At 68.8% G+C, this 57075-nt stretch carries 47 protein-coding genes and 1 pseudogene (1 of these 48 only partly in view); 27 read left to right on the forward strand and 21 right to left on the reverse strand.

Annotation, left to right across the window (positions count from 1 at the left end; translation table 11 throughout):
- Positions 1-295 (forward strand): integrase core domain-containing protein (locus tag BM060_RS14625; protein ID WP_143096592.1); only part of this gene is annotated, 295 nt, incomplete at its 5' end.
- 82 nt (positions 296-377) lie between these two features.
- On the opposite strand, the gene BM060_RS14630 is transcribed toward BM060_RS14625, so the two are convergent.
- Positions 378-1370 (reverse strand): GlxA family transcriptional regulator, encoded by a 993-nt coding sequence (locus BM060_RS14630; RefSeq protein WP_074980719.1) that lies wholly within the window; start codon positions 1368-1370, stop codon positions 378-380.
- Between the two features lie 209 nt (positions 1371-1579).
- Between BM060_RS14630 and choX the strand changes: the two genes are divergently transcribed.
- The 12 genes from choX (at position 1580) to cls (ending at position 14698) form a co-directional block, all read left to right on the forward strand.
- On the forward strand, positions 1580-2518 hold the full coding sequence (gene choX / locus BM060_RS14635; RefSeq protein WP_074980720.1) for a choline ABC transporter substrate-binding protein: 939 nt from the start codon (positions 1580-1582) through the stop codon (positions 2516-2518).
- 75 nt (positions 2519-2593) lie between these two features.
- Positions 2594-3481, forward strand: coding sequence for a 3-dehydrocarnitine:acetyl-CoA trimethylamine transferase CdhC (gene cdhC / locus BM060_RS14640; protein WP_009614330.1), 888 nt, complete (start codon positions 2594-2596; stop codon positions 3479-3481).
- A gap of 109 nt (positions 3482-3590) precedes the next feature.
- Complete coding sequence (locus tag BM060_RS14645) at positions 3591-4556, forward strand: L-carnitine dehydrogenase (protein ID WP_074980721.1); 966 nt, start codon at positions 3591-3593, stop codon at positions 4554-4556.
- 226 nt (positions 4557-4782) lie between these two features.
- Complete coding sequence (locus tag BM060_RS14650; protein ID WP_074980722.1) at positions 4783-5253, forward strand: thioesterase family protein; 471 nt, start codon at positions 4783-4785, stop codon at positions 5251-5253.
- A 2-nt stretch (positions 5254-5255) separates the two neighbouring features.
- The gene (locus BM060_RS14655) at positions 5256-6185 is read left to right on the forward strand and encodes an alpha/beta hydrolase (protein ID WP_074980723.1); all 930 of its coding nucleotides are present in this window, start codon (positions 5256-5258) and stop codon (positions 6183-6185) included.
- Between the two features lie 655 nt (positions 6186-6840).
- Positions 6841-7671 (forward strand): iron uptake transporter permease EfeU, encoded by an 831-nt coding sequence (gene efeU / locus BM060_RS14660; protein ID WP_074980724.1) that lies wholly within the window; start codon positions 6841-6843, stop codon positions 7669-7671.
- Entirely contained in the window at positions 7668-8855 is a 1188-nt protein-coding gene (efeO, locus tag BM060_RS14665) for an iron uptake system protein EfeO (protein ID WP_074980725.1), read from the forward strand. Before efeU ends, efeO (BM060_RS14665) begins: the two co-directional genes overlap by 4 nt.
- 15 nt (positions 8856-8870) lie before the next feature.
- A complete protein-coding gene (efeB, locus tag BM060_RS14670) occupies positions 8871-10148 on the forward strand; it encodes an iron uptake transporter deferrochelatase/peroxidase subunit (RefSeq protein WP_074980726.1) in 1278 nt (425 codons plus the stop codon).
- 29 nt (positions 10149-10177) lie between these two features.
- A complete protein-coding gene (efeO, locus tag BM060_RS14675; protein ID WP_074980727.1) occupies positions 10178-11005 on the forward strand; it encodes an iron uptake system protein EfeO in 828 nt (275 codons plus the stop codon).
- Positions 11006-11140: 135 nt separating this feature from the next.
- On the forward strand, positions 11141-11389 hold the full coding sequence (locus BM060_RS14680) for a hypothetical protein (RefSeq protein ID WP_009614343.1): 249 nt from the start codon (positions 11141-11143) through the stop codon (positions 11387-11389).
- 446 nt (positions 11390-11835) lie between these two features.
- Positions 11836-13233: an amidase gene (locus BM060_RS14685; protein WP_074980728.1), complete on the forward strand. Its 1398-nt coding sequence runs from the start codon at positions 11836-11838 to the stop codon at positions 13231-13233.
- Positions 13234-13273: 40 nt separating this feature from the next.
- Positions 13274-14698 carry a cardiolipin synthase gene (cls, locus tag BM060_RS14690; protein WP_074980729.1) on the forward strand — a complete coding sequence of 475 codons (1425 nt, stop codon included), beginning with the start codon at positions 13274-13276 and terminating at the stop codon, positions 14696-14698.
- A gap of 674 nt (positions 14699-15372) precedes the next feature.
- Here the strand turns inward: cls and ahpF are convergent.
- The 5 genes from ahpF to BM060_RS14715 form a co-directional block, all read right to left on the reverse strand.
- Positions 15373-16938 carry an alkyl hydroperoxide reductase subunit F gene (ahpF, locus tag BM060_RS14695; protein ID WP_074980730.1) on the reverse strand — a complete coding sequence of 522 codons (1566 nt, stop codon included), beginning with the start codon at positions 16936-16938 and terminating at the stop codon, positions 15373-15375.
- Positions 16939-17199: 261 nt separating this feature from the next.
- Positions 17200-17763, reverse strand: coding sequence for an alkyl hydroperoxide reductase subunit C (gene ahpC, locus BM060_RS14700; RefSeq protein ID WP_037016170.1), 564 nt, complete (start codon positions 17761-17763; stop codon positions 17200-17202).
- Positions 17764-17976: 213 nt separating this feature from the next.
- A complete protein-coding gene (locus tag BM060_RS14705) occupies positions 17977-18903 on the reverse strand; it encodes an ABC transporter permease (RefSeq protein WP_074980820.1) in 927 nt (308 codons plus the stop codon).
- Positions 18904-19108: 205 nt separating this feature from the next.
- Positions 19109-20212 carry an ABC transporter permease gene (locus BM060_RS14710; RefSeq protein WP_074980731.1) on the reverse strand — a complete coding sequence of 368 codons (1104 nt, stop codon included), beginning with the start codon at positions 20210-20212 and terminating at the stop codon, positions 19109-19111.
- 10 nt (positions 20213-20222) lie between these two features.
- Entirely contained in the window at positions 20223-21752 is a 1530-nt protein-coding gene (locus BM060_RS14715; RefSeq protein WP_074980732.1) for an ABC transporter ATP-binding protein, read from the reverse strand.
- 212 nt (positions 21753-21964) lie between these two features.
- Here BM060_RS14715 and xdhA point away from each other — a divergent pair, with 212 nt between their 5' ends.
- The 5 genes and pseudogenes from xdhA (at position 21965) to BM060_RS33730 (ending at position 28873) form a co-directional block, all read left to right on the forward strand.
- The gene (xdhA, locus tag BM060_RS14720; RefSeq protein WP_074980733.1) at positions 21965-23389 is read left to right on the forward strand and encodes a xanthine dehydrogenase small subunit; all 1425 of its coding nucleotides are present in this window, start codon (positions 21965-21967) and stop codon (positions 23387-23389) included.
- Positions 23382-25970 (forward strand): xanthine dehydrogenase molybdopterin binding subunit, encoded by a 2589-nt coding sequence (gene xdhB, locus BM060_RS14725; RefSeq protein WP_074980734.1) that lies wholly within the window; start codon positions 23382-23384, stop codon positions 25968-25970. Before xdhA ends, xdhB begins: the two co-directional genes overlap by 8 nt.
- Positions 25967-26833 (forward strand): xanthine dehydrogenase accessory protein XdhC, encoded by an 867-nt coding sequence (xdhC, locus tag BM060_RS14730; RefSeq protein ID WP_074980735.1) that lies wholly within the window; start codon positions 25967-25969, stop codon positions 26831-26833. Before xdhB ends, xdhC begins: the two co-directional genes overlap by 4 nt.
- A 150-nt stretch (positions 26834-26983) precedes the next feature.
- Positions 26984-28006 (forward strand): annotated as a pseudogene (locus tag BM060_RS33725) (HAMP domain-containing protein); the annotation flags it as partial.
- 138 nt (positions 28007-28144) lie between these two features.
- Positions 28145-28873 carry a methyl-accepting chemotaxis protein gene (locus BM060_RS33730; RefSeq protein WP_370686654.1) on the forward strand — a complete coding sequence of 243 codons (729 nt, stop codon included), beginning with the start codon at positions 28145-28147 and terminating at the stop codon, positions 28871-28873.
- A gap of 810 nt (positions 28874-29683) precedes the next feature.
- Here BM060_RS33730 and BM060_RS14740 read toward each other — a convergent pair.
- Positions 29684-30274: an IMPACT family protein gene (locus tag BM060_RS14740; RefSeq protein WP_074980737.1), complete on the reverse strand. Its 591-nt coding sequence runs from the start codon at positions 30272-30274 to the stop codon at positions 29684-29686.
- Positions 30271-30939: a TetR/AcrR family transcriptional regulator gene (locus BM060_RS14745; RefSeq protein WP_074980738.1), complete on the reverse strand. Its 669-nt coding sequence runs from the start codon at positions 30937-30939 to the stop codon at positions 30271-30273. Before BM060_RS14745 ends, BM060_RS14740 begins: the two co-directional genes overlap by 4 nt.
- A 449-nt stretch (positions 30940-31388) precedes the next feature.
- On the opposite strand from BM060_RS14745, the gene BM060_RS14750 reads away from it, so the two are divergent.
- Positions 31389-32693 carry a CitMHS family transporter gene (locus tag BM060_RS14750; protein ID WP_074980739.1) on the forward strand — a complete coding sequence of 435 codons (1305 nt, stop codon included), beginning with the start codon at positions 31389-31391 and terminating at the stop codon, positions 32691-32693.
- 18 nt (positions 32694-32711) lie between these two features.
- Positions 32712-33473, forward strand: a complete 762-nt coding sequence (locus BM060_RS14755; protein WP_043316039.1) for a TerC family protein — start codon at positions 32712-32714, stop codon at positions 33471-33473.
- 4 nt (positions 33474-33477) lie between these two features.
- On the opposite strand, the gene BM060_RS14760 is transcribed toward BM060_RS14755, so the two are convergent.
- Entirely contained in the window at positions 33478-33969 is a 492-nt protein-coding gene (locus tag BM060_RS14760; protein ID WP_074980740.1) for an LEA/WHy family protein, read from the reverse strand.
- A 530-nt stretch (positions 33970-34499) separates the two neighbouring features.
- Here BM060_RS14760 and BM060_RS14765 point away from each other — a divergent pair.
- The 4 genes from BM060_RS14765 to BM060_RS14780 all read left to right on the forward strand — a co-directional run bounded on the left by BM060_RS14765 (position 34500) and on the right by BM060_RS14780 (position 40546).
- Positions 34500-36215 (forward strand): Na/Pi cotransporter family protein, encoded by a 1716-nt coding sequence (locus tag BM060_RS14765; protein ID WP_043316042.1) that lies wholly within the window; start codon positions 34500-34502, stop codon positions 36213-36215.
- Between the two features lie 114 nt (positions 36216-36329).
- Complete coding sequence (locus BM060_RS14770; RefSeq protein ID WP_061563167.1) at positions 36330-36653, forward strand: hypothetical protein; 324 nt, start codon at positions 36330-36332, stop codon at positions 36651-36653.
- Positions 36654-36806: 153 nt separating this feature from the next.
- Positions 36807-38987, forward strand: coding sequence for a putative bifunctional diguanylate cyclase/phosphodiesterase (locus BM060_RS14775; RefSeq protein WP_074980741.1), 2181 nt, complete (start codon positions 36807-36809; stop codon positions 38985-38987).
- Positions 38984-40546, forward strand: a complete 1563-nt coding sequence (locus BM060_RS14780; RefSeq protein ID WP_074980742.1) for a methyl-accepting chemotaxis protein — start codon at positions 38984-38986, stop codon at positions 40544-40546. Before BM060_RS14775 ends, BM060_RS14780 begins: the two co-directional genes overlap by 4 nt.
- Positions 40547-40892: 346 nt before the next feature.
- Here BM060_RS14780 and BM060_RS14785 read toward each other — a convergent pair whose 3' ends face one another.
- Positions 40893-41852: an NAD-dependent epimerase/dehydratase family protein gene (locus tag BM060_RS14785; RefSeq protein WP_074980743.1), complete on the reverse strand. Its 960-nt coding sequence runs from the start codon at positions 41850-41852 to the stop codon at positions 40893-40895.
- 196 nt (positions 41853-42048) lie between these two features.
- Here BM060_RS14785 and BM060_RS14790 point away from each other — a divergent pair, with 196 nt between their 5' ends.
- Positions 42049-43431 (forward strand): M16 family metallopeptidase, encoded by a 1383-nt coding sequence (locus BM060_RS14790; protein WP_074980744.1) that lies wholly within the window; start codon positions 42049-42051, stop codon positions 43429-43431.
- A gap of 3 nt (positions 43432-43434) precedes the next feature.
- On the opposite strand, the gene BM060_RS14795 is transcribed toward BM060_RS14790, so the two are convergent.
- The 8 genes from BM060_RS14795 to BM060_RS14830 form a co-directional block, all read right to left on the reverse strand.
- Complete coding sequence (locus BM060_RS14795) at positions 43435-43986, reverse strand: GNAT family N-acetyltransferase (RefSeq protein ID WP_074980745.1); 552 nt, start codon at positions 43984-43986, stop codon at positions 43435-43437.
- A 122-nt stretch (positions 43987-44108) separates the two neighbouring features.
- A complete protein-coding gene (locus tag BM060_RS14800; protein ID WP_074980746.1) occupies positions 44109-45401 on the reverse strand; it encodes an MFS transporter in 1293 nt (430 codons plus the stop codon).
- 222 nt (positions 45402-45623) lie between these two features.
- Positions 45624-46295, reverse strand: coding sequence for a S1C family serine protease (locus tag BM060_RS14805; protein ID WP_009614386.1), 672 nt, complete (start codon positions 46293-46295; stop codon positions 45624-45626).
- A gap of 191 nt (positions 46296-46486) precedes the next feature.
- Complete coding sequence (locus BM060_RS14810; protein ID WP_074980747.1) at positions 46487-47716, reverse strand: nucleoside recognition domain-containing protein; 1230 nt, start codon at positions 47714-47716, stop codon at positions 46487-46489.
- A 189-nt stretch (positions 47717-47905) separates the two neighbouring features.
- The gene (gene gltP / locus BM060_RS14815) at positions 47906-49240 is read right to left on the reverse strand and encodes a glutamate/aspartate:proton symporter GltP (RefSeq protein ID WP_069862885.1); all 1335 of its coding nucleotides are present in this window, start codon (positions 49238-49240) and stop codon (positions 47906-47908) included.
- Between the two features lie 809 nt (positions 49241-50049).
- The gene (locus BM060_RS14820) at positions 50050-50520 is read right to left on the reverse strand and encodes an inhibitor of vertebrate lysozyme family protein (RefSeq protein WP_009614389.1); all 471 of its coding nucleotides are present in this window, start codon (positions 50518-50520) and stop codon (positions 50050-50052) included.
- On the reverse strand, positions 50513-50674 hold the full coding sequence (locus BM060_RS14825) for a DUF1328 domain-containing protein (protein WP_009614390.1): 162 nt from the start codon (positions 50672-50674) through the stop codon (positions 50513-50515). Before BM060_RS14825 ends, BM060_RS14820 begins: the two co-directional genes overlap by 8 nt.
- A 39-nt stretch (positions 50675-50713) precedes the next feature.
- Complete coding sequence (locus BM060_RS14830) at positions 50714-50962, reverse strand: hypothetical protein (RefSeq protein ID WP_074980748.1); 249 nt, start codon at positions 50960-50962, stop codon at positions 50714-50716.
- 351 nt (positions 50963-51313) lie between these two features.
- Here BM060_RS14830 and algB point away from each other — a divergent pair, with 351 nt between their 5' ends.
- Positions 51314-52663 (forward strand): sigma-54-dependent response regulator transcription factor AlgB, encoded by a 1350-nt coding sequence (algB, locus tag BM060_RS14835; RefSeq protein WP_074980749.1) that lies wholly within the window; start codon positions 51314-51316, stop codon positions 52661-52663.
- The gene (locus BM060_RS14840) at positions 52660-54447 is read left to right on the forward strand and encodes an ATP-binding protein (protein ID WP_074980750.1); all 1788 of its coding nucleotides are present in this window, start codon (positions 52660-52662) and stop codon (positions 54445-54447) included. The genes algB and BM060_RS14840 overlap by 4 nt, the downstream gene beginning before the upstream one ends.
- On the opposite strand, the gene BM060_RS14845 is transcribed toward BM060_RS14840, so the two are convergent.
- From BM060_RS14845 to glmU, 3 genes are all read right to left on the reverse strand, one after another.
- Positions 54426-55241 (reverse strand): N-acetylmuramoyl-L-alanine amidase, encoded by an 816-nt coding sequence (locus BM060_RS14845; protein ID WP_074980751.1) that lies wholly within the window; start codon positions 55239-55241, stop codon positions 54426-54428. The two genes, BM060_RS14840 and BM060_RS14845, sit on opposite strands and share 22 nt — an antisense overlap.
- Before the next feature lie 13 nt (positions 55242-55254).
- On the reverse strand, positions 55255-55848 hold the full coding sequence (locus BM060_RS14850; RefSeq protein ID WP_074980752.1) for a MarC family protein: 594 nt from the start codon (positions 55846-55848) through the stop codon (positions 55255-55257).
- Positions 55849-55998: 150 nt separating this feature from the next.
- A protein-coding gene (glmU, locus tag BM060_RS14855; RefSeq protein ID WP_043270156.1) for a bifunctional UDP-N-acetylglucosamine diphosphorylase/glucosamine-1-phosphate N-acetyltransferase GlmU crosses the window boundary here: on the reverse strand, positions 55999-57075 show its 3' portion. It continues 291 nt past the right edge of the window; only the last 1077 of its 1368 coding nucleotides appear in the window; its start codon lies off the right edge, out of view; the stop codon is at positions 55999-56001.

Below are 57075 nucleotides of genomic sequence, written 5' to 3' on the forward strand. Positions count from 1 at the left end.
CGCCAGCGAGGTTTATCGTGCGCTGCTCAGGCGGCATGGCCTGGTGTTGAGCATGAGCCGCAAGGGAAATTGCTGGGACAACGCGGTCATGGAACGCTTCTTCCTGAACCTGAAAATGGAGCGGGTCTGGCAACGTGACTACGCCAATCATGCCGAGGCTATGACCGATATCGCCGACTACATCGTCGGCTTCTACAACAACGTGCGTCTGCACTCCAGCTTGGGCTATCTGCCACCCACCCGCTACGAGCGCAGGCCACCCAGACAACCTATCGAAGTGTCCGAAATTATTTGACCACCACATGAGTCAGCCGGCAGCGCCAAAGGTTTCCGGCTGAAACCATCACCTCTCTCGGCACAGACTGCCCCCTCTCCCTTCAGGGAGAGGGCTGGGGAGAGGGGCTCTTCGAAGCCCCCACCGAAGCCCCACCCACAAACACCCCCCGATCCTCCCGCGGACAAACTCCGAACCTGGCCCGATAACTGCGCGACAGATACGAAGGCGACTCGAACCCACAGGCCAGCCCCACCTCCAGCACGCTCATCTCCGTCTGCCGCAGCAACTGCCGGGCCTTGTCCAGGCGCAAGCCGAGGTAGAAGTTCGACGGCGTGTCATGCAGATGCAGGCGGAACAGGCGCTCCAGCTGGCGGCGGGTGACCTGGATGCGTTCGGCCAGGTCCAGGGTGGAGAGCGGCGGCTCGGTGTGCCTTTCCATCTCGCCCAGCACCTGGATCAGCTTCTTGTTGGTCACCCCGTAGCGCGTCGCCAGTTGCAGGCGCTGGTGGTCCTGGCGGGTGCGGATGCGCCCGACCACGAATTGCTCGGAAACCTGCACCGCCAGCTCCGGTCCCTGGGCGCGGGCGATCAGGTCGAGCATCAGGTCGATGGACGCCGTGCCGCCGGCGGAGGTGATGCGCGAGCCGTCGATCTCGAACAGCTCCTGGGTCGCCTGCAACTGTGGATAAGTCTCCCGGAAGGCGTCCAGCGCCTCCCAGTGCAGCGTGCAGCGATGGCGGTCGAGCAGCCCGGCCTCGGCGAGGACGAAGCTGCCGGTGTCGATGCCGCCGAGGGTCACGCCTTCGCGGTCGAGGCGGCGCAGCCAGTGCAGCAGCGCCGGGGTGCAAGCCTGCAGCGGGTCGAAGCCGGCCACCACGAACAGCGTGTCGCCGCGGCCCAGGGCCTCCAGGGCGCCGTCGGCGTTCATCGACATGCCGCTGCTGGCCAGCACCGGGCCGCCGTCGACGCTCAGCAGGTGCCAGCGGTAGAGCCCGCCGCGGAAGCGGTTGGCGACACGCAGCGGCTCCACGGCGGAGATGAACCCCATCAGGGAAAAACCGGGCAGCAGGAGGAACCAGAAGTCATTCGACATGGCGTCATCCAGGCGATTCGAGCGGCGATCCGTTGGTATGGAACATTTGCCCGGCCCTGGCAATGGCCGAGGTCGCCAGCGTGCAAGTGCAGGTCGCCGGAGTGCGATTTTCCGTCGCAGGCTGTGCGTAATTTGAACACCAGCCACCGCCTCGCGGGGCCATGACACAACAACGATAACCACTGCCGCAAAGGCCTTGAGGAGAAGTCATGAAGCTATCGATCAAAGCGGGCGCCTGCGCCGCGCTGTTCACCCTGGTCAGCAGCGCCTGGGCCGCCGAGCCGGCGTCGTGCCAGAACGTGCGCATGGGCTCGGTGAACTGGACCGACGTGGTGGCCAGCAGCGCCGTGGCCGAGGCCCTGCTCGACGGCCTGGGCTACAAGGTCAAGCAGACCAGCGCCTCGCAGCAGATCATCCTGGCCGGCATGGCCGACAAGCAGCTCGACGTCTTCCTCGGCTACTGGCAGCCGACCATGCAGCCGGTGGCCAAGCCCTACCTGGACAAGCAGCAGATCGAAGTCATCACCCCGGCCACCCTGGGCGACGCGCAGTCCACCTACGCGGTGCCCACCTACGTCTACGACGGCGGCCTGAAGACCTTCGCCGACATCGCCAAATTCCGCGACAAGCTGGACAACAAGATCTACCTGATCGAGCCGGGCAGCGGCTCCAACCGCATCACCGCGGACATGATCGCCAAGGACAAGTTCGGCCTGAAGGGCTTCCAGGTCGTCGAGTCCAGCGAGGCCGGCATGCTCACCGCGGTCAAGCGCGCCATCAAGCGCCAGCAGTGGGTGGTGTTCTTCGGCTGGAAACCGCACCCGATGAACCTGCAGATCGACATGAAATACCTCACCGGCAGCGACGACGTGTTCGGCCCCAACGAAGGCGCCGCCACCGTCTCCATCATGACTGCCACCGGCTACCAGGAGCAGTGCGGCAACGTCGCCAAGCTGCTGCACAACCTGCGCTTCAGCAGCCAGGAAGTCAGCCAGGTGATGGAACCCATCCTCGACCGCAGCCAGCCGCTGGACGCCGCCCGCACCTGGCTCAAGGCCCATCCCGACCAGCTCAAGGCCTGGCTCGCCGGGGTGACCACCTTCGACGGCAAGCCGGCCGAGCCCGCCTTCGTCGCCAGCCTCAAGTAAACCAACCACGCCCCACCCTTGCGCGGCCCGCCCGCCGCGCAGGGAACCCCTATGCCTGAAGAAAGGACAGCCACCGTGAACCATGAAGTCATAGTCACCTGCGCAGTGACCGGCGCCGGCGACACCGTCGGCAAGCACCCGGCCATTCCCGTCACCCCCAAGGAAATCGCCGCCGCCGCCATCGAGGCGGCCAAGGCCGGCGCCACCGTGGCCCACTGCCACGTGCGCGACCCGCAGACCGGCAAGCCCAGCCGCGACGTGAACCTCTACCGCGAAGTGGTGGAGCGCATCCGCGAGAGCGACACCGACGTCATCATCAACCTCACCGCCGGCATGGGCGGCGACCTGGAGATCGGCAAGGGCGAGCAGCCCCTGGAATTCGGCGCCGGCACCGACCTGGTCGGCCCGCTGGAGCGCCTGGCCCACGTCGAGGCGCTGCTGCCGGAAATCTGCACCCTGGACTGCGGCACCCTGAACTTCGGCGACGGCGACTTCATCTACGTCTCCACCCCGGCCCAGCTGCGCGCCGGCGCCAAGCGCATCACCGAACTGGGGGTGAAGGCCGAGCTGGAAATCTTCGACACCGGCCACCTGTGGTTCGCCAAGCAGATGCTCAAGGAAGGCCTGCTGGAAGACCCGCTGATCCAGATCTGCCTGGGCATCCCGTGGGGCGCGCCGGCCGACACCACCACCATGAAGGCCATGGCCGACAACATCCCCGAGGGCCTCACCTGGGCCGGCTTCGGCATCGGCCGCTCGCAGATGCCCATGGTCGCCCAGGCCATGCTGCTGGGCGGCAACGTGCGGGTGGGCCTGGAAGACAACATCTGGCTGGACCGCGGCGTGCACGCCAGCAACGGCAGCCTGGTGGAGCGCGCCATCGAGATCATCGAACGCCTCGGCGGCCGCGCCCTCACCCCGGCCGAAGGGCGCAAGAAGATGAACCTCAAGCCCCGCCCCTGAAACCCGCTTTTCGCAGGAGCGAGCTTGCTCGCGAACGGCTCCGCAGCGGACCCGGTTCGCGAGCAAGCTCGCTCCTACAGGCAATCCCCCTTTCCCGCTGGAGCCCTTCATGTCCTACATCACCGAAATCAAGACCTTCGCCGCCCTCGGCAGCGGCGTCATCGGCAGCGGCTGGATCGCCCGCGCCCTGGCCCACGGCCTCGACGTGGTCGCCTGGGACCCGGCGCCGGGCGCCGAGGCCGCCCTGCGCCAGCGCGTGGCCAACGCCTGGCCGGCGCTGCAGAAGGCCGGGCTGGTGCCCGGCGCGTCCCAGGAACGCCTGAAGTTCGTCGACACCATCGAGGAATGCGTGCGCGACGCCGACTTCATCCAGGAAAGCGCCCCCGAGCGCCTGGACCTGAAGTGCGAGCTGCACGCCAAGATCAGCGCCGCCGCCAAGCCCAACGCGCTGATCGGCTCCAGCACCTCGGGCCTGCTGCCCAGCGAGTTCTACGCCGACGCCACGCACCCCGAACGCTGCGTGGTCGGCCACCCGTTCAACCCGGTGTACCTGCTGCCGCTGGTGGAAGTGGTGGGCGGCGAGAAGACCGACCCGGCGGCCATCCAGGCGGCCATCGCGGTGTACCGCAGCCTGAGCATGCGCCCGCTGCACGTGCGCAAGGAAGTCCCCGGCTTCATCGCCGACCGCCTGCTCGAAGCGCTCTGGCGCGAAGCCCTGCACCTGGTCAACGACGGCGTCGCCAGCACCGGCGAGATCGACGACGCCATCCGCTTCGGCGCCGGCCTGCGCTGGTCGTTCATGGGCACCTTCCTGACCTACACCCTGGCCGGCGGCAACGCCGGGATGCGCCACTTCATGGCCCAGTTCGGCCCGGCCCTGCAACTGCCCTGGACCTACCTGCCGGCGCCGGAACTGACCGAATCGCTGATCGACAAGGTGGTCGAAGGCACCAGCGAACAGCAGGGCAACCGCAGCATCGCCGAGCTGGAACGCTACCGCGACGACTGCCTGCTGGCAGTGCTCGGCGCCATCAAGGACACCAAGGCACGCCACGGCTTCGCCTTCGTCGACTAAGAACCTGCCAGGATTTGCTGCGCGTCGGCATAACTGCGTTAAAAACAGGCGGTGACTGCTCATTTACGGCAAGTAAACTCCGCGTCCCCGCCTGTTTTTGCCTTGTTCTGCTCTAGCTCGCGAAATCCTGATCAGGTTCTACCCTGTCTATCCGCCCACTCCGAACCGCCCCCTCTCCCGCTTGCGGGAGAGGGTTGGGGAGAGGGGCTCTGTCGGAAGCGCACCCATGCCCACCCTGAAAACCTACGAAACCCCGGTACTGACCGAGTGGACCGACTACAACGGCCACCTGCGCGACGCCTATTACCTGCTGATCTTCAGCTACGCCACCGACGCCCTGATGGACCACCTGGGTCTGGACAGCGCCAGCCGCGAGGCCAGCGGCCACTCGCTGTTCACCCTGGAGGTGCACCTGAACTACCTGCACGAAGTGAAGCAGGGCGAGCCGGTGGAAGTGCGCACCCAACTGCTGGCCCACGACCGCAAGCGCCTGCACGTGCACCACACGCTGCACCGCCCCGGCGAGGACGAACCGCTGGCGGCCAGCGAACAGATGCTGCTGCACGTGAGCCTGGACGGCCCGCGCTCGGCGCCCTTCGAGGGCGTGGTGCTGGAGCGCGTGCTGGCCCTGGCCGAGGCGCACCGCGGCCTGCCGCGGCCGGCGCACGTCGGCCGCGTGATCGGCCTGCCGGGCTGAACATGGCGCGCGAGTACCCGCTGTCCGCCGGCATGGCGGACTTCGTCGCGCGCACCCGCGCCTTCGTCAGCGCCGATCCCTCACTGGCGGCACAGCGCAAGGCCTACTCGCGCATGGCCGCCGCCTTCACCCCACCGCGCCCGCCGGGCCTGCGGGTGAGCGACCTGGCCCTGGCCGGCCTGCCGCCACTGCGCCTGTTCCGTCCGGCGGGCACACCGCCGGCAACGGGCTGGGCGGCGTTGCTGTTCCTCCACGGCGGCGGCTGGATGCTCGGTGACCTCGACTCCCACGCCCTCTTCTGCGCCGAACTGGCCGCCCGCCTGGGACTGCTGGTGGTGGCGGTGGACTACCGGCTGGCCCCGGAACACCCCTTCCCCGCCGCCCTGCAGGACAGCCTGGCAGCCTGGCGCGCCCTGTGCGACGGCGCGCTGGACGAACCCCTCGACCGCACCCGCCTGGCGGTGGCCGGCGACAGCGCCGGCGGCAACCTGGCCGCCGCCCTGTGCCTGGCCCTGCGCGATGCGGGCGAGGCGCAGCCGCGGGTCCAGGTGCTGGTCTATCCGGCCCTGGGTGACGAGGCTACGGATTCGCGAGTCGAGTGTGCGGATGCGCCGTTGTTGTCCGCCGCTGACATGCGGGTGTGCATCGATGCCTATTTGCCTGATCCATTGCAACGGCATCGGCCTCTTGCCTTGCCTTTGCGTGCCCATGATTTCGCTGGGTTGGCGCCGGCGTTCGTGGGTGTGGCCGAGTTCGATCCGTTGCGGGATGACGGGCGGCGCTACGCCGAGCGGCTGCGCAGGGATGGGGTGGAGGTGGACTATTTTCCCGGTCCGGGGTTGGTCCACGGCTGCCTGCGGGCGCGGGAACTGCCGGAAGTGGACAGGTTGTATGAGGCGCTGTTCGAGGCGCTGGCCCGCCGTCTGGATTGAGCGCAGGCGCTTTTCCGCTTTTCCGCTTTTCCGCTTTTCCGCTTTTCGTAGGAGCGAGCTTGCTCGCGAATGGCGTTCTGCTGGTCAGGTTCGGTGCATATCCTGAAGAACGCCCTCTCCCTAACCCTCTCCCTGAAGGGAGAGGGGACCGTTGGGCAGATGCTGATGTTCTGGAGTCAGCCGGCAACACCGAAGGTTTCCGGCTGAAACCATCACTTCTCTCGGCACGGACAAGCCCCCTCTCCCTTCAGGGAGAGGGTTGGGGAGAGGGAGCGGAGTCAACCCAGCGCGCCAGTACCACCGGGAGACCTGGTTCGCGAGCAAGCTCGCTCCTACGAAAAGCCAGCCAGGGCGAACAACAAAAAAATCCCCCGCCGCGCCCGACGCGCGACAGGGGACGAAAGCGAGCCGTCAAGGCTCCCAGTGTGACAAGCACCTACTTCGGTATCGACCGCAGCGGTATGGCTCCAGTGTGGCTGCTTCGCCAACTTCGGGTTTGCCGAAAACGACGTGCGCGTATCCGCCGCGGACAGGCAACGAAACTAGGCACGGCCCCTTAAGCAATCCTTAAGGCGACGACATCGAGAATCCTTCTTGTTTGCATTCTCAGCCGCCGCCGATCCCCGCGCCGCGCGGCCCTGCCCCAGGTGAAACCATGCTGGTCCCCTTCCTGATCATGCTCCGCGAGGGCATGGAGGCCGCGCTCATCGTCGGCATCATCGCCAGTTACCTGCGCCGCACCGGGCGCGCGCACTGGATGCCGGCGGTGTGGATCGGGGTGTTCCTCGCCGCCGCCCTGGCGCTGTTCGTCGGCGCCGGGCTGGAGCTGGCCAGCGCCGAGTTCCCGCAGAAGCAGCAGGAACTGTTCGAGGCCCTGGTGGGCCTGGCCGCGGTGGCCATCCTCACCTCCATGGTGTTCTGGATGCGCAAGATGGCGCGCTCCATCAAGGGCGAGCTGCAGGCCGCACTGGACCAGGCCTTCCACTCCCGCCACCAGGGTTATGCGCTGATCGCCATGGTGTTCCTCGCCGTGGCCCGCGAGGGCCTGGAGACGGTGTTCTTCCTGCTCGCCGTGTTCCAGCAGAGCGAGGGCCCCGGGGCGCCGCTGGGGGCGCTGCTCGGCCTGGCGCTGGCGGTGGCCCTGGGCTACGGCATCTACAGCGGCGGCGTGCGCCTGAACCTGGCGCGCTTCTTCCGCTGGACCGGGCTGTTCATCCTGGTGGTGGCCGCCGGCATCCTCGCCAACGCGGTGCGCTCGCTGCACGAGGCCGGGGTCTGGAACCTGCTGCAGGCACCCCTGTGGGACAGCGGCGCCAGCCTGCCCGAGGACGGCGCCCTGGGCTCGCTGCTGGCCGGGCTGTTCGGCTACCAGCAGAGCCCCACCCTGAGCACCCTCGGCGCCTGGCTGGCCTACCTGGCGCTGAGCCTGACGCTGTTCTTCCTGCCGCCGCGCCCCGCGGCCCCTGCCCGGAGCACCGCCGAATGAGCCTGCCGGAACCCCAGCCGCCGGTGGGCGCCCGCCGCCTGCTGCTCAACGCCGCGGTGGCGGCCTCGGCGGCCCTGGCCGTGCTCGCCGCGGCGGCCTTCTACTACGCCGCGCGCCATGCCCACCAGGCCAAGCTGGAAAACGACGAAGTACAGGTCACGGTGCTGCCCCACGGCTGCCAACCCAACGCCCTGAGCGTGCCGGCCGGGCAGGCGCGCTTCCGCATCCTCAACCGCTCCGACCGCGCGGTGGAGTGGGAAATCCTCGACGGCGTGATGGTGGTGGAGGAACGCGAGAACATCGCCCCGGGCATGAGCCAGTCGCTCTCGGCCTACCTCGCCCCCGGCGACTACCAGGTCACCTGCGGCCTGCTCAGCAACCCCCACGGCAGCCTGCACGTCACCCCCAGCGCGGCCGCCAGCGCCGCCCAGCAGGCGCGCTCGCCGCTGCTGGACTTCGTCGCCCCGCTGGCCGAATACCGCGTCTACCTGGCCGGCCAGTTGCGCCAGTTGCAACGCGCCCTGGAGGCCCTGAGTCAGGCCCTGGCGGCCAACGACCTCGGCGCCGCGCGCACGCACTACCTGGAAGGCCGCGCCGCCTACCAGCGCATCGCCGCCAGCGCCCAGCGCCTGGCCGAGCTGGACAACCGCATCGCCCCGCGCGCCGACGCCTTCGAACAGCGCGAGCAGGACCCGGCCTTCGGCGGCTTCCACCGCATCGAGTACGGCCTGTTCGCCCAGGACTCGACCGCCGGCCTGGCGCCGGTCGCCACGCAACTGCAGGCCGACGTCGCCGCCCTGAAGGACGCCCTCATGGCCCAGTCGCTGCCGCCAGAACAGCTCTCCGGCAACACCGCGCGGCTGCTGCGCAACCTGGCCGAGCAACGCGTGAACGGCGACGAGGAACGCTACAGCCACAGCGACCTGGCCGGCTTCGCCGCCAACCTGGAGGGCGCGCGCAAGGTCATCGACCTGCTGCGCCCGCTGCTGCAACGCAAGGCCGCCGAACTGCCCGCGCGCCTGGACGCCGCCGCCGCGGCGCTCGACACCGGCCTCGCGCAACTGGCCGGCAAGCCCTACGACCAGATCACGGCCGCCCAGCGCCAGCAGCTGGCCGCCGCGGCCGCCCGCCTGGCCGAGGCGCTGGACGCCGTGGCGCCGGCCCTGGGCCTGGCCCAACCCTGATCCGAGGAAGTACCGATGCACAGTAACGACGACAGCCCCGCCAACGCCCAACGCCGCCGCGTGCTGCTCGGCCTCGGCGCCGCCGGCGTGGCCCTGGCCGGCGCCAGCCTGGCGGGCCCGGCGCGGGCAGCCGACACCGCGGCCGTCACCCACGCGCCGGCCAGCGAACGCACCCAGGAGCGCAACGCCTGGTTCGGCCGCCACCAGCCGGGCATCGTCACGCCGCGCCCGGCGGCCGGGATGATCGTCGCCTTCGACGTGCTGGCCAGCGACCGCGCCGGCCTGGAGCGGCTGTTCCGGGTGCTCGACGAGCGCATCCGCTTCCTCATGGCCGGCGGAGCGGTGCAGCAGGTCGACCCCAAGCTGCCGCCGCTGGACTCGGGCATCCTCGGCCCGGTGGTGATCCCGGACAACCTGACCGTCACCGTCTCGGTGGGCGACTCGCTGTTCGACGAGCGCTTCGGCCTGGCCGCGCGCAAGCCACGCCACCTGCAACCCATGGCCGGCTTCCCCAACGACGCCCTGGACCCGGCGCGCTGCCACGGCGACCTGTGCCTGCAGTTCTGCGCCAACACCCCGGACACCAACATCCACGCCCTGCGCGACATCGTGAAGAACACCCCGGACCTGCTGCTGGTGCGCTGGAAGCAGGAAGGCAGCGTGCCGGTGCAGCCCAGCCGCCCCGGCCAGACCACCGAGAGCGCGCGCAATTTCCTGGGCTTCCGCGACGGCTCGGCCAACCCCGACTCCAGCGACGAGGCGGCCATGCGCCGCATCGTCTGGGTGCAGCCCGGCAGCGGCGAGCCGGCCTGGGCGGCGGGCGGCAGCTACCAGGCGGTGCGCATCATCCGCAACTTCGTCGAACGCTGGGACCGCACCCCGCTGCAGGAGCAGGAAAGCATCATCGGCCGGATCAAGGCCAGCGGCGCGCCCCACGACGGCCGGGTGGAAACCGACGTGCCGGACTATGCCCGCGACGCCGAGGGCAAGCGCACGCCGCTGGACGCCCACATCCGCCTGGCCAACCCGCGCACCGCGCAGAGCCAGGCCAACCTCATCCTGCGCCGGCCGTTCAACTACTCCAACGGCGCGGCCAGCAACGGCCAGCTGGACATGGGCCTGCTGTTCATCTGCTACCAGGCGGACCTGGCGCGCGGCTTCATCGCCGTGCAGACGCGCCTGAACGGCGAGCCGCTGGAGGAATACCTGAAGCCGCAAGGCGGCGGCTACTTCTTCGTCCTGCCCGGGGTCACCGGGCCGGACGACTTCCTCGGCCGCAGCCTGCTGGCCTGAACAACGACAACGCACTGGAGCCATCGGACATGAAACGCACCTCCCTCGCCCTGCTGTTCAGCCTCGGCCTGCTCGCCGCGCCGCTGGCCACCTTCGCCGTCACCGGCTCGCCGCTGGACCTGGTCGGCCCCATCGCCGACTACAAGCTCTACGTCACCGACAACCTCGACGAGCTGGTCAAGCGCACCCAGCAGTTCACCGACGCGGTGAAGCAGGGCGACCTGGCCACGGCGAAGAAGCTCTACGCGCCGACCCGCGTGTTCTATGAGTCGATCGAACCGGTGGCCGAGCTGTTCAGCGACCTGGACAGCGCCATCGACTCCCGCGAGGACGACCACGAGAAAAAGGTCGACGCCCCGGACTTCACCGGCTTCCACCGCATCGAGTACGGCCTGTTCACCAAGAACAGCACCGAGGGCCTCGGCCCGCTGGCCGACAAGCTGATGGCCGACGTGCACGAGCTGCGCAAGCGCGTGGAAGGCCTGCCCTTCCCGCCGGAGAAGGTGGTCGGCGGCGCCGCCGCGCTGATGGAAGAAGTGGCCGCGACCAAGGTCAGCGGCGAGGAAGACCGCTACAGCCACACCGACCTGTACGACTTCCAGGGCAACGTCGACGGCGCCAAGAAGATCGTCGAGCTGTTCCGCCCGCAACTGGCCAAGCAGGACCCGGCCTTCGTCGCCAAGGTGGAGAAGAACTTCGCCACGGTCGACGGCATCCTCGCCAAGTACAAGACCAAGGAGGGCGGCTACCAGACCTACGACAAGCTCAGCGCCAAGGACCGCAAGGCCCTGGCCGGGCCGGTCAACACCCTGGCGGAAGACCTTTCGACCATGCGCGGCAAGCTGGGCCTGAACTAAAGCCGGTCGCGGGCCGTCCCGGTCGGAAAACGACCTGCTCTTGCCTGTGAAGGACACTCCGTCGGCCGGGTGCTTGCGCCCGGCCGGCGCTGTTCCGAGAATCCGGGGAAGCCCAACCTCACGGAGGACTCCGCGATGATGCACGCCGACCTGATCGACCAGGACGATTTCCGCGAACGCCTGCAGGCGCTGGGCTTTGCCGTTCCGCCGGACGTCACCGCGGAACAGGCCTGCGAATACGCGGTGCGCGCCCTCACTCCCGAACGCTCCATGGCCCTGCGCCGGCTGGTGGAGGAGATGCTGGGCGGCAACGCGACGCTGCTGCCGGCGGTGCGCGAGGCGATTTCGCGGCAGCTGTTGCCGGCGTTGGTGCCGCGGCCCTGAGTCGCACTCGTTCGCGCTCTTTGCTCTTTGCTTTTCGTAGGAGCGAGCTTGCTCGCGAACAGTGTTCTGCCGGGGCTTCGGGGCTTCCCCTGAAGAGCGCCCTCTCCCTAACCCTCTCCCTGAAGGGAGAGGGGACCGTTCGGAGTGCGCTGATGTTTCGGCGTTAGCCGGCTAGCACAGAGATTACCGGCTGAAACCCTTCCTCCTCTCGGCACGGTCTAGCCCCCTCTCCCTTCAGGGAGAGGGCTGGGGAGAGGGCAACGGGTGGGCCAGAACACCCCAAACCACCGGCTTCTCCCAAATCACCTAGCCCGCTGCCCGGTTGAACCACCCCGTTCGACGACCAAGGCCAAACGGCGGATAACGCGGAGCGTTATCCGCCCTACGCCGCTGCCCACCCCCGCAATAGGCTAGGGTTGTGCCATGGCCCCCCGCCGGAGTCCCCCATGACCGCGCTGCACGATCTCACTGCCGTCCAGCTACTGGCCCTGTACCGTTCGCGCCAGCTGTCCCCCGTGGAATACCTGCAGCACCTGCTCGCCCACATCGAACGCTGGGAGCCGCACCTCTGCGCGCTCTACGCCTATGCCCCGGAACGCGCCCTGGGCGAGGCGCGGGAGGCCGAGGCGCGCTGGCTGAAAGGCGAGCCGCGCGGCGAACTGGATGGCGTGCCGGTGACCATCAAGGAACTCATCGCCAGTGTCGGCGACCCGATTCCCCAAGGCAGCGCCGCCGTGCCGCTGCTGCCCGCCACCCGGGACGCCCCGCCCACCGCGCGGCTGCGCGAGGCCGGGGCCATCCTGCTGGCCAAGACCACGGTGCCGGACTTCGGCATGCTCTCCTCCGGCCTGTCCAGCTTCCACAAGCTGGCGCGCAACCCCTGGAACCTGGCGATGAACCCCGGCGGCTCCAGCGCCGGCGCCGCGGCGGCCGCTGCCGCCGGCTACGGCCCATTGCACGTGGGCACCGACATCGGCGGCTCGGTGCGCCTGCCGGCCGCCTGGTGCGGCCTGGTGGGCTTCAAGCCGAGCCTCGGGCGGATTCCCATCGACCCCTACTACACCGGGCGCTGCGCCGGGCCCATGACGCGCAGCCTGGACGACACCGCGCTGCTGATGAAGCACCTGTCGCGCGCCGACTGGCGCGACGCCACCAGCCTGCCGCCGGCCGAGCTGGACTGGAACATCCGCCCGGCCGAAGTGCGTGGCCTGCGCATCGGCCTGCAACTGGACCCCGGCTGCGGCCTGCAGCCCGAGCCGGAAGTGCGCCGCGCGGTGGAGGCCGCCGCGCAACGCTTCGCCGAGGCCGGCGCGCAGATCATCGAAGTGCAGCCGATCCTCGACCGCGGGCTGCTCGACGGCCTGGACCTGTTCTGGCGCGCGCGCCTGTGGGCCGAGATCGAGACGCTGCCCGCCGAGCGCCGGGTGCAGGTGCTGCCCTACATCTACCAGTGGGCCGAAGGCGGCGCGCAGGTCTCCGGGGTGCAGGCGGTGCGCGGCTTCAACCAGACCTTCGAGATGCGCAAGCGCGCCGCCGAGCAGTTCCACGGCATCGACTGCCTGCTCAGCCCGACCAACCAGGTGGCCGCCTTCCCCGCCGAGTGGGCCTCGCCCACCAACGACCCGGCGCTGCCCTTCGAGCACATCTGCTTCACCGTGCCCTGGAACATGTCCGAGCAGCCGGCGCTGTCGATCAACTGCGGTTTCACCGCCGCCGGCATGCCCATCGGCCTGCAGATCGTCGGCCCGCGCTTCGCCGACGTGGCCGTGCTGCGCCTGGGCAAGGCCTACGAAACCTGGCGTGGCGAACTGCCGGGATGGCCGCGGCCCCCCGAGCGAGGCTAAGCTGCGGGAACACGCACGGCAGAAGGACTCGTTCGCGCGCATGCATTACTCCGCCTACATCGCCCATTTCCTGGTGGCCATCCAGATCCTCGGCGTGGTCGCCGCCGTCCACGCGGTGCTCACCGTGCGCACCGCGCAGGGCGCCATCGCCTGGGCCATTTCCCTGGTGTTCATGCCGCTGCTCACCCTGCTGCCCTACCTGGTGTTCGGCCGCAGCCGCTTCGACGCCTACATCGGCGCGCGGCGCCAGGCCAACGAGGAGATGCACCTGGCCGCCGCCGAGCTGGACTGGCGGCCCTGGGTGGAGGAAGCCCTGACGGCGAGCCAGTCGGAGAACTACAAGGCGCTCAAGGCGCTGTCCGCGCTGGCGCGCATGCCAACCCTGGCGAACAACCACGTGCGCCTGCTGGTCAACGGCAAGGCCACCTTCGACGCCATCTTCGAGGCCATCGCCCAGGCCAGGCAGGTGGTGCTGGTGCAGTTCTTCATCGTCCGCGACGACGCCCTCGGCCAGCGCCTGGCGCAGCTGCTGCTGGAGCGCGCGGCCAACGGCGTGGAAGTCTTCCTGCTCTACGACGCCATCGGCAGCCACGGTCTGCCCGGGCGCTACGTCGAGCGCCTGCGCGTCGGCGGCGTGCAGGTGCAGGCCTTCAGCACCGGCCACGGCGCGATCAACCGCTTCCAGCTGAACTTCCGCAACCACCGCAAGGTGGTGGTGGTCGACGGCCTGCGCGGCTTCGTCGGCGGGCACAACGTCGGCGTCGAGTACCTGGGCGAGAAGCCGCCGCTGTCGCCCTGGCGCGACACCCACGTGGAACTGCGCGGCCCGGCCGTGGCCTGCCTGCAGGAGTGCTTCGCCGAGGACTGGTTCTGGGCCACCCACGCCCTGCCCACCCTGCTGCTGCCGGACAGCTACGACGAGCAGGGGGTGATCTGCCAGGTGCTGGCCAGCGGCCCGGCGGACAAGCAGGAAACCTGCTCGCTGTTCTTCGTCGAGATGATCAACGCGGCCAGCGAAAGGGTGTGGATAACCACCCCGTACTTCATCCCCGACGAGGCGGTCAGCTCGGCCCTGCGCCTGGCCGCGCTGCGCGGCGTGGACGTGCGCATCCTGCTGCCCTCGCGCCCGGACCACCGCACCGTCTACGCCGCCTCCAGCCTCTACGCCCAGGACGCGGTGCGCGCCGGGGTGAAGGTGTACCGCTACCAGCCGGGCTTCCTGCACCAGAAGGTGGTGCTGGTGGACCACGACTGCGCCGCGGTGGGCAGCGCCAACCTGGACAACCGCTCGTTCCGGCTGAACTTCGAGATCATGCTGGTGACGGTGGACGAAGCCTTCGCCCGCGACGTGGAGAGCATGCTGCTGGCGGATTTCGAGCAGGCGGTGGAGCTGGGCACGGAGCGCAGCGGGCAGTTGCAGCAGTTGGGGATGCGGGTGGCGCGGTTGGTTTCGCCGATTCTTTGAAGATTACGGGCTGGAGGCTTGAGGCTGGAGGCTTTTCGTAGGAGCGAGCTTGCTCGCGAACCTGGCGGGGCCCAGTGCCAAGCCGTTCGCGAGCAAGCTCGCTCCTACGAGGAGAAGGTGTTCGCCGGTGGTTTCTGGTGTGGCGGGGATGCCGCTGCCCTCTCCCTAACCCTCTCCCTGAAGGGAGAGGGGACCGTTGGGCAGGGCTGGGTGTTTTAGAGTCAGCCGGCAACACCGCGGGTGGTTTCGCCGATTCTTTGAAGATTACGGGCTTGAGGCTGGAGGCTTTTCGTAGGAGCGAGCTTGCTCGCGAACCTGTCGGGGCCCGGTGCCAAGCCGTTCGCGAGCAAGCTCGCTCCTACGAGGAGAAGGTGTTCGCCGGTGGTTGCTGGTGTGGTGGGGATACCGCTGCCCTCTCCCTAAGCCTCTCCCTGAAGGGAGAGGGGACCGTTGGGCAGGGCTGGGTGTTTTAGAGTCAGCCGGCGACGCCGGAGGTGTCCGGCTGAAACCCTTCCATCTCTCGGCACGGACTAGCCCCCTCTCCCTTCAGGGAGAGGGCTGGGGAGAGGGAACACAACTCACCCCCGAACACCATCGACCCTAAGCAAAACACCCACAAAGAAAAACGCCCAGCTCACTCAAGTGAACCGGGCGCCTTCACCAGCACTAGCCCATCAAGCCGGCGCAGAACTACGGATCAGGTGATCGAAGGCCGACAACGAAGCCTTCGCCCCCTCACCCACCGCAATCACGATCTGCTTGTACGGCACCGTGGTCACATCACCAGCAGCGAAGATACCCGGCAGCGAAGTCTCGCCGCGCGCATCGACGATGATCTCGCCGCGCGGGGTCAGCTCGACGCTGCCCTTGAGCCACTCGGTGTTCGGCAGCAGGCCGATCTGCACGAAGATGCCTTCCAGCTCCACCGACTTGAACTCTTCCGAGTTGCGGTCCTTGTAGACCAGGCCGGTGACCTTCTGGCCGTCGCCCTTCACTTCGCTGGTCAGCGCGCTGGTGATCACGTCCACGTTGGGCAGGCTGTACAGCTTGCGTTGCAGCACGGCGTCGGCGCGCAGCTTGCTGTCGAATTCCAGCAGGGTCACGTGGGCGACGATGCCGGCCAGGTCGATGGCCGCCTCGACGCCGGAGTTGCCGCCGCCGATCACCGCCACGCGCTTGCCCTTGAACAGCGGGCCGTCGCAGTGCGGGCAGAAGCACACGCCCTTGGCCTTGTATTCCTGCTCGCCGGGCACGCCCATCTCGCGCCAGCGGGCGCCGGTGGCGAGGATCACGGTCTTGGCCTTGAGGCTGCCGCCGCCCTCGAACTTCACTTCGTGCAGCTCGCCGGCGTTCTTCGCCGGGACCAGCGCGCTGGCGCGCTGCAGGTTCATGATGTCGACCTCGTACTGCTTCACGTGCTCTTCCAGCGCGCGGGCCAGTTTCGGGCCTTCGGTCTCCTTCACCGAGATGAAGTTCTCGATGGCCATGGTGTCCAGCACCTGGCCGCCGAAGCGCTCGGCGGCGACGCCGGTGCGGATGCCCTTACGCGCGGCGTAGATGGCCGCCGAGGCGCCAGCCGGGCCACCGCCCACCACCAGCACGTCGAAGGCTTCCTTGGCGGCCAGCTTCTCGGCTTCGCGAGCGGCGGCGCCGGTGTCGATCTTGGCGAGGATTTCTTCCACGCCCATGCGGCCCGCGCCGAAGACTTCGCCGTTCAGGTAGATGCTCGGCACCGACATGACCTGGCGCTTTTCCACCTCGTCCTGGAACAGCGCGCCGTCGATGGCGACGTGGCGGATGTTGGGGTTGAGCACCGCCATCAGGTTCAGCGCCTGGACCACGTCCGGGCAGTTCTGGCAGGACAGCGAGAAGTAGGTTTCGAACTCGAACCTGCCCTGGATGCCCTTGACCTGCTCGATGACTTCGGGCTCGAGCTTGGACGGGTGGCCGCCGACCTGCAGCAGGGCCAGCACCAGGGAAGTGAACTCGTGGCCCATGGGGATACCGGCGAAACGCAGGCCGATGTCCGCCCCCGGGCGGTTCAGCGAGAAGGACGGCTTGCGTTCGTCGCCGCCGTCTTCGCGCAGGGTGATCTTGTCGGTCAGGCCGACGATGTCGTGCAGCAGTTCGCTCAGCTCGCGGGATTTGTCGCTGTCATCGAGGGACGCGACTATCTCGAACGGCTGGGTGACCTTTTCCAGGTAGGCCTTCAACTGGGTCTTAAGATTGGCGTCCAACATGAATTCAGCTCCTACGAAATTCGGGCAAAAGGGTTCCCCGGCAGGCACGCTGGCCCGCCCTACGGCACGCTTTGGGCTTGGGTAGGAAGGGTGCCGGCGGCACCCTTGGGGTATTGCGCAAAACGGATTGGGAGACGTCGTGAGCAAGCGCTCAGGCAAGGCGCGACCAGGCGCGGGCGCGGAGTTTACGAGCTGTAAATGACAAGCCCGCGCCTGGTCGCAACGCAGCATCAGCGCTGCGCAACAGCCTCCCGGCCGTTTTTAGATCTTGCCGACCAGGTCCAGGGACGGGGCCAGGGTCTTCTCGCCTTCTTTCCACTTGGCCGGGCAGACTTCGCCCGGGTGAGCGGCGGTGTACTGGGCGGCTTTCAGCTTGCGCAGGGTCTCGCCGACGTCACGAGCGATCTCGTTGCTGTGGATTTCGACGGTCTTGATCACGCCTTCCGGGTTGATCACGAAGGTGCCGCGCAGGGCCAGGCCTTCTTCCGGGATGTGCACGCCGAAAGCGTTGGTCAGTTGGTGGGTCGGGTCGCCGATCAGCGGGAACTGGGCCTTGCCCACGGCCGGGGAGGTTTCGTGCCAGACCTTGTGGGAGAAGTGGGTGTCGGTGGTGACGATGTAGACTTCGGTGCCAGCGTCGCGGAAGGCGGCGTAGTTGTTGGCGGCGTCTTCGATCTCGGTCGGGCAGTTGAAGGTGAAGGCTGCCGGCATGAAGATCAGGACCGACCACTTGCCCTTCAGGGACTGCTCGGTGACTTCGATGAACTTGCCGTTGTGGAAGGCGTTGACCTTGAACGGTTGGACTTGGGTGTTGATCAGGTTCATTCGGCATTCCTCGTAGAGATGGGTTGATCGAATTGGTTATGAAATTCGACGTGGGCAAGATTATCCGCTATTAGCCCGGATGGCCCATTGATTTAGGCCATCAAATAAATTGGCTTTCTCTATCAGCGGACTTATAAAAGGAAGAGCATCGCTATCGATGAGCGATGCCATCCTCCATCCTGCACAACCGACACGACCACCTCGTGACAGCCCTCAGTGCCCGGCCTTCCACGGCTGCCCCAGCGACACCGGGGCGAACAGGCGGGTGCGCAACCCATCGCGGGAGAGCAGCACCAGGACCACGATAGTGGCCACGTAGGGCAGCATCGCCAGCAGGTTGGCCGGGATGCTCAGGCCGACGCCCTGGGCAACCAGATGCAGGATGCTCGCCAGGCCGAACAGCCAGGCGCCGAGCAGCACCCGGAACACCCGCCAGCTGGCGAACACCACCAGCGCCAGGGCAATCCAGCCGCGGCCCGCGCTCATGTTCTCGGCCCACATCGGGGTGTAGGCCAGGGACAGGTAGGCCCCGGCCAGGCCGGCCATGGCGCCGCCGAAAAGCACCGCCATGGTGCGCACGCGCACCACCGGCAGGCCCATGGCGGCGGCCGCGTCGGGGTTCTCGCCGACCGCCTGGAGCACCAGCCCGGCGCGGCTTTTCAGCAGCAGCCAGGCGACGCCGGCGAACAGCGCGAACGTCAGGTAGACCAGCGCATCCTGGGCGAAGAGCATCTTCCCGACCAGCGGCAGGCCGGCCAGCCCAGGCACGGCGATGGGCGCGAAGCCCGCCAGCGGCTTGCCCACCCAGGCCGCCCCGACGAAGGACGACAGCCCCACGCCGAAGATGGTCATCGCCAGGCCGCAAGCCACCTGGTTGGCGTTCAGGCCCAGGGCCACGGCGGCGAACAGGCTGGCCAGCAGCACCCCGGCGAGCACCGCCAGCAACACCCCCAGCCACAGGCTGCCGCTGGCGAAGGCGGCCATGAAGCCGACCACCGCGCCGAACAGCATCATCCCTTCCTGGCCGAGGTTGAGCACCCCGGACTTCTCGCACACCAACTCGCCCAGAGCCACCAGCAGCAACGGCGTGCCGGTGCGGACCATGGCGTAGAGCACGTTGTTCAGTAGATCGATGTCCATCATTTCCCCTCAATTCAATCCCTGTAGGAGCGAGCTTGCTCGCGAACAGACCCCGCTGCGGGGCCTCCTACAGCGTTTCTGGATCCCCGCGTTCGCGGGGATGACGGGAGTGGGATTACGCGTCCCTCTCCAACCCGTCATTCCCGCGAACGCGGCAACCCAGTGCCTCAAATCCGGAGCAGGCAGGCCCGCTCCATTCAAAAAATCACACCGCAGCGCTCCGCCTGAGGCCTGTAGCCTGCAGCCTGAAGCCCCGCGCGAAGCGCGGCCGATAACCGATCAACACATCGCAGGCCAGCAGGAAGAACAGCATCATTCCCTGGAACAGCCCGGTCAGCGCCAGCGGCAGGTTCAGGCTCATCTGCGCCGTCTCGCCGCCCAGGTAGAGCAGCGCCATCAGCAGGCTGGCGAAGAGGATGCCGAGCGGGTTCAGGCGGCCGAGGAAGGCCACGGTGATGGCCGCGTAGCCGTAGCCGGGGGACACCTGCGGCACCAACTGACCGATCGGCCCGGTCACCTCGCAGACGCCGGACAACCCGGCCAGCGCCCCGGACAGCAGCAGCGCCAGCCACACCAGACGCGTCTCGCGAAAGCCGACGAAGCCGGCGGCGCGGCGGTCCAGACCCAGCACCCGGATCTGGAAGCCGACGAAGCTGCGCTGCGCCAGCACCCACACCGCCACCAGCGCCAGCAGGGCGAAGAGCGCGCCCAGGTGCACGCGGCTGCCATCGAACAGCGCCGGCAGCAGGGCCGACTCGGCGAACATCGCCGACTGCGGGAAGTTGAAGCCCTGCGGGTCCTTCAGCGGGCCGTGCACGCAGAACAGCAGCAGGTTCAGGGCGATGTAGTTGAGCATGATGCTGGTGAGGATTTCGTTGGCGTTGAAGCGCGTGCGCAGCCAGGCCACCAGGCCCGCCCAGGCGGCGCCGCCGGCGACCCCGGCGAGCAGCGTCCAGGCCAGCGCCCAGCGGCTCTCCCAGCCCAGCAGCTGCAGGGCCATGGCGCTGCCGGCCAGGGCGCCCATGAGTAGTTGGCCCTCGGCGCCGATGTTCCAGATGCGCGCCTGGTAGGCCAGCGCCAGGCCCAGGGCGCAGAGCAGGATGGGCGTGGCCTTCACCAGCAGCTCGCCGACGCCGTACCAGTCCTGCACCGGCTCGATCAGCAGGGTGTGCAGGGTGGCCAACGGCGGGTGGCCGAGGGCGGCGAACAGCGCCGCGCCGCACAGCAGGGTGAGCAGGCCGGCCAGCAGCGGCGAGACCAGCAGCATCAGGCGCGACTGCTGGCCGCGTGGTTCCAGGGAAAACAGCATGTTCGGCTCCTCAGGCGGCGTGGTCGAACTGCCCGGCCATCCAGCGGCCGACGGCGAGGGGATCGGTGGCGGCGGTGTCCACCAGCGGCGACAGCCGGCCGGCGCAGAGCGCGCCGATGCGGTCGCTGAGCAGGAACAGCTCGTCGAGGTCCTCGGACACCACCAGGATGGCCGCGCCGGCGTCGCGCAGGGCGATCAGCGCCCTGTGGATAACCGCGCCGGCGCCGACGTCCACGCCCCAGGTCGGGTGCGCCGCCACCAGCAGGCGCGGCTGCTGGAGAATCTCGCGGCCGAGGATGAACTTCTGCAGGTTGCCGCCGGACAGGCTGCGGGCCACGGCCTGGGTGCCCGTGGCCTTCACCGCGAAGCGCTGGATGATCGCCTCGGCGAAGGCGCGCACCTTGCCCTGGCGCACCAGGCCGTGACGCACCAGGCCCTGCTGGAAGCCGGTGAGCAGGGCGTTGTCGGCCAGGCTCAGCTCCGGCACCGCGCCATGGCCCAGGCGCTCGGCCGGGACGAAGGCCAGGCCGCGGGCGCGGCGGGCATCCGGGGGCAGGTGGGCGGCGGGCTCGCCGGCCATGCGCAACTGCTCGGCGTGCGCCCGCGGCAGGCGCTGCTCGCCGCTGAGCAGGGCGAGCAGTTCGTCCTGGCCGTTGCCGGCGACCCCGGCGATGCCGACGATCTCGCCGGCGCGCACCTCCAGGTCGAGCCCGGCGAAGGACACGCCGAAGGGGTCGGCGCTGCGCCAGTGCAGGCCGCTCAGCTGCAGCAGCGGCTCGCCGCCGCGCGCCTTGGGATAGCGCGCGGCCAGGCCCTCGGCGTCGCCGACCATCAGGCGCGCCAGCTCCAGGTCCGAGCACTGCGCCGGCGCGCAGTCGCCGGAAACGCGCCCGCCGCGCAGCACCGTGGCGCGTTCGCAGAGCGCGCGCACCTCGCCCAGCTTGTGGCTGATGAACAGGATGCTGCAGCCCTCGGCGGCCAGGCGCCGGAGCACGGCGAACAGCTCCTCGGCCTCCTGCGGGGTGAGCACCGAGGTCGGCTCGTCGAGGATCAGCAGGCGGATGTCCTGCATCAGGCAGCGGACGATCTCCACCCGCTGCCGCTCGCCGATGGACAGCCCGTGCACCAGGCGCTCCGGCTCCAGCGGCATGCCGTAGCGCCGCGACACCTCGCGGATGCGCGGCGCCAGCTGCCGCGGGGTGCCGGCAGCGGCGCCCAGGGCCAGGGCGATGTTCTCCGCCACGCTCAGCGTCTCGAACAGCGAGAAGTGCTGGAACACCATGCCGATGCCCAGGGCGCGGGCCTGGGCCGGGTCCTTCACGCTCACCGCGCGGCCGTCCCAGAGCAGTTCGCCGCTGTCCGGGCGGGTGACGCCGTAGATGATCTTCATCAGGGTGCTCTTGCCGGCGCCGTTCTCGCCGAGCAGGGCGTGGATCTCGCCGGGGAGGATGCTCAGGTCGACGCGGTCGTTGGCCAGGCAGCCCGGGTAGCGCTTGCTGATGGCGCGCAGTTCCAGGCGGGGGATGGGGGCTGTGGGCATGGGTGGGCTCGGTCGGGGATTCACCAGTGGCGGGGGCCGAAGCAATTTCCTGGCCAGCTGGTCAAAAAGCGCTGCAAGCCTATGCTTTGCTTATGGAGCCGGCCCTTTCGGCTGGCAGAGTTCGTGCATTACCTGACCATATGGACAGCTTTGCCGCCGCGTCAGGCCCGCTCCCCGGCGGGCAGCGCGAACGCGCTCCAGCGAGGTTACGCATGATCCAGTTCCTGCTCGACGACGAGCTGCGCCAGGTGGACGGCCTGGCACCGGAAACGAGCCTGCTCGACTACCTGCGCACCCAACTGGGGCGCACCGGCACCAAGGAGGGCTGCGCCTCCGGCGACTGCGGCGCTTGCACCCTGGTGCTCGCCGAGCCCGATGGCGAGGGCCTGCGCTACCGCGCGGTGAACGCCTGCATCACCCCATTGGGTTCGCTGCACGGCCGCCAGTTGCTGACGGTGGAAAGCCTCGCCGAGGGCGAACGCCTGCACCCGGTGCAGCAGGCCATGGTCGACTGCCATGGCGCGCAGTGCGGCTTCTGCACCCCGGGCATCGTCATGTCGTTGTTCGCCTGGCGCCATGCGGCCTGCAAGCACGACCGCGAGAGCGCGTTGACCGCGCTTTCCGGCAACCTGTGCCGCTGCACCGGCTACCGGCCGATCCTCGACGCCGCCCGGCACATCGCCGGCGAAGCCAGCACCGATCGCTTCGACGCCTCGGCCCGCGCCACCGCCGAACGCCTGCGCGCCCTGCCCGCCGGCGCCAGCCTGGACGACGGTGAGCAGCACGCCTGGCTGCCCACCTCGTTGGAAGAGCTGGACACCCTGTTGATGAACTATCCACAGGCGCGCCTGGTGGCCGGCGCCACCGACCTGGCCCTGGAGGCGACCCAGGCGTTGAAGCGCTTCCCGCAACTCATCCACCTGGAGCGCGTGGCCGAGCTGCGCCGCCTGGAGGAACACCCCGATCACCTGCTGATCGGCGCCGCGCGGCCCTATGCCGACTGCCTGGAGGCCCTGCATGCCTTCCCCGGCGTGCCCGAGCTGCTGGAGCGCCTGGGCTCGCTGCAGATCCGCCAGCGCGGCACCCTCGGCGGCAACATCGCCAACGCCTCGCCCATCGGCGACATGCCGCCGGTGCTGCTGGCCCTGGATGCGCGGCTGTGCCTGCGTCGCGCCGGGCAGGTGCGCGAGGTGCCCATCGACGGCTTCTTCACCGGCTACCGGCAGAGCGTGCTGCAGCCGGGCGAATACATCGAGGCGGTAGTTATCCCCAGGCTGGTCGATGGCCAGCTGTACCGTGTGGACAAAGTCTCCAAGCGCCGCGACGACGACATCTCCGCCGTATGCCTGGCCCTGCGCCTGGACTTCGACGAGCGGGGCCTGGTGCGCGAGGCGCGCCTGGCCTGCGGCGGCATGGCCGCCACCCCGCTGCGCGGCCGCCGCAGCGAGGCCGCGCTGAGCGGCCGGGCGTTCGACGCTGCCGCCGTGGCCGCGGCCCAGGCCGCCCTGGCCGAGGACTTCCAGCCCATCGACGACCTGCGCGCCAGCGCCGCCTATCGCCTGAAGGTGGCGCAGAACCTGCTGCAACGCGCATTAGTGGAATACACGGCAACCCCTGCGGAGGTGCGCCATGCGTAGCCTGCCTCCCCTGGCCGCCAACGGCGGCGCCAGCGAAACCCGCAGCGCCGGCCAGGCCCGGCCCCACGACAGCGCCGAGCTGCACGTCAGCGGCGCGGCGCGCTACGTCGACGACATCAAGGAACCCCGCGAGCTGCTGCACGCCGCCGTCGGCCTCACGGACATCGCCTGCGGGGTTATCCACAAGCTGGACCTGGAGGCTGTGCGCAACGCTCCCGGCGTGGTCGCCGTGCTGACACTGGACGACGTGCCCGGCCACACCGACATCGGCCCGGTATTCCCCGGCGACCCGCTGCTGGCCGGCGAGCGGGTGAAGTACCACGGCCAGGCGCTGTTCGCCGTGGCCGCGCAAACCCAGCTGCAGGCCCGCCGCGCCGTGCGCCTGGCCAAGGTGGAGTACGCCGAGGAGCAGCCGCTGCTGGACCCGCTGCGGGCCAAGGCTGAGGAGCGCTTCGTGCGCCCGCCGCACTTCATGCGCCGCGGCGACGCCGAGCACGGCCTGGCCGCCGCTCCCTACGTGCTGCAGGCCAGCCAGTTCGTCGGCGGCCAGGAGCACTTCTACCTCGAAGGCCAGGTGTCCATGGCGCAGCCCACGGACGACGGCGGCATGTTCGTGTTCACCTCCAGCCAGCACCCCAGCGAAGTGCAGAAGCTGGTGGCCGAGGTGCTGGCCATCCCCCTGGCCAAGGTCACCGTGGAAGTGCGACGCATGGGCGGCGGCTTCGGCGGCAAGGAAACCCAGGCCGCGCCCTGGGCCTGCCTGGCCGCGCTGCTGGCGCGCAAGACCGGATGCGCGGTGAAGCTGCGCCTGCCGCGCGCCGACGACATGCGCGCCACCGGCAAGCGCCACCCCTTCCACAACCGCTACCGCGTGGGCTTCGACGCCGAGGGCCGGCTGCTCGCCGCGCAACTGGAAGTGGTGGGCGACTGCGGCCACTCGCCGGACCTCTCCGACGCCATCGTCGACCGCGCCATGTTCCATGCGGACAACGCCTACTTCATCCCCGACGTGGCCGTGGCCGGCTACCGCAGCTTCACCAACATCGTTTCGCACACCGCCTTCCGCGGCTTCGGCGGGCCCCAGGGGATGATGCTGATCGAACGCGCCATGGACGACATCGCCCGCGCCGTCGGCCAGGACCCGCTGGACGTGCGCAAGCTCAACCTCTACGGGGGCAGCGGCCGCGACCTCACGCCCTACCACCAGCGCGTGGAACACAACCTGCTGGGCGAGCTGATCGAACGCCTGGAAGCCAGCAGCGACTACCGCGCCCGCCGCGCCGCCATCACTGCCTATAACGCAGGCAGCCCGGTACTGAAGCGCGGTCTGGCGCTGACCCCGGTGAAGTTCGGCATCAGCTTCACCGCCCAGCACCTGAACCAGGCCGGCGCGCTCATCCACCTGTACACCGACGGCAGCATCCAGCTGAACCACGGCGGCACCGAGATGGGCCAGGGCCTGAACGTCAAGGTGGCGCAGATCGTGGCCGAGGAATTCCAGGTGCCGCTGGAGCGCGTGGCGATCACCGCCACGCGCACCGACAAGGTGCCCAACACCTCGCCCACCGCGGCCTCCAGCGGCACCGACCTGAACGGCATGGCCGCCCGCGACGCGGCCCGCACGCTGAAGGCGCGGCTGGCGGAATTCCTCGCCGCGCGCGAGGGCGTGACGCCGCAGGAAGTGCGCTTCGCCCACGGCCAGGTGCAAGTCCGGGACAAGGCGCTGGACTTCGCCGAAGTGGTGCAGGCCGCCTACTTCGCGCGGGTGCAGCTGTCCGCCACCGGCTTCTACCGCACGCCGAAGATCCACTACGACCGCGAGATCGGCCAGGGCCATCCGTTCTTCTACTTCGCCTACGGCGCGGCGGTGTCCGAGGTGGAAGTGGACAGCCTGACCGGCGAATACCGCCTGCTGCGGGTGGACATCCTCCACGACGTGGGCCGCAGCCTGAACCCGGCCATCGACATCGGCCAGATCGAGGGCGGCTTCGTCCAGGGCATGGGCTGGCTGACCAGCGAGGAACTGAAGTGGGACGCCAAGGGCCGCCTGCTCACCACGGGGCCTGCGACCTACAAGATCCCCGCCGTCAGCGACGTGCCCGAGGACTTCCGCGTGGCGCTGTTCAACCGGCCCAACGAAGAGGACAGCGTGTACCTGTCCAAGGCCGTGGGCGAGCCGCCGTTCATGCTGGCCATCTCGGTGTGGTCGGCCCTGCGCGACGCCATCGCCAGCCTGGCGGACTACCGGGTGAGCCCGGCGCTGGATACGCCGGCTACTCCGGAGCGGGTGCTGTGGGCGTGCGAGGCGTTGAAGGGGTGGGCTGTGGATAGTTCGCTGGAAGACGCGGCATGCCCTCACCCTAGCCCTCTCCCGAAGGGAGAGGGGACCGTCCTGAGCGGGGCTCAGCAACGGAGTCAGCCGGAAACTGTGGATAAATCTCCAGCGCCATTACTTTCCCGCCACACCGAAGCAGCCCCCTCTCCATTCAGGGAGAGGGCTGGGGAGAGGGAACCCAACTCACCGCCAGCACAGAAACACCCAACCAACACCAGCAACCCACCCCAGGAGCCCACCCCATGACCCCCACCTGGATGGACGCCATCGCCCGCCTGCGCGACGGCGCCGAGCCCTACGTGCTGGTCACCGTCATCGGCGTGCAGGGCTCCACCCCGCGCGAGGCCGGCTGCAAGATGCTGGTCACCGCCGACACCTGCTACGACACCATCGGCGGCGGCCACCTGGAACTGGCCGCCACCGAGCACGCCCGCCAGCTGCTGCTGGCCGGCAAGGACGCGCAGAGCCTGGAGCACTTCCCCCTCGGCGCGCGCCTGGGCCAGTGCTGCGGCGGCCGCGCCAGCCTGCTGTTCGAATGCTTCGCGGTGCGCGGGCCGCAGGTGCTGCTGTTCGGCGCCGGGCACGTCGGCCGCGCCCTGGTGCCGCTGCTGGCCGGGCTGCCGCTGCGCCTGGAATGGGTGGACAGCCGCGCCGCGGAATTCCCCGCCGAGTTACCCACAGGGGTGCGCTGCAGCCTGCTGGACGACCCGCTGGAGGCTGTGGATAAAGCCGCGCCGGGCAGCTACTACCTGATCATGACCCACAACCACCCGCTGGACTACGCACTGGCCGAGGCCGTGCTCAAGCGCGGCGACGCCGGCTTCCTCGGCATGATCGGCTCGCGCACCAAGGCCCAGCGCTTCCACATGCGCCTGGAGCAGCGCGGCTTTTCCACAGCCGCCATCGAATCCATGCACTGCCCCATCGGCCTGCCCGAGGTGCCCGGCAAGCGCCCGCTGGAAGTGGCCATCGCCGTGGCCGCCCAGGTCATCGCCCGCTATCACCAGGACGCCCCGCCACGCACCACGCGCAGCGGCGTCGAATGGAAGGCGCTGTGCAGCGAGGCGGGGATCGAACCTGATCCGCCCCGCACCGCCGAAAAAACCTGACCGACGGGACAACAGTTTTTCCCGTACCCGCCGATAACCCCTTCGGCCCCTTCCCTACGCCCGTCTCCCACCGCGAACGGATTCGCCGCGTGCCAAGAGGACAAGAAGAACATGCGCCTTCGCAGCATCCAGACCCAACTCATCCTCAGCATGGGCAGCGCCCTGCTGCTCAGCCTGCTCATCGTGCTCGGCCTCTATGCCGTGCTGGTCAACCGCTTGAGCGAGCGCTACCTGCTCGAACAGGCGCTGCCGGCGAGCATCCAGGCCATCGCCAACGACTTCGAGCGCCAGCTCACCGGCCCGCTCACCGCCGCCGCCGGCATCGCCGACAACAGCCTGGTGCAGGACTGGCTGGCCGCCGGCGAGGACCCGGCGCGGCAGGCCGATTTCGTCCGCTACCTGGGCGGCATCCGCAGCTCGCAGCGGGCCTTCGCCGCGCTCATCGCCAGCCAGGCCAGCGACGCCTACTACAGCGACAAGGGCAAGGAACGCACCCTGTCCCGCGACAACCCGCAGGACGCCTGGTACTTCCGCTTCGTCGACAGCGGCCGGCCGCAGGTGCTGAACATCGACACCGACGTCGGCAGCGGCGAACTCACGCTGTTCATCGACCGCCGCGTCGAGCGCGACGGCAAGCTGCTGGGCATCGCCGGCCTGGGCCTGCGCATGGACGAGCTGTCGAAACTGATCCGCGACTTCCGCTTCGGCCAGTCCGGCCACGTGTACCTGGTGAAGAACGACGGCCAGGTGCAGATCCACCCCGACCCGGCCCGGGCCCGCGGCAAGGCCCTGGCCGACCTGGTGGGCAGTGACGCGGCGCGGGCGCTGCTCGGCCATCCGGGCTTCCAGAGCAGCCGCTTCGAGCGCGACGGCGAAACCTACCTGGCCGCCAGCCTGCCGCTGCGCGACCTGGGCTGGACGCTGGTCAGCGAGGTGCCGGAGGCCGAGGTCTACGCCGACGCGCGCCAGGCCCTGCGCCTCTCCGGCCTGGCCGGCGCGGCGGTGGCGCTGCTCTGCCTGGGCCTGGTGGTATTGCTGGCCCGCGGCCTGGTGCGGCCGATCCGCCAGGTGACCACGGCGCTGCTGGACATCGGCGCCGGCGGCGGCGACCTGACCCGTCGCCTGGACGATTCCCGCGCCGACGAACTGGGCGACCTGGCCCGTGGCTTCAACCGCTTCCTCGAAGGCCAGCGCCAGCTGATCGGCGCGGTACTGGCCACCAGCGAGCAGCTGCAACGCAGCGTGGCCGAGGTGGCGCGGGTTGTGGATAACACCGCGGAACACGCCAGTCGCCAGCAGGAGATGACCGACATGGTGGCCACGGCGGTGAACGAAATGGGCAGCACCGTGCAGGAGATCGCGCGCAACGCCGAGCAGGCCGCCAGCGCCTCGCAGCAGGCCCGCGGCGAAGCCGGCCAGGCGCGCCAGGTGGTGGGCGGCGCACTGCAGCATGGCGAGCGCATGTCCGCCGAGATCGGCCAGGCCGCGGAGGCCGTGGGTGACCTTGCGGCCCAGGTGGCGACCATCGACCAAGTGCTGGCGGTGATCCGCGGCATTTCCGAGCAGACCAACCTGCTGGCGCTCAACGCCGCCATCGAGGCCGCCCGCGCCGGCGAGCTGGGCCGCGGCTTCGCCGTGGTGGCCGACGAGGTGCGCACCCTGGCCGGGCGCACCCAGGGCTCCACCGACGAGATCCAGGCGATGATCCAGCGCCTCAAGCAGGGCGCCGAGCAGGCGGTCGGCTCCATGCAGTCCGGCCAGGCGGCCACCGGCGAGGGCCTGGCCGCCAGCCAGCGCGCCGGCGCCTCGCTGGGCGCCATCGCCGACCAGGTGGAGCGCATCAGCGACATTAACCACCAGGTCGCCGCCGCCACCGAGGAACAGAGCGCGGTCACCGAGGAGATCAACCGCAACGTCCAGGGCATCGCCGACCTGGCCCGCGCCACCGCCGGCGAGGTGCACCAGGGCCGCGAACAATGCCAGGCCCTGCGCGGCCTGGCCGACGACCTGCAGCGGCAGATGGGGCAGTTCCGCTTGTGACGGGTGGGGGGGGTTCGCGAGCAAGCTCGCTCCTACAGGTCGGCACCGTACCGGCTCTTCGTAGGAGCGAGCTTGCTCGCGAACCGCCGACGTCCCGATCGGGCTCGGTTATCCACTGTTGAAAAGCGGTTTTCGCTGTCCACAGGCGGCAGGCTTCCACAGGGAGGCTCCATGAACACTTTTTTGCCTCTTCGATTTGTGGATACCCTTCTGCAGCCCAGCAATTCCGGGGCTTTTTGCTCAAATAACGTACAGTTTTCGCCAGCCGGCGGTGGTTCTGGCATGGGCAGTTTTCCCCAGAGGATATCCACAACACTGTCCACGGCCTCTGTGAGCAATCCATTCGCCCATCCGTGGAAAACCCCGATTCCACCGGCTTCTCCCCGCTCCTTCTCCAGCCCTGCATAAGTACCGCCCATGGCACAGTTTTCCACCAGGATATTCACAGCTTGCCAAGGGCTTATACCGGACTTGTACAGGCCCCTTTTCCGAGGCTTCAAGACCTGGCCTAAGCCCTTGATTGGCGCGGCTTTCAGCCCGTTACAGAACAAAAAACGTACAGCCTCTCGCAAACCCCGGAATGTCTGCTCCCGGAGCCTTCATCGACAGTTTTTCCACAGCCTTGCCCACGCTATCCGGGGATAGCCGCAGACGGCCTTTTCCGTCGTTTGCACAAATTCTGCGCAATGCTATGCAGGCCACGGCTGGCGTGGCCTGGAAAGGAGGGGGCACAGTTTGTCCACAGGATGCCGCACAGGAACCGGGGACAAAAACCCGCGTCCGCTGGAAAAGCCCTGGGGATAATTGCCTTCAGTCGTCGAGGCGGGCGGCCTGGATGCGGCCGCGGCTGAGGTCGCCGAGCAGGCGTTGCAGTTCCTCGACCTTCGCATCGGCCAGGCTCAGGCGGATATCCACACCCTCGGCGCCGTAGACCTCGTCCTCGATGCCGGCGCCCAGGGCGAGGATGCGCGCCTTGAGCAGCGCGTGCTCGGCGAAGCCGCAGGCGAAGGCCAGGCGGGTGCTGGGCACCAGTTCGATGCGCGCGGCGTCCTGCAGGCACTTGGCCGCGCAGCCGCCGTAGGCGCGGGCCAGGCCGCCGGTGCCGAGCTTGATGCCGCCGAACCAGCGGCTGACCAGCACCACCACGCGGTCCATGGCCTGGCCCTCGATGGCCGCGAGCATCGGCCGCCCGGCGGTGCCGCCGGGTTCGCCGTCGTCGCTGAAGCGGTATTGCGCGCCGAGCTTCCAGGCCCAGCAGTTGTGCCCGGCGCTGGCGTCGCGGTGGGCGGCGAGGAAGGCCTGGGCCTCGGCCTCGCTGGCGATGGGCGCGGCCAGGCAGGTGAAGCGGCTCTTGCGGATTTCCTCGGCGTAGCTGGCCGGGCCGGCGAGGGTGAAGCTCATGCCGTGGCCGGCGGCGTCAGCCCGCAGCCCTTGAGGATGATGTGGATCAGTTGGTCGGCGGCATCGCTGAAGTCCTGCCGGGACATGCGCTTGCGCCCGGTGACGAAGGCGATCTGGGTGGCGAAGTCGGCGTAGTGCTGGGTGCTGCCCCAGAGCAGGAAGATCAGGTTGACCGGATCCACCGGGTCCATCTTGCCGGCGGCGATCCAGGCCTCGAACACCGCCGCGCGGCCGCGGAACCAGGCGCGGTAGTCCTGGTTGAAGTGGCTGCTCAGGCACTGCCCGCCGCTGATGATCTCCATGGCGAAGATGCGCGAGGCCAGCGGGTGGCGGCGGGAGAACTCCATCTTGGCGCGGATGTAGCCGGCCAGGGCGGTGGCCGGGTCGTCCTCGGCGGACAGGTGGTTGAAGGTGCTGTCCCAGAGGTCGAGGATGTTGCCCAGCACCGCGGTGTAGAGCCCCAGCTTGTTGCTGAAGTAGTAGTGCAGGTTGGCCTTGGGCAGGTCGGCGCGCAGGGCGATGGCGTTCATGCTGGTGCCCTTGAAGCCGTGGCGGGCGAACTCTTCTTCGGCGGCGGCGAGGATGACTTCCTCGTTCTTCTGGCGAATGCGGCCGGCGGGCTTGTCGGCGCCTTCGGCAAGGTGGGCTGGCACTGGGAAAGTCATACGGCGTATCCATGGCTTCAGCGAAAGGGCGAAGCATGGATAACCCAGGCGGGGCGGGGGATTCAAGCGAATCCGGCGTTTTTCCCGCGGTGCACCGCAACGGGGCGGGGGAATGCCCCGAGAGCGCCCTTTCCTGTAGGAGCGAGCTTGCTCGCGAACCGCATGGCACCGCAGCCGCCGGGAAATCCCCGTTCGCGAGCAAGCTCGCTCCTACGAAAAGCCCGTTCTGAAATATCCGGAAACACCAGCTCTTCGCCGACGATCGCCGGTTTTTCCCAAGAAAGGCTGCTGAAAGCTTGAGCCCCTAGCATCCGCCCTCCCCTCCGCTGCCCGGCGGCAGGTTATCCACACAAGAACAACACGGGTGATGCCATGACACGCTTGAACCGCCGACCCGCCCCGTCCCTGCCCGGCCACCCGCCGCGCTGAACCCGACGGAGGCCTTCCCGATGCTGACCCTGCTCGCCTTCGCCATGGTGGCGACCTTCATGCTCCTGATCATGACGCGGCGCCTCTCGGCGCTCATCGCGCTGATCCTGGTGCCCATCGCCTTCGCCCTGCTCGGCGGCTTCGCCGCGGGCCTGGGGCCGATGATGCTCGACGGCATCCGCACCCTGGCGCCGACCGGGGTGATGCTGATGTTCGCCATCCTCTACTTCGCCATCATGATCGACTCGGGGCTGTTCGACCCGGCGGTGCGCAAGATCCTCCGGCTGGTCAAGGGCGACCCGCTGAAGGTGTCGATGGGCACCGCCGCGCTGGCGATGATCGTCTCCCTGGATGGCGACGGCTCCACCACCTACATGATCTGCGTGGCCGCGGTGCTGCCGCTGTACCAGCGCCTGGGCATGAGCCCGCTGCTGATGGCCTGCCTGATCATGCTCTCCAGCGGCGTGCTCAACATGACCCCCTGGGGCGGCCCCACCGCCCGCGCCGCCAGCGCCCTGCACGTGGACCCGGCGGACATCTTCGTGCCGATGATCCCGGCGATGGTCGCGGGCCTGGCCACGGTGTTCGGCATCGCCTGGGCCTACGGCAAGCGCGAGCGCGCGCGCCTGGGCCAGCTGCACCTGCCCGGCGAGCACCTGGACGCGGCCGAGGTCAGCGTCTCGCAATACCCCGAGGCGCGGCGGCCGAAGCTCCTGTGGTTCAACGGCGCGCTGACGCTGGTGCTGATGGGCACGCTGATCGCCGGGCTGCTGCCGATGCCGGTGCTGTTCATGATCGCCTTCGGCATCGCCATGATCGTCAACTACCCGTGCATCCTCGAGCAGAAGAAGCGCATCGGCGCCCACGCCGAGAACGTCCTGGCGGTGGTCTCGCTGATCTTCGCCGCCGGCGTGTTCACCGGCATCCTCTCCGGAACCGGGATGGTCGAGGCCATGTCGAAGAGCCTGCTGGCGGTGATCCCGCCGGCGCTGGGGCCGTATCTTGCGACCATCACCGCGCTGGTCAGCCTGCCGTTCACCTTCTTCATGTCCAACGACGCCTTCTACTACGGCGTGCTGCCGGTGCTGACCCAGGCCGCCGCGCAGTACGGCATCACCCCGGTGGAAATGGCCCGCGCCTCGATCGTCGGCCAGCCGGTGCACCTGCTCAGCCCGCTGGTGCCCTCCACCTACCTGCTGGTGGGACTGGCCAAGGTGGACTTCGGCGACCACCAGCGCTTCACCCTGCGCTGGGCAGTGCTGGTCTGTCTCGCTATCCTCGCCGCCGCCCTGCTGCTGGGGCTGTTCCCCCTGTTCAACGACTGACGACTGGTAAAACCGTAAATGGAATGGCTGACCAACCCGGAAATCTGGGTCGCGCTCCTCACCCTGACCGCCCTGGAGATCGTCCTGGGCATCGACAACATCATCATGATCTCCATCCTCGTGGGGCGCATGCCCAAGGCCCTGCAGGCGCGCACGCGGCTGTTCGGCCTGGCCCTGGCGATGGTCACGCGCATCCTCCTGCTGCTGTCGATCACCTGGGTGATGCGCCTGACCGCCGACCTCTTCACGGTGTTCGAGCAGGGCATTTCCGGGCGTGACCTGATCCTGTTCTTCGGCGGCCTGTTCCTGCTGTGGAAGAGCAGCAGCGAGATCTACCACGGCCTGGAAGGCGAGGACGAGACCGAGCAGCAGCCCAAGAGCCTGCTCGGCGGCTTCCTCGGCACCATCGTGCAGATCGCCATCATCGACATCGTGTTCTCGCTGGACTCAGTGATCACCGCGGTGGGCATGGTCTCCAACGTACCGGTGATGGTCGCCGCCATCGTCGTCGCGGTGCTGGTTATGATGCTCGCCTCCGGCGCCATCAGCGACTTCATCGACAAGCACCCGTCGCTGAAGATGCTGGCGCTGTCGTTCCTCATCGTGGTCGGCACCGTGCTCATCGCCGAAGCCTTCGAGGTCCACGTGCCCAAGGGCTACGTCTACTTCGCCATGGCCTTCTCGCTGGCGGTGGAAGCGCTGAACATCCGCATGCGCACGGCGCGCGGGCGCAAGCCGGTCGAGCCGGTGCAGCTGCGCCGGGACATTCCCGGCCAGTAGCGCCCTAGAGCGTAGGCAAGGGCGCCCCGGCCGGCCACTCCAGGGTGCCCTTGTCGCTGAAGCGCACGGTGCCGAACAGGCCGCCGCCGAGCTTGCCGCTGATTTCGTAGGGCATGCCCTGGCGCGGCGGCGCGTTGCCCAGGCCCCAGGCCTGGCGCACCAGGCGGAAGGCGGAGATGCTCACCGGCACGCTGAGCAGCGCCTCGCCGAAGCGCGGCACCTGCCCGCGCTGGTCGCTCACCCCGCTGGCCAGTGGGCGGCCGTTGATGCTCAGGTCCAGGGCCACGCCGTCGTAGTCGATGTCGCGGTCGTTGGGGTTCTGCACCCGCAGCTTGACCGCGAAGCGCGCTTCCATGCCCTGTCCGGCCAGGGGCTCAAGGCCCACCAGGTCGATCTTCAGCGGGTCGTTGCCGAACAGGCTGGCGCAGGCGCCCAGGCCCAGGATCAGGCCGAGGGCGAGGAACAGGCGCAGGGTGGCGAGAAGGCGCTTGGGCATCGGGGGTTTCCGCTGGCGGTGGTGTCCGGGGCAGTCTAGCCCGCGGCGATGGCCGGGAGAAACCGCGGTTCGGATACCCCTGTAGGAGCGGGCCCTGCCCGCGATTCGCGCGCAGGGCGCGCTCCTACAGGGGAATGGCGCCGACACCGCTGGCTATCGCGGACAAGGTCCTACGCTGTTTCTGGGTTCCCGCGTTCGCGGGAACCCAATAGACAGTTGCACCTACGCATTCCGGCAAACACAACGCCCGTAGGATGGGTTACCCATCGTCACCGCCATGGTCCGGCGTGGCCAGCAAATTCAATCGCGGACAGAGTCCGCTCCTACGTCCGAGATTCCCTGCAAAAACTCCCCCGGGTTACGCCCCAACGGCTTTACTCAAGGGAAACGCCCCGACGAATCAGCATCTTGTCGAACCCTTGCGGGACTGCGAGGGTCTACCATGACAATTAGATGACAGAAAAATCGGCCAGAGTCGTCCCACAGCGTAGTCACGCCTGGGCGGCCATGCAGTAACGAGGGGGGCCGCCATGCTGACACTGCTCAACCTGCTTTCCGCCGTCGCCTTGCTGGTGTGGGGCACGCATATCGTGCGCACCGGCATCCTCCGGGTGTACGGCAGCGACCTGCGGCGCATTCTCAGCCGCAGCGTGCAGAAACGGCCGCTGGCCTTCGCCGCCGGCATCGGCGTCACCGCACTGGTGCAGAGCAGCAACGCCACCGCGCTGCTGGCTACCTCCTTCGTCGCCAGCGGCCTGATGGCGCTGGCCCCGGCGCTGGCGATCATGCTCGGCGCCGACGTCGGGACGGCGCTGATGGCGCGGGTGCTGACCCTCGACCTGTCGTGGCTGTCGCCGCTGCTGATCTTCTTCGGGGTGATCTTCTTCCTCACCCGCAAGCAGACGCGCCTGGGCCAGCTGGGCCGGGTGTTCATCGGCCTGGGCCTGATCATCCTGGCGTTGCAGCTGATCGTCGAGGCCGCGGAACCCATGACCCAGGCCAAGGGCGTGAAGGTGCTGTTCTCCAGCCTCACCGGCGACGTCATGCTCGACGCCCTGACCGGCGCGCTGTTCGCCATGATCTCCTACTCCAGCCTGGCCGCCGTGCTGCTCACCGCGACCCTCGCCACCTCCAAGGTGATCTCGCTGAAGGTCGCGCTGTGCCTGGTGGTGGGCGCCAACCTGGGCACCGGCATCCTCGCCCTGATCGGCTCCAGCTCGCAGAACGCCGCCGGCCGCCGGGTGGCCCTGGGCAGCCTGTTGTTCAAGGTCGCCGGCTGCGTGCTGGTACTGCCGCTGATCGGCCCGCTGGCGCAGTGGGTGGACGGCTGGCCGTTCCGCACCCAGGAGCTGGTGATCGCCTTCCATGTGCTCTACAACTCGGTGCGCTGCCTCGCCTGCCTGCCGCTGACCACCCAGATGGCCGCCTTCTGCACGCGCATCATGCCCGACCGCGCGGCCCCCGAGGACCGCGTGCGCCCGCGCCACCTCGACCCGGCGGCGCTGGACACGCCGAGCCTGGCGCTGGTCAACGCGGTGCGCGAGACGCTGCGCATGGGCGACATCGTCGAGCAGATGCTGATCAACCTGCTGCAGGTGACCCGCGGCGGCGACCCGCTGCTGGGCAAGGAGATCCGCAAGCTCGACGACGACGTCGACGCGCTCTACACGGCGATCAAGCTGTACCTGGCGCGCATGCCCCGCGAGGATTTGAGCGAGCGCGACAGCCGGCGCTGGGCCGAGGTCATCGAACTGGCCATCAACCTGGAGCAGGCCGGCGACATCATCGAGCACATGCTCAGCGCCGTGCAGGACAAGAAGACCTCGCGCAGCCGCTCCTTCTCCGACAACGGCCTGGCCGAGATCACCGCGCTGCACAGCCAGCTGCTGGTCAACCTGCGCCTGAGCCTGTCGGTGTTCCTCAACGGCGACCAGGAAGGCGCGCGGCGCCTGCGCCGGGCCAAGCAGCGCTTCCGCCTGCAGGAACGCCGCTACGCCCACTCCCACGTCGACCGCCTGCGCCAGCAGGTGGTGCAGAGCATCGAGACCAGCTCGCTGCACCTGGACCTGATCGCCGACATGAAGCGCCTGAACTCGCTGTTCTGCGCCATCGCCTACGCCGTCCTCGACAATCCCGAGGCCGGCAGCGGCGAGGAGGCCGAGGACGACTACGTCGAGCAGGCCCTGGAAGATGCCGCCCAACCGCCGGGCCACGGCGTGCCGCCGGGATCCAGCGCGGCCGGCTGAGGGCCCGGCCGGCAGACGGCGTGTGGCAGCTCGCCGCGGGACTGATCCGCGTCAATGCCCGGGCATGGCGTTCGGCTAGGGTGGTGGCCCTTTGCCAGCCACGAGCATGACGCCATGACCCTTAGCCGGCTTCCGGCCCAGTTATTGGTGACCTCCCAGGACGAGAGCGTGGCGCGCCAGGTGCGCGCCCTGCTCACGGTCTACCAGGTGCCCTGCGCGGTACTCGCCGGCCCCGGCGACTGCGAGCAGGCCCCGCTGTGCCGCTGGTTCAAGGATGCCGCGCTGAGCGATACCGCGCGCCTGCACGCCTTGCTGGCCGACGCCGTCGGCGTGCTCGAACGCAGCCGACACGCCTTCCGCTCGCGCGAGCTGGGGCAACTGCGGCGGCGCCTGGAGGCCGCATTGCGGGAGTTGTCCGCCTCCCCGCCGATGGTGTAAAAAACCCCGACCAACGTTCCGCCACCGCGGAAGCCGGCTTTGCCGGGCAGGACGCCAAGGGCCTGCAAGACAAAGCGCCGCGCCTGTCGCCGAATTCATCGTGCGACGGGCGCGGCGCTTTTTTCATGCCCGCAGAAAAACAAGGAGGCAAGCATGGGCCTGGGACCGAAGCTCGACCACATGCTCGACCGCATCGGCCTGTCGCCGGCGGAGATCGACCAGCGCCTGCGCTACCTGCACTGGCAGCAAGCCGACGAGCAGCGCCTGCAGCAGGCCGCCGCCGAGCGCGGCGACAGCCACGCGCGCTTCATCGAACAGCTCTACGCGCACCTCGGCCAGTTCCCGCCGCTGGCGGCCATCCTCTCCGAACCGGCCACCCTGCAGCGCCTCAAGCGCAGCCAGGCGCAGTACTACGAGCAGCTCTGGGAGGCCCCGCAGGACGGCGGCTACGTGCGCGACCGCCTGCGCATCGGCCTGGTCCACCAGCAGGTGGGGGTGGAGCTGAAGTGGTACCTGGGCGCCTACCGCCTGTACCTGCAGCACATGCTCGACGAGCTGCTCGGCGACGCGCCGCAGGCAGCGACCTTCGCCAGCCTGCTCAAGCGGGTGTTCTTCGACATGTCGCTGGCCATCGACACCTACGGCGCCGCCCAGCGCCAGGCCCTGGAGGACAGCGAGGCGCGCTTCGCCCGGGCCCTGCGCGGGGCCAACGACGGCATCTGGGACTGGGACCTGGCCAACGACCGGCTGTACGTTTCCGAACGCTGGACACGCATGCTCGGCCTGAGCCGCGACAGCCTCGGCGAGGGCAGCGCCAGCTGGTTCGCCCGCGTGCACCCCGACGACCTGCCCGGCCTGCGCCAGGCCATCGACGCCCACCTGCGCGGCAGCGCCGCCCTGCTCAACCACGAGTACCGCATCCGCCAGCGCGACGGCGGCTACCTCTGGGTGCAGGCCCGCGGGGTGATCACCGACGGGCGCATGGCCGGCTCGCAGAGCGACATCAGCCAGCGCAAGGCCAGCGAGCACCAGCTCAGCCACGCCGCGCGCCACGATCCGCTGACCGGCCTGGCCAACCGCCTGCGCCTGGACGAGCTGCTGCAGCAGGCCCTGCAACGCCAGAGCCGCCCCGGCGCGCGCGAGGCCGGCTTGCTGTTCATCGACCTGGACCGCTTCAAGCTGATCAACGACAGCCTCGGCCACGCCGTCGGCGACCGCGTGCTGGTGGAGGTGGCCCAGCGCCTGCTGCGCTGCCTACGCCCCGGCGACCACCTGGCGCGCTTCGGCGGCGACGAGTTCGTGGTGCTGCTGGACGACATGGCCAACCTGGCCGACGCCGAACAGGTCGCCCAGCGCATGCTCGACTGCCTGCACCAGCCGCTGCACCTGGACGGCCGCACCCTGGTGGTCAGCGCCAGCATCGGCATCACCGGGCTGATCGCCGAGGGCCAGGCGATCGACACCCTGCAGGCCGCGGACCTGGCCCTGTACCGCGCCAAGGAGGCCGGCAAGGCGCAGTACGCGCGCTTCTCCAGCGAGCTGCAGGCCGCCGCGCAGCGCCGCCTGGAGCTGGAGAGCGCGCTGGGCCAGGCGCTGGAGCGCGGTGAATTCAGCCTGCACTACCAGCCGATCCTGCGCATCGACGTCGACCCGCCGCGGCCCATCGCGGTGGAAGTGCTGCTGCGCTGGCAGCGCGACGGCCAGCCGGTGTCGCCGCTGCAGTTCATCCCGGCGCTGGAGGAGTCCGGCGAGATCGTCCGCGTCGGCGACTGGGTGCTGCGCGAGGCCTGCCGCCAGACCCGCGCCTGGCAGCGCGACGGCCAGGGCTGGCTGTACTGCTCGGTGAATCTGTCCATCCGCCAGCTGCAGCAGCCGGGCTTCGCCGAGCGGGTGCGGCAGATCCTCGCCGAGACCGGCCTGGCGCCGCAGAGCCTGGTGCTGGAGATCACCGAGAGCCTGATGATGCAGGACGGCGCCGAGACCCTCGCCTGCCTGCGCGAGCTGGCCGCCCACGGCGTGCGCCTGGCGCTGGACGACTTCGGCACCGGCTACTCGTCGCTGGGCTACCTCAAGCGCTTCCCGCTGGACCTGTTGAAGGTCGACCGCAGCTTCATCGGCAAGGTCCCCGACGACCCCGAGCTGAGCGCCATCTGCCGCGCCATCGTCGGCCTGGGCCGCAGCCTCGGCCTGGAGGTGGTGGCCGAGGGCGTCGAGCACCCCGAGCACCTGGAATTCCTGCGCAAGGAAGGCTGCCGCTTCGCCCAGGGCTTCCTGTTCAGCCCGCCGCTGCCGCCCCACATCCTGCACCCCGCGGCCATGGAGACCCACCGATGAAGCTCAACCTGCCGGTCAGCGGGCGCCAGGTCGAGGTGCCGGCCAGCGCCAACATCCTCTCCACCACCGACCTCAAGGGCGCGGTCAGCCACGTCAACCCGGACTTCCTGAGCATCAGCGGCTTCAGCGCCGAGGAACTGCTGGGGCACAACCACAACCGCGTGCGCCACCCGGACATGCCGCCGGCCGCCTTCGCCCACCTGTGGCGGACGCTGCAGGCCGGGCGCAGCTGGATGGGCCTGGTGAAGAACCGCTGCAAGAACGGCGACCACTACTGGGTGAGCGCCTTCGTCACGCCGATCCGCCATGGCGGCAAGGTGGCGGAGTACCAGTCGGTGCGCACCCGCGCCAGCGTCGCCGAGGTCGAGGCCGCCGAGCAGCTGTACGCGCGCATGCGCGCCGGCTGGCTGCCGCGCCGGCCACGCCTGGGCCTGTTGCCGCGGCTGCTAGTAGGCCTGGGCCTGGCGCAGGCCCTGGGCGCGCTGCTGGCGTACCTGGCGCCCGCGCCCTTGGCCTTCGGCCTCGCCCTGCTGCTTTCCGGCGCCTGGCTGGCGCACCAGCTGCAGCCGCTGCGGCCCCTGCTGGCGCGCGCCCGGCAGGTCGCCGACAACCCGCTGAGCCAGCGCCTGTACAGCGGCCGCACCGACGAATTCGGCGAGCTGGACTTCGCCCTGCGCATGCTCGAAGCCGAGACCGGCGCGGTGGTCGGGCGCATGGCCGAGGCCTCGCGCCAGCTCGCCGAACACGCCGGGCAGCTGGCCGGCACCGTGGCCGACAGCAGCGCCGGCACGCGCCGCCAGCAGCAGGAGACCGACCAGGTAGCCAGCGCCATGCAGCAGCTGGCGCAGAGCGTCCAGGAAGTGGCGCGCCACGCCCAGCACAGCGCGGTGGCGGCGCAATGCAGCGAGCGGGTGACCCAGGCCGGCCAGGGCGAGGTGCAGGCCACCCGCGGCCAGCTCGCCACCCTGGAGGACGCGGTGCGCCGCGCCAGCGAGGCGGTGGAGCAACTGCACGGGCACAGCGAGGGCATCTCGCGGATGCTGCAGGTGATCCAGGAAGTCGCCGGGCAGACCAACCTGCTGGCGCTCAACGCCGCCATCGAGGCAGCCCGCGCCGGCGAGGCCGGGCGCGGCTTCGCCGTGGTGGCCGACGAAGTCCGCGCACTGGCCTCGCGCACCGCCGACTCGGCATTGGATATCCACAGGCTGGTGGGCGACCTGCAACGCGGCGCCGGCGCCTCGGTGCAGGCCCTGCGCCACAGCTGCGAACAGGCCCACACCAGCCTCGACCAGGCCGGCCGCGCCGCCGGCGCGCTGGAGGAGATCGCCGGGCAGGTCTCGGCGATCCAGCGCATGAGCCTGGAGATCGCCGGGGCCATCGAGGAACAGGGCTGCGCCAGCGAGGAGATCGAACGCAGCCTGTTGGCCATTCGTGAGTCGGCCGACGGCAATGCCGCCAGTGCGAGCCATAGCCAGGCCAGTGCGGCGCGGGTGGCGGAGTTGGCGGCGGGGTTGAGGATGATGGCGGGGCATTTCTGGGAGGGGCGGCGCAACGCTTGAATGAAGGGCGCGGCTCTTCGTAGGAGCGAGCTTGCTCGCGAATGGTGTTTCCTGGGAGCTGCGGGTGTTGGGGTTCAGAGCGCCCTCTCCCTAACCCTCTCCCTGAAGGGAGAGGGGACCGTTCGGAGTGCGTGGGTATTCCTGAGTTAGCCGGCTAGCACCGAAATTGCCGGCTGAAGCCAGGCCTTTTCTCGGCACGGACTAGCCCCCTCTCCCTTCAGGGCGGGGCGCGCAGCCGAGGGCTGGGGAGAGGGAACGGAGCCAAACCAAAACACCGAAGTCACAACTGAGCCCCGTTCGCGAGCAAGCTCGCTCCTACGAAAAGCCCCCAGCAGCACAGTTCCCCCTACCCCGCCCGCAACCCCCGCGCCGCGATGAACGCCAGAAACGCCTCCCGGCTCGAATACCGCGGCTGATACCCGAACTCCCGCTTCAACCTCGCATTGTCCAGCACCGGACGGTAGCGCATGAAATCCACCTGCTCCGGGCCGAAGGGCGCCAGGCCCAGCGGCCGCAGCATGGCCAGCGCGCCGCGCAGCAGCGGCGCCGGCAGGGTGCGGTAGGGTTTGCGCAGCAGCCCGGCGATCTCGCGCAGGCTCAGTGCGCCGTCGCCGGCCAGGTTGTAGATGCCCTCGCTGCCCTGCTCCAGGCCCTGGCGGATGATGTTCACCACGTCCTGGTCCCAGATGAACACGAAGCGGCTGCAGCGGCCACTTATCCCCAGCACCGAACGCCCCATGAACAGGTCGGTGACCGGGTTGTGCACACCCCTCCCGAGGATGGTGCCGGGGCGCAGCACCAGCTGGCGCAGCTGTGGACAACTCTGCCGCAGGCCGGCCAGCAGCTGTTCGATCTCGTGCTTGTGGCGGGCGTAGAGGAACTGCGACTGGCCGCGCAGGGGCTGGTTCTCGTCGATCAGCTCGGCGTTGTCCGGGTGGAAGCCGTAGGCCGCGGCGGAACTGGCCACCACCAGTTGGCCCACCTCGTGCTCCACCGCCGCCTCGAACAGCGCGCGGCTGCCGCCGACCTCGATGGTGTGCAGGCGGGTGGCGGACATCTGCGGCGGCGGGTTGACCACCGAGGCCAGGTGCACGATGGCCTGCGGGCGCCACTGCCGCACGCACTCGCGGACCTGCCTGGGGTGGCCTATGTCCAGCTGCACCGGCTCGATGTTCGGCCGCAGGTGCTGCGTCGGCAGGCTGCGCACGTCGGCGGCCACCAGCGTCCAGTCGCCATGCTGGACCGCCAGTTCGTTGAGCAGGTTCTGGCCGATGTGGCCAGCCGCGCCGGTGATCAGGACGCGCATGGGTGCGGCCTCCGCGTTGGGCGATGCGGCAGGGCGTTGCCGCTAGCGAAAGGCCATCAATCACCCATCGCGCCACGCCTGATGATAGACCGGGCACGGGCAGGTCGCAGCCCGTCGCCACGGGTGCCGCCCATGGGTAGGTGGATCAGCGGCAATCCGCTATTCTCCTGGCTTTGCTTTTTTCCAGGCTTGGCCCATGCGTTGGTTGTTCCTCCCCCTCCTGTTCCTGCTCGGCGGCGGCTGGTCGTTGGCCGATTCGCGCTCGACCGTGGAGGGCTACCAGTTGCAGAACGGCATGGGCGTGCTGTTCAAGCCGACCAGCCAGCGCGGCTCGGTGTCCATCCGCCTGGTGGTGGGCGTGGGCTTCTCCGACTTCACCTGCCATGACCGGCAGTTGCCGCACCTGCTGGAGCACCTGTTCTTCAGCGGCCTGGACGGCGGCGACGAGGCCGACCTAGAAGCGCGCATGCAGGCCCTGGGCGGCCAGTGGAACGCCTACACCAGCGAGGGCGACACCACCTTCGTCATCGAGGCGCCGGCGGCCACCCAGCGCCAGGTGCTCGACCTGCTGCTGGAAGTGCTCACCCGCACGCAACTGGACAAGGCCAAGGTAGAGGCCACCAAGCAGGTGCTGATCCGCGAGGACGGCGGCCACTACTCGCACCTGCAGCGCTTCCTCGACCACCAGAACACCAGCCGCCCGGGCCAGGAACAGCTCGCCGTGGAACTCGGCCTGGCCTGCGCCGAGCGCCCGCAGGTGGCGCACCTGACCCAGGCCCAGCTGGAGAAGCTGCGCAGCGACTGGTACGTGCCGGCCAACATGACGCTGATCGTGGTCGGCGACCTCGACCCGCGCCTGCCCGCCTACCTCAGCCACACCTTCGGCAGCCTGCCCGACCGGACCACGCCGGAACGCCGCGAACTGCCGGAAATGCAGGGCCCGGCGACGCGCCAGCGGACGCTGGACAGCGGCCTGTTCGGCGAGGGCGCGGTGGTGCACTGGATCTTCCCCGAGCCGGCCGAGGCCGACGGCGCCGCCCTCGACCTGCTGCAGGCCTACCTGAGCGACGCGCTCTATGCCGACCTGCGGGTCCATCGCGAGCTGTCCTACGGCCCCTGGAGCGAGCGCACGTCCTACGCCAACCAGGGTTTCCTCAGCCTCAACGCGGACATCGCCCGGGAAGATGAGGACGCCACCCTGAAGGCCCTGCGCGAGGTGGTGGAGAACATCCGCCAGCACGGCCTGGACGCCCAGCGCTTCGCCCGCATCCAGCGGGTGCAGCGGGCGCAGCTGGCCTGGAGCACGCCGAGCAACGCCAGCCTCGCCGACTACTACTGGGGCGCGCTGGGCGACTACGACGGCAGCCAGTTCCCCAACGAGGACCGGCGCCTGGCCAAGGTCAGCCTGCAACGGGCCAACGACACGGCGCACCAGCTGTTCAAGGACGAAGGCTACCTGCGCATCGAGAAGCCGCTGCTGGACGACGACATGGTCTACCCGCTGGCCGCCGGCGCGGTGCTGTTGGTGCTGCTGCCGCCGGCGGCACTGTGGCTGTGGTGCCGCCGGCGCAAGCGCTGAGTCTTACAGCGCCAGGCGGCGGATCACCCGGGTGGCGTCGTCCGGGTCGCGCTGGGCGCGGAAGCCCAGTTCCACGGCGAGGTCGCGCATGTCGCGGTCGATGGCTTGGTCGATGCTGTACATCTGGACGAAGCCGTTGCGCCGCGCCACGTCGATCAGGTGGCGCATCAGCGCCTTGCCCAGGCCCCGGCGCTTCCAGTCGTCGGCGGTGGTCAGGGCGCATTCGCACTGGTTCGCATCCACCTTGGCGTAGCGGCTGATGCCGATTTCGCGCAGTTCGCCGTCGTCGTGCACCAGGGCGACGAACGCCATGTTGTCCTGGTAATCCACGTCCATCAGGCTGTCGAGCAGCGCGTCGCTGATCTTCACTTCGCCGTGGAAACGCAGCTTGCGCGTCATCGGCGACAGGCGTTCGAGGAAGTTGCGCTCCAGCTCGCGGTCTTCCGCGCGCAGCGGGCGGATCAGCACGTGGCTGCCGTCGTCGAGCGTCTCGATCCAGTGGTCATGGCCGCCGGCGGCGAGCGCCGCGGCTTGCTGGTGCAGGGGGGTGGGCATGGCGTTGTCTCCGAGGAGAAGAAGGAAATGTCATTGACCTATCCTTCTCCTGCCGCCCCTGGCCACCCTTGACCGAGGTCAAGACCGGCCGGGGTTGGCCAGTGGCAAAGCGCCGCAGGCCCTCAGGCGCCGGCCAGCGCGCCGCCGGAAGTGGCCGCGCGGCCGCGGCGGCGGAACAGCACCAGGGTGGCGACCAGGCCCAGCAGCGCCGCACCGCTCAGCCACAGGCAGGGGGCGGCCTTGTTGTCCAGGGCGTGGATGAGCCAGGTGCAGGCCGCCGGGGTGAAGCCGCCGAAGGTGGCGGTGGCCAGGCTGTAGGCCAGGGAGAAGCCGGTGGTGCGCACGTCCGCCGGCATCACTTCGGTCAGCGCCACCACCATGGCGCCGTTGTAGCTGCCGTAGAGGAACGACAGCCACAGCTCCACCGTCAGCAGGCGGGCGAAGCTGGGCTCGGCCACCAGCCAGGACAGCGTCGGATAGGCGGTCAGCAGCGCCAGCACGGTGGCGGCGAGCAGCAGCGGGCGGCGGCCGATGCGGTCGGACAGCGCGCCCATCACCGGCAGCCAGAAGAAATTCGACAGGCCGATGCACATGGTCACCAGCAGGGCGTCGAAGTCCGACAGGTGCAGCTCGTTCTTGCCGAAGGTCGGGGTGTAGGCGGTGATCAGGTAGAAGGACACGGTGGTCATCACCACCATGGCGGTGCCGGCCAGCACCAGGCCGAAGTTCTGCCCGATGGAGCGCAGCACCTCGCCCAGGCGCGGGTGGTGCTTGCGTTGCTGGAAGGCCTCGGTCTCCTCCAGGGAGCGGCGGATGACGAACAGCGCCGGGACGATCATGCAGCCGACGAAGAAGGGCACGCGCCAGCCCCACTCGCCCATCTCCGCGGGGCTCAGCCAGTGGTTGAGGATGACCCCCAGCAGCCCGGCGAAGACCACCGCCACCTGCTGGCTGGCGGACTGCCAGCTGACGAAGAAGCCACGTTTGCCGGGGGTGGCGATCTCCGCCAGGTACACCGACACGCCGCCCAGCTCGACACCGGCGGAGAAGCCCTGCAGCAGGCGGCCGAGCAGCACCAGCAGCGGCGCCAGCGCGCCGAGGGTGGAATAGCCGGGGACGAAGGCGATCAGCAGGGTGCCCATGGCCATCAGCGCCAGGGTGATGATCAGGCCCTGGCGGCGGCCGTGGCGGTCGATGTAGGCGCCGAGGAAGATCGCTCCCAGCGGGCGCATCAGGAAGCCGGCGCCGAAGGTGGCCAGCGACAGCATCAGCGAGGCGAAGGGATCGTCGCCGGGGAAGAAGGTCTTGGCGATGGCGGTGGCGTAGAAGCCATACACCATGAAGTCGTACATCTCGAGGAAGTTGCCGCTGACCACGCGGAACACGGCCTTGGCCTTGGAATTCTTGGAAGCCATGGGAAACACCATTCTGACGATCACGGGGCCCTTCCCGGATGCGAGCAGGCAGGCAGCGGCCGGGAAGATATTTGTAACCCTATGTGTAAAAACTGCCCGAGATCAAATGAAAAATGGCTGAAAGGCCCGAATTACAAGGGTTTGAAAGGCTGGTGAAAGCTTCGTGACAGCTCGTCGGAAAATTCACAAAAAATCAGCAGGCATGGCAAACGCCATTCCTGCCTAGGGATTGCTCGCCTGCAACCGGCGCCCCATTTCCGCTTCCCGTTCCCGCGCCAGCTTGACCTGGAACAGCTTCCATTCGCGCTCGATCACCGCGTAGGGCACGAACACGCTGATGCGCTTGGCGCCCTTGAGCCCCGGGTGCTGCACGCCGCCCCAGGCCGTGCCCTTGTAGCCGATGTTCATGCCCAGCACGCTGCCGTCGGCCGCCACCAGCGGCCCGCCGGACATCCCCTGGGCCAGGGCCGCGTCATGGATGCCGTACAGCTCCTCGTTGGGCTCGTTGAGGTTGCGGTAGGGCACCGGCCACACCCGCCCGCGGGAGCTCACCGGCAGCAGCAGGGTGCTGCTGCCCAGCGCCGTCACCGCCTCGCCGTTGCGCGGTGCGCGCCAGTGCGGCAGCGGCCCGTCGGCCTTGCGGCGGATGAACACCAGGTCGCAGCGGGTGCTGCAGGAATAGGCCAGGTCCGACAGGTAGGGCACGTGGGCCGCGGTCACCGCATAGTCGGCATTCCACTGCACCGCCGAAGCCACCATCAGCCCCGGCGCCGGCAGGCCGGACAGCACCGTGAAATAACGCGAATTGAGCTGGCCATCGACTTCCGGCTTCACCCAGCCGTTGCAGCCGGCCAGCAGGGCGCACAGCGCCAGGCAGCTAACTTTCCCTCTCATTGCGATTTTCCTTAATTTGGTTTGAGGAAAATCTAATTTCGATTAAAGGAAAGTTCTTATGGAAAATTAACCGTATTAAGTGGCGCGAATCCTTAATTAAAAATCCAATTACCCAATTGTTTCTGAAAGAAACTTCAGAAGAATAAGGATATTCAAATATTTTCCGCTTTTGTTAATTAAACGGCCGGGCCTCAGCCGAAGAACCAGTAGCAGACGCCGATGGACGCCAGCACCCCGGCCAGGTCGGCCAGCAGGGCGCAGCCCACGGCGTGGCGGGCGCGCTGGATGCCCACCGAGCCGAAGTACACCGCCAGCACGTAGAAGGTGGTCTCGGTGCTGCCCTGCACGGTGGCCGCCAGGCGCGCGGCGAAGCTGTCCACACCCTGGCTCTGCATGGTCTCCAGCAGCATGGCGCGCGCCGCGCTGCCGGAGAACGGCTTGACCAGCGCGGTGGGCAGGGCGTCGACGAAGCGGGTGTCCCAGCCCAGGCCCTCGACCGTCCAGCGGATGCCGCCGAGCACCATCTCCAGGGCCCCGGAGGCGCGCAGCACGCCGACGGCGCAGAGCATCGCCACCAGGTAGGGCAGCAGGTTCTTGGCCACGTCGAAGCCTTCCTTCGCCCCTTCCACGAAGGTTTCGTAGACCGGCACCTTCTTCAGCCAGCCGAGCACCAGGAACAGCACGATCAGGCCGAACAGGGTGAGGTTGCCCAGCAGCGAGGAGAGTTGCGCCAGCGCCGTGGCGGAAAGCCCGGCCAGCAGCGCCATGAAGGCCCCAAGGGCGAGGGCGCCGGGGACCAGGTAGGCGAGCACCAGCGGGTCCCACAGGCGCAGGCGCTGCATGACCGCCACCGAGAGCAGGCCGACCAGGGTCGAGGCGCTGGTGGCCAGGAGGATCGGCAGGAACACCAGGGTCGGGTCGGCCGCGCCCTGCTGCGCGCGGTACATGAAGATGGTCACCGGCAGCAGCGTCAGCGACGAGGCGTTGAGCACCAGGAAGAGGATCTGCGCGTTGCTCGCCGTGGTGCTGCTGGGGTTGAGTTCCTGCAGCGCCTTCATCGCCTTGAGGCCGATGGGGGTGGCGGCGTTGTCCAGGCCCAGGCCGTTGGCGGCGAAGTTCAGGGTGATCAGGCCGATGGCCGGGTGGCCGGCCGGCACCTCGGGCATCAGCCGGCGGAACAGCGGGCCCAGCAGCCACGCCAGGCGCTCCACCAGGCCGGCCTTCTCGGCGATGCGCAGGAAGCCCAGCCAGAGCGTCAGGGTGCCGAACAGCAGGACCATGACCTCCACCGACAGCTTGGCCATGGCGAACAGGCTCTCGACCATGGCGGCGAACACGTCGGCCTGGCCGCCGAGCAGCCAGCGCGACAGCGCGGTGACCGCCGCGACCAGGAAAAAGCCGAGCCAGAGGCCGTTGAGCATGGGTATCCCCCCCAAGGACGTTGGCCGCGATGATAACGGCGCGCGTCCATCGCTGCCAGAAACGCCAAGGCCCCGGACAGCGCCGGGGCCTTGCTGGTACGGCTTTTCGTAGGAGCGAGCTTGCTCGCGAACGGCTCCGCGGCGGGGCGGGTTCGCGAGCAAGCTCGCTCCTACAGGGGCGGCACAGAGTTAGTGCGCGGTGCTCTGCCGGGCGTCGCTCAGCAGTTCTTCGCCGCGGCCCTGTTCCACCGCCTGCCAGTAGAGCGCGCCCTGCTTGCCGTCGTAGATGCCTTCCCACTTGGAGATCACCAGCACCGCCAGGGCGTTGCCGATGACGTTCAGCGCGGTGCGCGCCATGTCCATGATGCGGTCGACGCCGGCGATGAAGGCCAGGCCTTCCAGGGGAATGCCGACGCTGCCCAGGGTGGCCAGCAGCACCACGAAGGACACGCCCGGCACGCCGGCGATGCCCTTGGAGGTGACCATCAGCGTCAGCACCAGCATCAGCTGCTGGCCGATGGACAGGTCGATGCCGTAGAGCTGGGCGATGAAAATCGCCGCGATGCTCTGGTACAGCGTCGAGCCGTCGAGGTTGAAGGAGTAGCCGGTGGGCACCACGAAGCTGCTCACCGCCTTGGGCGCGCCGTAGGCTTCCATCTTCTCGATGATGCGCGGCAGCACGGTCTCGGAGCTGGCGGTGGAATAGGCCAGGACCAGTTCGTCCTTGAAGATGCGCATCAGCTTGATGATCGAGAAGCCGAACAGCCGCGCCACCAGGCCCAGCACCATGAAGGCGAAGAAGGCGATGGCGAAGTACACCAGCAGCACCAGCTTGGCCAGCGGCAGCAGCGAAGCGAAGCCGAAGCTGGCGACGGTCACGGCGATCAGCGCGAACACCCCGACCGGCGCGTAGAGCATGATCATGTGGGTGACGCGGAACATGGCCTCGGCCACGCCCTGGAACATCTTCACCAGCGGCTCGCGGGTGGGCGCCGGCAGCGACGACAGGCCCAGGCCGAACATCACCGAGAAGAAGATGATCGGCAGCATCTCGCCGCGGGCCATGGCGGCGAAGATGTTCGACGGGATCAGGTTGAGGATGGTCTCGATGAACGCGTGGTGGTGTTCCACTTCCTTGGCGGTCTGCGCGTACTTGGAGATATCCACCGTGCCCAGGGTGCTCATGTCGATGCCGGCGCCGGGCTGGAACAGGTTGGCCAGCACCAGGCCGACGACGATGGCCACCGTGGTGATGATCTCGAAGTAGACGATGGTCTTCAGGCCGATGCGCCCGAGCTTCTTGGCGTCGCCCATGCCGGCGATGCCGACGATCAGCGAGGAGATGACGATCGGTACCACGATCATCTTGATCAGGCGGATGAAGATGTCGCCCGCCGGCTGCAGGATGTTGCTGATCCACCAGGCCTTCTCCGCGCTGAAGTGGTTCAGCACGGTACCCATGGCGATGCCCAGTGCCAGACCGATGACGATCTGCCAGGCGAGGCTGAGCTTGGCTTTGCCCATAGTGTGTTCACCCTTGGTTCTTGTGGAAGTCGGGGGTTTCGCCCGCCGCCGGGATGGCCGGGGTGGCGAAAAAAAGGGCGCATGATTCCCACCCCCCTTCTTCGCGTCTAATGCCGGAAACGGCTACCCCATGCACAATCGGCATGGGGAAAAGCAAATGGAACGGGTGTTCCAGGCCCGCGGGCCATTGCTTTTTTGCATGGGATTGGGCTGAAAAGACCGTGGCGGCCGCTTTTTTCGAACCCTGTGGATGGAAAGCGAGGCCCGGGGAGGAATTCGCTTTCCCTGCCGCGGGTGCGCTGCCGTGACGCAGGCGTGGGGGCCTGCAGTTCGCGATGGATGGTCGTCCGGGTGACCAGGCGCGGCGGGGATATTTTAGGGGGCCAGGGGGGTGGGTCGGGGTTGATTGATATCAGGGAAGTTGGAGGTGGGGGGATGGGGCCTTAAGAGCGCCCTCTCCCTAACCCTCTCCCTGAAGGGAGAGGGGACCGTTCAGTGTGCTTGGATGTTCAGGAGTCAGTCGGCAACACCGAAGGTTTCCATTTGAAACCTTCCTTGTCTCGGCACGGACTGCCCCCTCTCCCTTCAGGGCGGGGCGCGCAGCCGAGGGCTGGGGAGAGGGGCCCTTCAAGCTCCACAAGCTCCATAACTGCCACAAGCTCCACAGAAGCCATCGAAGCTCCCCCTCACAGCCTCACACCCGACCCGGCCCTCATCGGAGGCACTCCCTGTACCCCTGGGTCGCTGCGGGCTCACCACTCCCCCCAGCATCCCGGCCCCCTGGTCATGCGCCATTGCCGGCGCGGATTTCAGTACCAGTTCGGATCGGCCTTGAGCTGCTCGTCGAGCAACTGCTGCATGCCGGCGTCCGGCTCGCCCAGCCAGCGGAAGCTGGCGTGGCGGCTGGGCGACTTGTCCGGCGGCAGGTTTTCCGGCACCTGCACGTAGAGCGCGTAGGCATCCTTCTTGTTCCAGCTGAAGGCCACGTAGAGGCGGTTGGCCGCGCAGTCGTGGGCCTTGCACAACTCGCCCACCAGGTATTTGTCGCCGTCCTCCTCTTCTACCTGCATGGGGGTGGCGGTGCCGTCCAGGTTCATCACCCAGTCGGGCAGCCGTTCTTCCTTCTTCACCAGGTCCTGCCAGGTCTCGCGGTACTGCGGGTCGCTGTCCAGCAACTCGTTGAGGCGGTAGATGGCATCGTTGTCGGCCGCCCACCCCTGCCCGGCCGCCAGCAGCGGCAGCGCGAGCAGGAACCGACGCAGCGGGCGCGGCTCAGCCACGGCGCCGCCCGACGAAGAAGGAGATGACGAAGAGCACCAGGAACAGCACGAAGAGAATCTTGGCGATACTGGTCGCGGCGCCGGCGATGCCACCGAAGCCGAGTACCCCGGCGATGATGGCGATGATCAGGAATGTGAGAGCCCAGCTCAGCATGGAATGTCTCCTCTGTCATGGAAAGGCGGTGCGCGCCCCTCAGAACACCCAGCTCACCCGCGAGGTCTGGCGGACCACCGCGGTGCTGGCGGCCTCTTCCGTGATGGCCATTCGTTCATCCTGCAGCCTCAATGGCTGTCCGAGGAAAGCGCTGGACACAGGTTCCTGCACCGGCGCGGCGGAAGGCTGTGGAGCGACCGGATACCAACGGTCCAGCAGTACGACCACGGCGACGGCCAGCAACAGCAGCCGCCCCAGCGAATCCCCCTTGGCTCCATCAGCGTTCATCGACGTGCTCCTCCCGAAGGACTGGTGATCGGCCGGTGCGGGTGCACCGGGCCTCCCGCAACCTGTCTCGCACGCCGCGTGCCAGGTCGATGACTTTGACTAATCCTTTTGAAAACAACGGCTTGTAAAAATCAGCGGGCCGCCGGCAGCGCGCATCCTGCACGACAGGCCGGTTCCGGCCGTGCGTTTTGCACGGGACCCGGCAGGCCGTCCCCCTTCCCACCCGCTTTCCTTCGCCAGAGGCGCCGATGTCCTTCAGAGATGCGTCTAACTTTCATTGCAACTTGCAAGAAATTTCCTGGACTAAAAGGCGCATACGCGAAAGGAATTTCCTACTACGAGGCACCTCGAATGGACCCTACTCCGGAGACGCTTGGCCGAATCCTGCTGGTCGACGACGAACCCGCCATCCTGCGCACCTTCCGCTATTGCCTGGAGGACCAGGGCTACAGCGTGGCCACCGCATCCAGCGCGGCCCAGGCCGAGGCCCTGCTGCAACGCCAGGTCTTCGACCTGTGCCTCCTCGACCTGCGCCTGGGCGAGGACAACGGCCTGGACGTGCTGGCCCAGATGCGCCTGCAGGCGCCCTGGATGCGCGTGGTGATCGTCACCGCGCATTCCGCCGTGGACACCGCCGTGGACGCCATGCAGGCCGGCGCCGCCGACTACCTGGTCAAGCCCTGCAGCCCCGAGCAGCTGCGCCTGGCCGCGGCCAAGCAGCTGGAGGTGCGCCAGCTCACCGCGCGCCTGGAGGCCCTGGAGGGCGCCCAGGCCAGCCAGGCCGAGCAGCTCGAATCCCACAGCCCGGCGATGACCGCGGTGCTGGAGACCGCGCGCCAGGTGGCCGCCACCGATGCCAACATCCTCATCCTCGGCGAATCCGGCTCCGGCAAGGGCGAGCTGGCCCGCGCCATCCACGCCTGGAGCAAGCGCGCGAAGAAATCCTGCGTGACCATCAACTGCCCGTCGCTGAACGCCGAGCTGATGGAAAGCGAGCTGTTCGGCCACAACCGCGGGGCCTTCACCGGCGCCAGCGAGAGCACCCAGGGGCGGATCAGCCAGGCCGACGGCGGCACCCTGTTCCTCGACGAGATCGGCGACTTCCCGCTGCCGCTGCAGGCCAAGCTGCTGCGCTTCATCCAGGACAAGGAATACGAGCGCGTCGGCGACCCGGTGACGCGCCGCGCCGACGTGCGCATCCTCGCCGCCACCAACCGCGACCTGGCCGGCATGGTGGCTCAGGGGGCGTTCCGCGAGGACCTGCTGTACCGCCTCAACGTCATCGTCCTCAACCTGCCGCCGCTGCGCGAGCGCGCCGAGGACATCCAGGGCCTGGCCGAGCGCTTCCTCGCCCGCTTCGTCAAGGACTACGGGCGCCCGGCCCGCGGCTTCAGCCCGGCCTCGGCCGCGCTGCTGCGGCAGTACGCCTGGCCGGGCAACGTGCGCGAGCTGCGCAACGTGATCGAGCGCGTCAGCATCATCTGCAACCAGGAACTGGTGGAGCCCGAGCACCTGGGGCTCGGCGAGCAGAGCGGCGCCGCCGTCGTGCCGCGGGTCGGCGAGGCGCTGAGCCTGGAGGAGCTGGAGAAGGCCCACATCGCCTCGGTGATGGCCAGCGCCCCGACCCTCGACCAGGCGGCGAAGATCCTCGGCATCGACGCCTCCACCCTGTACCGCAAGCGCAAGCAGTACAACCTGTGAAGCGCGCGCTGACCCTGCGCTCGCGGATGTTCCTGAGCATCTCGGCGCTGATCACCCTGGCCCTGATCGGCCTGCTGCTGGGGGTGTTCAGCGTGATGCTGATGGGCCGCGAGCAGGAACGGCTGATCTCGCACAACTTCGCCACCATCGCCAGCAGCCAGCAGTTGCGCCAGTCCCTGGACGACCAGCTGGCCCAGCTGCTCAGCGACAGCCCCGACGCGCAGCGCCTGGTGCTGCTGCGCGAGCAGTTCGACCGCTACCTCGCCGAAGGCCGGGCGAAAGCCGCCAGCGACGTCGAACGCACCCTCTACGAGCGCATCGACCAGGCCAACCAGGAGTTCCAGGGCCAGGTCAGCTCCTCCGGCAGCAACCGCTGGAGCCTGGTGGTGGAGAGCGACTTCAGCCGCACCTTCACCTCCCTGCACCAGTACCTGCTGGCGCTGCACAACCACGCCATCCAGACCATCAGCGACGCGGAGCGCAGCTCGCGCCGCCACGCCTGGCTGATCGCCAGCCTGCTGGGGCTGGTGGGCGTGGCCATGCTGGTGATCGGCTTCGTCACCGCCCACGGCATCGCCCGCCGCTTCGGCGCGCCCATCGAGGCCCTGGCGCAGGCCGCCGACCGCATCGGCAAGGGCGACTTCGAGGTCAGCCTGCCGGTCTCGCGGGAAGCCGAGATGGCCTCGCTGAGCCGGCGTTTCGGCCTGATGGCCCAGGCCCTGGCCGAGTACAAGGAGACCAACATCGAGGCGGTGCTGGCCGGCCAGCGGCGCCTGCAGGCAGTGCTCGACAGCATCGACGACGGCCTGGTGATCATCGACCGGCGCAGCCGCATCGAGCACGCCAACCCGGTGGCCAGCCGCCAGCTGTTCTCCCAGGCCGATCCTCATGGCCAGCTGCTGGGCGAGCTGATCGACAACCAGGAGCTGCTGCAGGCCACCGGCCTGGTGCTGCAGGGCGAGTCGATGGGCGATACGCCCCAGGACCTGGAGGTCGAGATCGGCGGCGAGAACCGCCTGCTGGCCTGGACCCTGGCCCCGGTCACCCATGACGACGGGCGCAACATGGGCGCGGTGCTGGTGCTGCGCGACGTCACCGAACTGCGCGCCTTCGAGCGGGTGCGCAGCGAATTCGTCCTGCGCGCGTCCCACGAGCTGCGCACCCCGGTCACCGGCCTGCACATGGCCTTCGCCCTGCTGCGCGAACGCCTGGCGCTGCCCGAGGGCAGCCGCGAGCGCGAGCTGGCCGATACCGTGGACGAGGAAATGCGGCGCCTGGTGCGGCTGATCGACGACCTGCTGAACTTCTCCCGCTACCAGGACGGCCAGCAGAAGCTCGACCGCCAGCCCTGTGCGGTGGACGAACTGCTGGAGCAGGCGCGCCAGCGCTTCCTCGCCCGCGCCCAGGCCGAGGGCATCGGCCTGGGGATGGTGCTGGAGGACCAGCTGCCGGTCCTCAGCGTCGACCGCCTGCGCCTGGAGCGCGTGCTGGACAACCTGCTGGGCAACGCCCTGCGCCACACCCCGAAGGGCGGCAGCGTGCAGCTGCTCGCCCAGCGCCAGAGCCAATGGGTGATGCTGGCGGTGGAGGACTCCGGCGAGGGCATCGCCTACAGCCAGCAGGCGCGCATCTTCGAGCCCTTCGTGCAGGTGGGCCGGCGCAGCGGCGGCGCCGGCCTGGGCCTGGCCCTGTGCAAGGAAATCGTGCAGCTGCACGGCGGGCGCATCGGCGTGCGCTCGCAGCCCGGCCAGGGCACGCGCATCTACATGCTGCTGCCGGTCTGAACCTTCGGCGCGGCCATGGAGGTGGGCACCGCCAGCAGCAGCGCGGCGGTCTCCAGGTCCGGCACGCCGTCGAAGCGCGCCGGCCGGTAGCGCATCTGGAAGGCGGCGATGACGTTGCGCGTTGCCTCGTCCAGCTGGCCATCGAGCGGCACCGCGTAGCCATGCCGCGCCAACTGCTGCTGGAACCAGCCGGGCGCCGGCAGCTGGCCGTTCAGCTCGGCCAGGCGATGCGCCAGGTCGCCGGGCTGCGGCCAGGGGATCAGACCGGCGTCGGCCAGGCGCTTCCAGGGGAAGGCCGGGCCCGGGTCGACCTTGCGCTGCGGGGCGATGTCGCTGTGCCCGAGGATGTGCTCGGCGGTGATGCCCTGGCGCTTGACGATGTCCTTCAGCAGCAGGATGAGAGCGTCGATCTGGCCCTGTGGATAAGGTGTCCACACCCGCCCTTCGGGGGTCTCGCGGTAGCCCGGGTTGACCAGCTCGATGCCGATCGAGGTGGAGTTCAGCCAGGTCCGCCCCTGCCACTCGCTCTGCCCGGCGTGCCAGGCGCGGCGGTTCTCGTCCACCAGCTGGTAGATGGTCGGCGGGTTGGCGCCGATCAGGTAGTGGGCGCTGACCTCGCCGCGGGTGAGCAGCTGCAGCGAGCGCGGCAGGTCCGCCGAGGTGTAGTGGATGATGATGTACTGGACACGGCTGTCCTGGTTGCGCGAGGGGTGCTCGCGGTCGATTTCCAGGCCGCCCCGGCCGGCGCAGGCGGCCAGCAGCAGGGTGGCGAACATCAGGCACAGGTGGCGCATGGTGGCTCCACGGTCATCCGACGATGTGCAGCACGCTACGCAGGTTCTGCAGCAGCATGTTGACGCTGAGCATGATCAGCAGCATGCCGGCCAGGCGCTCCACGGCGGTGAGCCCGCGCGGGCCGAGGAAGCGCTGCAGGAAGGAAGCCTGCAGCAGGATCAGCGCGGTGGCGGCCCAGGCCAGGATCACCGCCAGGTACAGCTCCCATAGCGGACCAGTGTAGGTGGTGCGCAGGGTGATCAGCATGGCCAGCGCCGAGGGTCCGGCCACCGCCGGGGTGGCCAGGGGCACCAGCAGCGGCTCGCTGTCGGGCATGTCGCCGAGCACGCCCTGGGGCGTGGGGAAGATCAGGCGCATGGCGACCACGAAGAGGATGATGCCGCCGGCGATCCCGGTGGCCTCCTTGGACAGGCCCAGGCCGGTGAGGATGTGCTCGCCCAGGGTGAGGAACAGCAGCAGCAGGCCGAGGGCGAACAGCAGTTCGCGCAGCGCCACCTTGAGCCGGCGTTCGGCCGGCACCGACTTGAGGGCGGCGAGGAACACCGCGATGTTGCCGAAGGGGTCGGTGATCAGGAAGATCAGGACGGCGACGCCGAGCATGTGGATAACTCCAGGACAGAACGACCGGCGCCTGGACGCCGGGCAGAAAGCCGTCCCTGTGGATGAATCAGCCGGGGACGCGACGGCCGTGGGCGCCTGTGCATAACTTCACGGCAGGCGCCGCGCGGGTGTGGATGTCGGTTTATCCACAGTCCCTCAGGACTTCTTGATCTTCTCCGGGCGCTTCCAGCCCTCGATCACCCGCTGCTTGGCGCGGCCGACCGCGAGGGTCTGCGCCGGGACCTCGGCGGTGATGGTGGAACCCGCGCCGGTCGTGGCGCCGGCGCCGATATCCACAGGCGCCACCAGGGAGTTGTTGGAGCCGATGAACACGTCCTCGCCGATCACCGTGCGCCATTTGTTGGCGCCGTCGTAGTTGCAGGTGATGGTGCCGGCGCCGATGTTGGTGCGCGCGCCGACCTCGCTGTCGCCCAGGTAGGTCAGGTGGCCGACCTTCACGCCCTCGTGCAGGTGGGCGTTCTTCAGTTCGACGAAGTTACCCACATGCACCTGGCTCTCCAGCACGCTGCCGGGGCGCAGGCGGGCGAACGGGCCGACGTCGCTGCCGGGGCCGACGTCGGCGCCTTCCAGGTGGCTGTTGGCCTTGATGATGGCGCCGCGGCGCAGGACGCTGTTGCGGATGGTGCAGTTCGGGCCGATCTGTACTTCGTCCTCGATGTCCACGCGGCCTTCCAGCACCACATTGACGTCGATCTGCACGTCGCGGCCGGCGTTGACCTCGCCGCGCACGTCGAAGCGCGCCGGGTCCAGCAGGGTCACGCCCTGGGCCATCAGGCGGCGGGCGATGCGCAGCTGGTAGAAGCGCTCCAGCTCAGCCAGCTGCAGGCGGTCGTTGGCGCCCTGCACCTCCATGGCCGCCTGGGGTTGCGCAGTGGCCACGCGCAGGCCGTCGGCCACCGCCATGGCGATGACGTCGGTGAGGTAGTACTCGCCCTGGGCGTTGGCGTTGGACAGCCGGCCCAGCCAGCCTTCCAGGCGCTGGCGCGGCACGCAGAGGATGCCGGTGTTGCCCTCGCGGATGGCGCGCTGCTCGGCGCTTGCGTCCTTCTGCTCGACGATGGCCTTCACCTCGCCGTCCTGGCCGCGGATGATCCGGCCGTAGCCGGTGGGGTCGTCCAGTTCCACGGTGAGCAGCGCCAGCTGCTCGGCGCTGGCCTGCTGCAGCAGGCGTTCGAGGGTCGGCAACTCGATCAGCGGCACGTCGCCGTAGAG

Source organism: Pseudomonas citronellolis (genome assembly GCF_900112375.1).
In the GTDB taxonomy this organism is placed as follows: Bacteria; Pseudomonadota; Gammaproteobacteria; order Pseudomonadales; family Pseudomonadaceae; genus Pseudomonas; species Pseudomonas citronellolis.

Bases quoted from the DNA above. Each gene is read 5' to 3' on its own strand.
- BM060_RS14630 (WP_074980719.1), bottom strand. From the start codon at position 1,370: ATGTCGAATGACTTCTGGTTCCTCCTGCTGCCCGGTTTTTCCCTGATG.
- choX (WP_074980720.1), top strand. From the start codon at position 1,580: ATGAAGCTATCGATCAAAGCGGGCGCCTGCGCCGCGCTGTTCACCCTG.
- BM060_RS14645 (WP_074980721.1), top strand. From the start codon at position 3,591: ATGTCCTACATCACCGAAATCAAGACCTTCGCCGCCCTCGGCAGCGGC.
- BM060_RS14650 (WP_074980722.1), top strand. From the start codon at position 4,783: ATGCCCACCCTGAAAACCTACGAAACCCCGGTACTGACCGAGTGGACC.
- BM060_RS14655 (WP_074980723.1), top strand. From the start codon at position 5,256: ATGGCGCGCGAGTACCCGCTGTCCGCCGGCATGGCGGACTTCGTCGCG.
- efeU (WP_074980724.1), top strand. From the start codon at position 6,841: ATGCTGGTCCCCTTCCTGATCATGCTCCGCGAGGGCATGGAGGCCGCG.
- efeO (WP_074980725.1), top strand. From the start codon at position 7,668: ATGAGCCTGCCGGAACCCCAGCCGCCGGTGGGCGCCCGCCGCCTGCTG.
- efeB (WP_074980726.1), top strand. From the start codon at position 8,871: ATGCACAGTAACGACGACAGCCCCGCCAACGCCCAACGCCGCCGCGTG.
- efeO (WP_074980727.1), top strand. From the start codon at position 10,178: ATGAAACGCACCTCCCTCGCCCTGCTGTTCAGCCTCGGCCTGCTCGCC.
- BM060_RS14680 (WP_009614343.1), top strand. From the start codon at position 11,141: ATGATGCACGCCGACCTGATCGACCAGGACGATTTCCGCGAACGCCTG.
- BM060_RS14685 (WP_074980728.1), top strand. From the start codon at position 11,836: ATGACCGCGCTGCACGATCTCACTGCCGTCCAGCTACTGGCCCTGTAC.
- cls (WP_074980729.1), top strand. From the start codon at position 13,274: ATGCATTACTCCGCCTACATCGCCCATTTCCTGGTGGCCATCCAGATC.
- ahpF (WP_074980730.1), bottom strand. From the start codon at position 16,938: ATGTTGGACGCCAATCTTAAGACCCAGTTGAAGGCCTACCTGGAAAAG.
- ahpC (WP_037016170.1), bottom strand. From the start codon at position 17,763: ATGAACCTGATCAACACCCAAGTCCAACCGTTCAAGGTCAACGCCTTC.
- BM060_RS14705 (WP_074980820.1), bottom strand. From the start codon at position 18,903: ATGGACATCGATCTACTGAACAACGTGCTCTACGCCATGGTCCGCACC.
- BM060_RS14710 (WP_074980731.1), bottom strand. From the start codon at position 20,212: ATGCTGTTTTCCCTGGAACCACGCGGCCAGCAGTCGCGCCTGATGCTG.
- BM060_RS14715 (WP_074980732.1), bottom strand. From the start codon at position 21,752: ATGCCCACAGCCCCCATCCCCCGCCTGGAACTGCGCGCCATCAGCAAG.
- xdhA (WP_074980733.1), top strand. From the start codon at position 21,965: ATGATCCAGTTCCTGCTCGACGACGAGCTGCGCCAGGTGGACGGCCTG.
- xdhB (WP_074980734.1), top strand. From the start codon at position 23,382: ATGCGTAGCCTGCCTCCCCTGGCCGCCAACGGCGGCGCCAGCGAAACC.
- xdhC (WP_074980735.1), top strand. From the start codon at position 25,967: ATGACCCCCACCTGGATGGACGCCATCGCCCGCCTGCGCGACGGCGCC.
- BM060_RS33730 (WP_370686654.1), top strand. From the start codon at position 28,145: ATGGTGGCCACGGCGGTGAACGAAATGGGCAGCACCGTGCAGGAGATC.
- BM060_RS14740 (WP_074980737.1), bottom strand. From the start codon at position 30,274: ATGAGCTTCACCCTCGCCGGCCCGGCCAGCTACGCCGAGGAAATCCGC.
- BM060_RS14745 (WP_074980738.1), bottom strand. From the start codon at position 30,939: ATGACTTTCCCAGTGCCAGCCCACCTTGCCGAAGGCGCCGACAAGCCC.
- BM060_RS14750 (WP_074980739.1), top strand. From the start codon at position 31,389: ATGCTGACCCTGCTCGCCTTCGCCATGGTGGCGACCTTCATGCTCCTG.
- BM060_RS14755 (WP_043316039.1), top strand. From the start codon at position 32,712: ATGGAATGGCTGACCAACCCGGAAATCTGGGTCGCGCTCCTCACCCTG.
- BM060_RS14760 (WP_074980740.1), bottom strand. From the start codon at position 33,969: ATGCCCAAGCGCCTTCTCGCCACCCTGCGCCTGTTCCTCGCCCTCGGC.
- BM060_RS14765 (WP_043316042.1), top strand. From the start codon at position 34,500: ATGCTGACACTGCTCAACCTGCTTTCCGCCGTCGCCTTGCTGGTGTGG.
- BM060_RS14770 (WP_061563167.1), top strand. From the start codon at position 36,330: ATGACCCTTAGCCGGCTTCCGGCCCAGTTATTGGTGACCTCCCAGGAC.
- BM060_RS14775 (WP_074980741.1), top strand. From the start codon at position 36,807: ATGGGCCTGGGACCGAAGCTCGACCACATGCTCGACCGCATCGGCCTG.
- BM060_RS14780 (WP_074980742.1), top strand. From the start codon at position 38,984: ATGAAGCTCAACCTGCCGGTCAGCGGGCGCCAGGTCGAGGTGCCGGCC.
- BM060_RS14785 (WP_074980743.1), bottom strand. From the start codon at position 41,852: ATGCGCGTCCTGATCACCGGCGCGGCTGGCCACATCGGCCAGAACCTG.
- BM060_RS14790 (WP_074980744.1), top strand. From the start codon at position 42,049: ATGCGTTGGTTGTTCCTCCCCCTCCTGTTCCTGCTCGGCGGCGGCTGG.
- BM060_RS14795 (WP_074980745.1), bottom strand. From the start codon at position 43,986: ATGCCCACCCCCCTGCACCAGCAAGCCGCGGCGCTCGCCGCCGGCGGC.
- BM060_RS14800 (WP_074980746.1), bottom strand. From the start codon at position 45,401: ATGGCTTCCAAGAATTCCAAGGCCAAGGCCGTGTTCCGCGTGGTCAGC.
- BM060_RS14805 (WP_009614386.1), bottom strand. From the start codon at position 46,295: ATGAGAGGGAAAGTTAGCTGCCTGGCGCTGTGCGCCCTGCTGGCCGGC.
- BM060_RS14810 (WP_074980747.1), bottom strand. From the start codon at position 47,716: ATGCTCAACGGCCTCTGGCTCGGCTTTTTCCTGGTCGCGGCGGTCACC.
- gltP (WP_069862885.1), bottom strand. From the start codon at position 49,240: ATGGGCAAAGCCAAGCTCAGCCTCGCCTGGCAGATCGTCATCGGTCTG.
- BM060_RS14825 (WP_009614390.1), bottom strand. From the start codon at position 50,674: ATGCTGAGCTGGGCTCTCACATTCCTGATCATCGCCATCATCGCCGGG.
- BM060_RS14830 (WP_074980748.1), bottom strand. From the start codon at position 50,962: ATGAACGCTGATGGAGCCAAGGGGGATTCGCTGGGGCGGCTGCTGTTG.
- algB (WP_074980749.1), top strand. From the start codon at position 51,314: ATGGACCCTACTCCGGAGACGCTTGGCCGAATCCTGCTGGTCGACGAC.
- BM060_RS14845 (WP_074980751.1), bottom strand. From the start codon at position 55,241: ATGCGCCACCTGTGCCTGATGTTCGCCACCCTGCTGCTGGCCGCCTGC.